Origin of the sequence: Winogradskyella wichelsiae (assembly GCF_013403925.1) — a bacterium.
In the GTDB taxonomy this organism is placed as follows: domain Bacteria; phylum Bacteroidota; class Bacteroidia; order Flavobacteriales; family Flavobacteriaceae; genus Winogradskyella; species Winogradskyella wichelsiae.
On sequence record NZ_JABFDJ010000001.1, the window covers coordinates 692057 to 749727 of the forward strand.

General features: G+C 32.5%; 55 protein-coding genes, 1 tRNA gene and 1 riboswitch (2 of these 57 running past the window's edge). Of the genes, 20 read left to right on the forward strand and 36 right to left on the reverse strand.

The features are described from left to right. The 3 genes from HM985_RS03000 to HM985_RS03010 form a co-directional block, all read right to left on the reverse strand. Positions 1-16, reverse strand: the 5' end (the start) of a protein-coding gene (locus HM985_RS03000; RefSeq protein ID WP_179374804.1) for a S41 family peptidase. It extends 1595 nt beyond the left edge of the window; 16 of the gene's 1611 nt are visible here — the first part of the coding sequence; it begins with the start codon at positions 14-16; its stop codon lies off the left edge, out of view. Continuing rightward, a complete protein-coding gene (locus HM985_RS03005) occupies positions 16-447 on the reverse strand; it encodes a deoxycytidylate deaminase (protein WP_179374805.1) in 432 nt (143 codons plus the stop codon). Before HM985_RS03005 ends, HM985_RS03000 begins: the two co-directional genes overlap by 1 nt. Before the next feature lie 102 nt (positions 448-549). Then, a complete protein-coding gene (locus tag HM985_RS03010; protein WP_179374806.1) occupies positions 550-1140 on the reverse strand; it encodes a HupE/UreJ family protein in 591 nt (196 codons plus the stop codon). A 136-nt stretch (positions 1141-1276) separates the two neighbouring features. After that, a riboswitch (SAM riboswitch) is annotated at positions 1277-1400 on the forward strand. 106 nt (positions 1401-1506) lie between these two features. Between HM985_RS03010 and HM985_RS03015 the strand changes: the two genes are divergently transcribed. From HM985_RS03015 to metF, 4 genes are all read left to right on the forward strand, one after another. Then, positions 1507-2676: a trans-sulfuration enzyme family protein gene (locus HM985_RS03015; RefSeq protein WP_179374807.1), complete on the forward strand. Its 1170-nt coding sequence runs from the start codon at positions 1507-1509 to the stop codon at positions 2674-2676. A 60-nt stretch (positions 2677-2736) separates the two neighbouring features. Further along, the gene (locus tag HM985_RS03020; protein WP_179374808.1) at positions 2737-3738 is read left to right on the forward strand and encodes a homocysteine S-methyltransferase family protein; all 1002 of its coding nucleotides are present in this window, start codon (positions 2737-2739) and stop codon (positions 3736-3738) included. 27 nt (positions 3739-3765) lie between these two features. Then, positions 3766-6441 (forward strand): methionine synthase, encoded by a 2676-nt coding sequence (gene metH, locus HM985_RS03025; protein WP_179374809.1) that lies wholly within the window; start codon positions 3766-3768, stop codon positions 6439-6441. A gap of 81 nt (positions 6442-6522) precedes the next feature. Continuing rightward, the gene (gene metF, locus HM985_RS03030) at positions 6523-7476 is read left to right on the forward strand and encodes a methylenetetrahydrofolate reductase [NAD(P)H] (RefSeq protein ID WP_179374810.1); all 954 of its coding nucleotides are present in this window, start codon (positions 6523-6525) and stop codon (positions 7474-7476) included. Between the two features lie 3 nt (positions 7477-7479). On the opposite strand, the gene HM985_RS03035 is transcribed toward metF, so the two are convergent. The 6 genes from HM985_RS03035 to HM985_RS03060 form a co-directional block, all read right to left on the reverse strand. After that, positions 7480-8316, reverse strand: coding sequence for a DMT family transporter (locus HM985_RS03035; protein ID WP_449489491.1), 837 nt, complete (start codon positions 8314-8316; stop codon positions 7480-7482). Between the two features lie 484 nt (positions 8317-8800). Further along, entirely contained in the window at positions 8801-10357 is a 1557-nt protein-coding gene (locus HM985_RS03040) for a RagB/SusD family nutrient uptake outer membrane protein (RefSeq protein WP_179374812.1), read from the reverse strand. A gap of 44 nt (positions 10358-10401) precedes the next feature. Continuing rightward, positions 10402-13455 carry a SusC/RagA family TonB-linked outer membrane protein gene (locus tag HM985_RS03045; protein ID WP_246284943.1) on the reverse strand — a complete coding sequence of 1018 codons (3054 nt, stop codon included), beginning with the start codon at positions 13453-13455 and terminating at the stop codon, positions 10402-10404. A 437-nt stretch (positions 13456-13892) separates the two neighbouring features. Beyond that, positions 13893-14411, reverse strand: coding sequence for a LacI family DNA-binding transcriptional regulator (locus HM985_RS03050; RefSeq protein ID WP_179374813.1), 519 nt, complete (start codon positions 14409-14411; stop codon positions 13893-13895). Beyond that, positions 14408-15076 (reverse strand): bifunctional 4-hydroxy-2-oxoglutarate aldolase/2-dehydro-3-deoxy-phosphogluconate aldolase, encoded by a 669-nt coding sequence (locus HM985_RS03055; protein WP_179374814.1) that lies wholly within the window; start codon positions 15074-15076, stop codon positions 14408-14410. The genes HM985_RS03050 and HM985_RS03055 overlap by 4 nt, the downstream gene beginning before the upstream one ends. Positions 15077-15079: 3 nt before the next feature. Next, entirely contained in the window at positions 15080-16126 is a 1047-nt protein-coding gene (locus HM985_RS03060; RefSeq protein WP_179374815.1) for a sugar kinase, read from the reverse strand. A gap of 150 nt (positions 16127-16276) precedes the next feature. On the opposite strand from HM985_RS03060, the gene HM985_RS03065 reads away from it, so the two are divergent. Continuing rightward, complete coding sequence (locus HM985_RS03065; RefSeq protein WP_179374816.1) at positions 16277-17293, forward strand: LacI family DNA-binding transcriptional regulator; 1017 nt, start codon at positions 16277-16279, stop codon at positions 17291-17293. A 57-nt stretch (positions 17294-17350) separates the two neighbouring features. On the opposite strand, the gene HM985_RS03070 is transcribed toward HM985_RS03065, so the two are convergent. From HM985_RS03070 to HM985_RS03125, 13 genes are all read right to left on the reverse strand, one after another. Then, the gene (locus HM985_RS03070) at positions 17351-18115 is read right to left on the reverse strand and encodes an SDR family NAD(P)-dependent oxidoreductase (protein WP_179374817.1); all 765 of its coding nucleotides are present in this window, start codon (positions 18113-18115) and stop codon (positions 17351-17353) included. Positions 18116-18150: 35 nt separating this feature from the next. Beyond that, positions 18151-19542, reverse strand: a complete 1392-nt coding sequence (locus tag HM985_RS03075; RefSeq protein ID WP_179374818.1) for an MFS transporter — start codon at positions 19540-19542, stop codon at positions 18151-18153. Positions 19543-19556: 14 nt separating this feature from the next. After that, complete coding sequence (locus HM985_RS03080; protein ID WP_179374819.1) at positions 19557-20258, reverse strand: FadR/GntR family transcriptional regulator; 702 nt, start codon at positions 20256-20258, stop codon at positions 19557-19559. A gap of 405 nt (positions 20259-20663) precedes the next feature. Next, positions 20664-21011, reverse strand: a complete 348-nt coding sequence (locus HM985_RS03085; protein WP_179374820.1) for a cupin domain-containing protein — start codon at positions 21009-21011, stop codon at positions 20664-20666. 32 nt (positions 21012-21043) lie between these two features. Further along, positions 21044-23239: an alginate lyase family protein gene (locus HM985_RS03090; protein ID WP_317167120.1), complete on the reverse strand. Its 2196-nt coding sequence runs from the start codon at positions 23237-23239 to the stop codon at positions 21044-21046. Between the two features lie 468 nt (positions 23240-23707). Then, the gene (locus tag HM985_RS03095; RefSeq protein WP_179374822.1) at positions 23708-26014 is read right to left on the reverse strand and encodes a chondroitinase-B domain-containing protein; all 2307 of its coding nucleotides are present in this window, start codon (positions 26012-26014) and stop codon (positions 23708-23710) included. A gap of 11 nt (positions 26015-26025) precedes the next feature. Then, positions 26026-26157: a hypothetical protein gene (locus HM985_RS17335; protein ID WP_262886511.1), complete on the reverse strand. Its 132-nt coding sequence runs from the start codon at positions 26155-26157 to the stop codon at positions 26026-26028. 39 nt (positions 26158-26196) lie between these two features. Further along, the gene (locus tag HM985_RS03100) at positions 26197-26421 is read right to left on the reverse strand and encodes a hypothetical protein (protein ID WP_179374823.1); all 225 of its coding nucleotides are present in this window, start codon (positions 26419-26421) and stop codon (positions 26197-26199) included. A gap of 424 nt (positions 26422-26845) precedes the next feature. Next, positions 26846-27040: a hypothetical protein gene (locus tag HM985_RS03105; RefSeq protein WP_179374824.1), complete on the reverse strand. Its 195-nt coding sequence runs from the start codon at positions 27038-27040 to the stop codon at positions 26846-26848. Positions 27041-27063: 23 nt separating this feature from the next. After that, positions 27064-27471 carry a hypothetical protein gene (locus tag HM985_RS03110; protein WP_179374825.1) on the reverse strand — a complete coding sequence of 136 codons (408 nt, stop codon included), beginning with the start codon at positions 27469-27471 and terminating at the stop codon, positions 27064-27066. Continuing rightward, complete coding sequence (locus HM985_RS03115) at positions 27464-28294, reverse strand: universal stress protein (protein ID WP_179374826.1); 831 nt, start codon at positions 28292-28294, stop codon at positions 27464-27466. The genes HM985_RS03110 and HM985_RS03115 overlap by 8 nt, the downstream gene beginning before the upstream one ends. An 88-nt stretch (positions 28295-28382) precedes the next feature. After that, positions 28383-29441 carry a response regulator gene (locus HM985_RS03120; RefSeq protein WP_179374827.1) on the reverse strand — a complete coding sequence of 353 codons (1059 nt, stop codon included), beginning with the start codon at positions 29439-29441 and terminating at the stop codon, positions 28383-28385. Continuing rightward, positions 29438-30943, reverse strand: coding sequence for a sensor histidine kinase (locus HM985_RS03125; RefSeq protein WP_179374828.1), 1506 nt, complete (start codon positions 30941-30943; stop codon positions 29438-29440). The genes HM985_RS03120 and HM985_RS03125 overlap by 4 nt, the downstream gene beginning before the upstream one ends. A gap of 394 nt (positions 30944-31337) precedes the next feature. Here HM985_RS03125 and HM985_RS03130 point away from each other — a divergent pair, with 394 nt between their 5' ends. The 9 genes from HM985_RS03130 (at position 31338) to HM985_RS03170 (ending at position 39894) form a co-directional block, all read left to right on the forward strand. After that, the gene (locus tag HM985_RS03130) at positions 31338-31934 is read left to right on the forward strand and encodes a DUF6134 family protein (protein ID WP_179374829.1); all 597 of its coding nucleotides are present in this window, start codon (positions 31338-31340) and stop codon (positions 31932-31934) included. A gap of 116 nt (positions 31935-32050) precedes the next feature. After that, positions 32051-32824: a patatin-like phospholipase family protein gene (locus HM985_RS03135; protein ID WP_179374830.1), complete on the forward strand. Its 774-nt coding sequence runs from the start codon at positions 32051-32053 to the stop codon at positions 32822-32824. A 151-nt stretch (positions 32825-32975) separates the two neighbouring features. Then, positions 32976-34598, forward strand: a complete 1623-nt coding sequence (locus HM985_RS03140; RefSeq protein ID WP_179374831.1) for a sensor histidine kinase — start codon at positions 32976-32978, stop codon at positions 34596-34598. A 1-nt stretch (position 34599) separates the two neighbouring features. Next, positions 34600-35670: a response regulator gene (locus HM985_RS03145; protein ID WP_179374832.1), complete on the forward strand. Its 1071-nt coding sequence runs from the start codon at positions 34600-34602 to the stop codon at positions 35668-35670. Positions 35671-35788: 118 nt separating this feature from the next. Continuing rightward, positions 35789-36277: a hypothetical protein gene (locus tag HM985_RS03150; protein WP_179374833.1), complete on the forward strand. Its 489-nt coding sequence runs from the start codon at positions 35789-35791 to the stop codon at positions 36275-36277. Between the two features lie 143 nt (positions 36278-36420). Further along, complete coding sequence (locus HM985_RS03155; protein ID WP_179374834.1) at positions 36421-37191, forward strand: sigma-70 family RNA polymerase sigma factor; 771 nt, start codon at positions 36421-36423, stop codon at positions 37189-37191. Positions 37192-37206: 15 nt separating this feature from the next. Continuing rightward, the gene (locus HM985_RS03160; RefSeq protein WP_179374835.1) at positions 37207-38145 is read left to right on the forward strand and encodes a DnaJ C-terminal domain-containing protein; all 939 of its coding nucleotides are present in this window, start codon (positions 37207-37209) and stop codon (positions 38143-38145) included. 102 nt (positions 38146-38247) lie between these two features. Continuing rightward, on the forward strand, positions 38248-38598 hold the full coding sequence (locus HM985_RS03165; RefSeq protein WP_179374836.1) for a hypothetical protein: 351 nt from the start codon (positions 38248-38250) through the stop codon (positions 38596-38598). A gap of 132 nt (positions 38599-38730) precedes the next feature. Beyond that, on the forward strand, positions 38731-39894 hold the full coding sequence (locus HM985_RS03170) for an MFS transporter (RefSeq protein ID WP_179374837.1): 1164 nt from the start codon (positions 38731-38733) through the stop codon (positions 39892-39894). Between the two features lie 11 nt (positions 39895-39905). On the opposite strand, the gene HM985_RS03175 is transcribed toward HM985_RS03170, so the two are convergent. The 8 genes from HM985_RS03175 to HM985_RS03210 form a co-directional block, all read right to left on the reverse strand. Continuing rightward, a complete protein-coding gene (locus tag HM985_RS03175; RefSeq protein WP_179374838.1) occupies positions 39906-41228 on the reverse strand; it encodes an APC family permease in 1323 nt (440 codons plus the stop codon). Positions 41229-41324: 96 nt separating this feature from the next. Next, positions 41325-43061, reverse strand: coding sequence for a thiamine pyrophosphate-dependent enzyme (locus HM985_RS03180; RefSeq protein ID WP_179374839.1), 1737 nt, complete (start codon positions 43059-43061; stop codon positions 41325-41327). Between the two features lie 138 nt (positions 43062-43199). After that, on the reverse strand, positions 43200-43910 hold the full coding sequence (locus HM985_RS03185; protein ID WP_179374840.1) for a 2,3-bisphosphoglycerate-dependent phosphoglycerate mutase: 711 nt from the start codon (positions 43908-43910) through the stop codon (positions 43200-43202). Positions 43911-43948: 38 nt separating this feature from the next. After that, positions 43949-44767: a DUF1269 domain-containing protein gene (locus HM985_RS03190; RefSeq protein WP_179374841.1), complete on the reverse strand. Its 819-nt coding sequence runs from the start codon at positions 44765-44767 to the stop codon at positions 43949-43951. Positions 44768-45042: 275 nt separating this feature from the next. Continuing rightward, on the reverse strand, positions 45043-45429 hold the full coding sequence (locus tag HM985_RS03195) for a hypothetical protein (protein ID WP_179374842.1): 387 nt from the start codon (positions 45427-45429) through the stop codon (positions 45043-45045). A 39-nt stretch (positions 45430-45468) separates the two neighbouring features. Next, positions 45469-45834 carry an arsenate reductase family protein gene (locus tag HM985_RS03200; protein WP_179374843.1) on the reverse strand — a complete coding sequence of 122 codons (366 nt, stop codon included), beginning with the start codon at positions 45832-45834 and terminating at the stop codon, positions 45469-45471. A 9-nt stretch (positions 45835-45843) separates the two neighbouring features. After that, positions 45844-46068 carry a hypothetical protein gene (locus HM985_RS03205; RefSeq protein WP_179374844.1) on the reverse strand — a complete coding sequence of 75 codons (225 nt, stop codon included), beginning with the start codon at positions 46066-46068 and terminating at the stop codon, positions 45844-45846. 627 nt (positions 46069-46695) lie between these two features. Beyond that, a tRNA-Leu gene (locus tag HM985_RS03210) sits at positions 46696-46777 on the reverse strand. A 144-nt stretch (positions 46778-46921) separates the two neighbouring features. On the opposite strand from HM985_RS03210, the gene HM985_RS03215 reads away from it, so the two are divergent. Both HM985_RS03215 and HM985_RS03220 read left to right on the forward strand, forming a co-directional pair. Then, entirely contained in the window at positions 46922-47863 is a 942-nt protein-coding gene (locus HM985_RS03215; RefSeq protein WP_179374954.1) for a ribose-phosphate pyrophosphokinase, read from the forward strand. Positions 47864-48031: 168 nt separating this feature from the next. After that, on the forward strand, positions 48032-48652 hold the full coding sequence (locus HM985_RS03220) for a 50S ribosomal protein L25/general stress protein Ctc (protein WP_179374845.1): 621 nt from the start codon (positions 48032-48034) through the stop codon (positions 48650-48652). Between the two features lie 81 nt (positions 48653-48733). On the opposite strand, the gene HM985_RS03225 is transcribed toward HM985_RS03220, so the two are convergent. Together HM985_RS03225 and uvrC are read right to left on the reverse strand one after the other, a co-directional pair. Then, positions 48734-50971, reverse strand: coding sequence for a patatin-like phospholipase family protein (locus HM985_RS03225; protein WP_179374846.1), 2238 nt, complete (start codon positions 50969-50971; stop codon positions 48734-48736). A 49-nt stretch (positions 50972-51020) separates the two neighbouring features. Then, entirely contained in the window at positions 51021-52820 is a 1800-nt protein-coding gene (gene uvrC, locus HM985_RS03230) for an excinuclease ABC subunit UvrC (protein WP_179374847.1), read from the reverse strand. Positions 52821-52899: 79 nt separating this feature from the next. Here uvrC and HM985_RS03235 point away from each other — a divergent pair, with 79 nt between their 5' ends. Genes HM985_RS03235 through HM985_RS03250 form a run of 4 tightly spaced genes read left to right on the forward strand, consistent with a single transcriptional unit; the run spans position 52900 to position 55754 of the window. Next, positions 52900-53328, forward strand: a complete 429-nt coding sequence (locus HM985_RS03235) for an ATP-dependent zinc protease family protein (RefSeq protein ID WP_179374848.1) — start codon at positions 52900-52902, stop codon at positions 53326-53328. Continuing rightward, a complete protein-coding gene (gene rimK, locus HM985_RS03240; protein WP_179374849.1) occupies positions 53325-54200 on the forward strand; it encodes a 30S ribosomal protein S6--L-glutamate ligase in 876 nt (291 codons plus the stop codon). Before HM985_RS03235 ends, rimK begins: the two co-directional genes overlap by 4 nt. A 25-nt stretch (positions 54201-54225) precedes the next feature. Then, positions 54226-55194 carry a succinylglutamate desuccinylase/aspartoacylase family protein gene (locus HM985_RS03245; protein ID WP_179374850.1) on the forward strand — a complete coding sequence of 323 codons (969 nt, stop codon included), beginning with the start codon at positions 54226-54228 and terminating at the stop codon, positions 55192-55194. Next, positions 55191-55754, forward strand: a complete 564-nt coding sequence (locus HM985_RS03250; RefSeq protein ID WP_179374851.1) for a 5-formyltetrahydrofolate cyclo-ligase — start codon at positions 55191-55193, stop codon at positions 55752-55754. Before HM985_RS03245 ends, HM985_RS03250 begins: the two co-directional genes overlap by 4 nt. Here HM985_RS03250 and HM985_RS03255 read toward each other — a convergent pair. The 4 genes in view from HM985_RS03255 to ileS are tightly spaced (at most 41 nt apart) and all read right to left on the reverse strand, a layout consistent with a single transcriptional unit that may run on beyond the window. Next, entirely contained in the window at positions 55708-56373 is a 666-nt protein-coding gene (locus HM985_RS03255) for a lipoprotein signal peptidase (protein ID WP_179374852.1), read from the reverse strand. The genes HM985_RS03250 and HM985_RS03255 overlap by 47 nt on opposite strands. 27 nt (positions 56374-56400) lie before the next feature. Then, complete coding sequence (locus tag HM985_RS03260) at positions 56401-57108, reverse strand: DUF4097 family beta strand repeat-containing protein (protein WP_179374853.1); 708 nt, start codon at positions 57106-57108, stop codon at positions 56401-56403. A 41-nt stretch (positions 57109-57149) separates the two neighbouring features. Next, positions 57150-57530 carry a TraR/DksA family transcriptional regulator gene (locus HM985_RS03265; RefSeq protein WP_173588243.1) on the reverse strand — a complete coding sequence of 127 codons (381 nt, stop codon included), beginning with the start codon at positions 57528-57530 and terminating at the stop codon, positions 57150-57152. Positions 57531-57534: 4 nt separating this feature from the next. Beyond that, positions 57535-57671, reverse strand: partial view of an isoleucine--tRNA ligase gene (gene ileS / locus HM985_RS03270; RefSeq protein ID WP_179374854.1) — the 3' portion only. The gene runs 3268 nt beyond the window's last position; 137 of the gene's 3405 nt are visible here — the last part of the coding sequence; its start codon lies off the right edge, out of view; its stop codon occupies positions 57535-57537.

The window sequence follows — 57671 nt, forward strand, 5'->3', positions numbered from 1 at the left end:
TATTTTTTGTTGCCATTAGGCATTTAAATCTTCTATAAGTTCAAGCTGAATTCCTGCTTTTTCAAGAAATTTAATTCCTGAATCATCTTTATAACCTTGATGGTAAACAACTCTAACAATTCCTGCTTGGTGAATTAATTTACTACACTCCTTACAAGGTGATAATGTAATATACAGCGTAGCTCCTTGGCAAGATTGTGTAGATGAAGCCACTTTTAAAATCGCATTTGCTTCAGCGTGCAACACATACCATTTGGTATAACCCTCATCATCTTCGCAGTAATTTTCAAAACCTGTAGGTGTTCCGTTATAACCATCAGAAATGATCATTCTATCCTTTACAATTAAAGCTCCTACTTGTTTGCGTTCGCAATGAGATAGTTTCCCCCACTCTTTAGCAATTCGCAAATAAGCTTTATCGTATCGAAGCTGTTTTATTTTTGACATTAATAAATTTTGTTATTCTGATGCATGTTGTTAATAACGAAGATAATCGGATAGTATTTTATTCCTCTTTTTCTTCGCGTTAAAATTTTACCAAACTTTCTGTTAATTCATCAAATCGCTTCCTAAAATCATCGGAATCACTAATCCTACAACAATAGATGAAAGAACCATAATCCAATCGCGGCGTGAAAATCTGAATACTGTCTGACATAAGAAACCAATAAATAACACAATAAATACAATAATAACTTGGGCAAGTTCAATACCTAAAGCAAACTCTATTAGTAGTTCTAATTTATTTTCAGATTGGCCCGAAAACATTTTAAACTCTCTAGCGAAACCTAATCCATGAACAATTCCAAAAAACAAAGTGGTAAAAAACAACAGACCAACTTTATTGTCTTTAGATTTTTTACCCGCCGTAAACACATTATAGAGTGCCATTATTAAAATCGTTACAGGTATCAAAAACTCTACTAGTTCGCCATTAATACTCACAACTCCGTATGCCGCTAACACCAATGATAGCGTATGACCTACAGTAAAAGTTGTCACTAAAAGCAAAACGCGTTTCCAATCGTTAAACAGGTAAGGAACAGCTAATACCATTAAAAAAAGAATATGGTCGTAACCATTGATATCTAAGACGTGGTTCATGCCATATTGAACATTAAACCAAAAATTTTCTAGCATATGTAATATTTTAGGGAATTCCAAAGTTACAATTAAAATGCAATATGCCCTCGATAAAAAAAAAGTGAATAAAATTTGTTTAATACTAATTTCTTTCGCAATATTGTAGTTCACAAAGTTCAAATAACTTATTGAAATGTTATCAAGAAAGGTGGAGGGATAGACCCTATGAAACCTTAGCAACCCTTAAACTTATTAAGAAGGTGCTAAATTCTACTTAATTTTCGATTCATTTATCGAATAATTTAGATAGATAACCCAATATAATTACCTCATCACGGTAATTTATACCCTTGTAGCATTTTTCTATTTACACGTCAAATTTTTGACGCATTTGATTTTTGGTTTATCATAAAACTAAGAAAAATGAGTTCAAAACACATTGAAACAGAAGCTATAAGAACACAAATTGAGCGTTCTCAATATCTAGAACATTCTAGCCCTTTGTATTTAACATCTAGCTACGTATTTGAAGATGCTGAAGATATGCGCGCATCGTTTGCTGACGAAAAACAACGTAATATTTACAGTCGCTATTCTAACCCTAACTCATCAGAATTCGTAGAAAAGGTGTGTCTAATGGAAGGTGCAGAACGTGGTTACGCTTTTGCTTCTGGTATGTCCGCCGTGTTTTCAACTTTTGCAGCATTACTCGATGCTGGCGATCATATCGTTTCTTGTCGTAGTATTTTTGGTTCCACTCAAACCTTATTTAACAACATACTACCGAAATGGAATATTTCGAGCAGCTATTTTAAAATTGATGAATTAGATAAAATTGAAAATCTAATTCAACCTAATACTAAAGTGATTTATGCTGAGAGCCCTACAAATCCTGCTGTAGACATTTTAGATTTACAACGCTTAGGAGATATTGCAAAAAAGCACAATCTTATATTTATAATAGACAATTGTTTTGCAACACCATACTTGCAGCAGCCTATAAAATTTGGTGCCAATTTAGTAATTCATTCTGCTACTAAATTAATGGATGGACAAGGTAGAGTGTTGGGTGGTGTCACAGTTGGTAGTGTAGATCTAATCCAAAAAATATATTTATTTTCTAGAAATACAGGTCCTGCTTTATCACCATTTAATGCCTGGGTTTTATCTAAAAGTTTAGAAACCTTACCTGTTAGAGTCGATAGACATTGCGATAATGCATTAAAAGTTGCGACATTTTTAGAGTCTAACGACAATGTAAACTTTGTAAAATATCCATTTCTAAAATCGCATCCACAATACGAATTAGCAAAAAAACAAATGAAACTAGGAGGCAATGTTGTTGCTTTTGAAATAAAAGGAGGCATTGAAGCAGGCAGAAAGTTCCTTAACTCCATTAAGTTATTATCACTTTCAGCAAATTTAGGTGATACACGAAGTATTGTAACACATCCTGCATCTACAACACATGCAAAAATACCAGAAGATGTCCGTTTAGAAACAGGTATAACTTCAGGATTAATCAGAGTATCTGTTGGCTTGGAACATCCAGAAGATATTATTAACGATTTAAAACAAGCTTTAGAAAACTAAGGTTAGTTCGAGTGATTTTATGCCATCGGAATAAAGTTGCATCGAGAACACACACATATTATGAGCACAATAACAGACGAATTACAAAAGCGAATCTTGGTTTTAGATGGAGCTATGGGAACTATGCTTCAACAATACAATTTTCAAGAAGAAGATTTTAGAGGCGAACGTTTTAAAGATTACCCATCACCTTTACAAGGAAATAACGATTTACTATCACTTACACAACCTGAAGCTATTGCAGAAATTCATGCAAAATATTTTGAAGCTGGCGCAGACATCGTAGAAACTAATACGTTTTCTGGAACTACAATCGCTATGGCAGATTATGACATGGAAGATTTAGCATATGAGTTGAATTTTGAATCGGCTAAAATCGCAAAACAAGTCGCTGACAAATTCACAAAAGAAAACCCCGAAAAACCGCGTTTTGTTGCAGGAAGTATTGGCCCAACAAATAAAACAGCAAGTTTATCACCAGATGTGAATCGACCAGAATACAGAGCGATTACATTTAATGAATTACGCATCGCCTACAAACAACAAGTAGAAGCCTTAATTGATGGAGGCGTTGATTTGCTTTTAGTCGAAACTATTTTTGATACATTAAATGCAAAAGCAGCTTTATTCGCCATTGAAGAAGTAAAAGAAGAACGCCATATTGATATTCCAATAATGGTTTCAGGAACCATAACAGATGCTTCTGGTAGAACATTATCCGGGCAAACGGTCGAAGCCTTTTTAACTTCAATTTCACATATTCCATTATTGAGTGTTGGATTTAATTGTGCCCTTGGAGCGCAACAATTAAAACCTTATTTGCAAAGACTTTCTAACGAAACGGAATTTTTCACTTCGGCCCATCCTAACGCAGGTTTACCAAATGCCTTTGGAGAATACGAAGAAACACCAAAGCAAATGCAACAATATATTGAAGACTATTTAAAAGATGGATTAATAAATATAATTGGTGGTTGCTGCGGTACGAGTCCTGACCATATAAAAGCCATTGCTGAAGCTGCCAAAAACTACGAACCAAGAAAAATTGTCATTTCTGCATAACCAGGAATCTACTTTTAAAAGACTGACATGACTGAAACAAAAAAATACCTTACCCTTTCTGGTTTAGAACCCTTAGTAATAACACCAGAAAGCAACTTCATTAACGTTGGAGAACGCACAAACGTTACTGGTTCCCGAAAATTTCTTCGACTTATAAAAGAAGAAAAATACGATGAAGCTTTAGAAGTCGCAAGAGATCAGGTTGATGGTGGTGCACAAATTCTGGACGTTAACATGGATGAAGGGATGTTAGATGGTGTTTATGCCATGACGACCTTTTTAAATTTGATTGCTTCAGAACCCGATATTTCTCGAATCCCCTTAATGATTGATAGTTCTAAATGGGAAATCATAGAAGCTGGCTTACAAGTCGCTCAAGGAAAATGTGTAGTAAATTCTATCAGTTTAAAGGAAGGTGAAGCCCAATTTAAACATCATGCAAAACTCATAAAACGTTATGGAGCTGCTGTAGTCGTGATGGCTTTTGACGAAGATGGTCAAGCCGATAATTACAATAGACGGATCGAAATTTGTAAACGTTCGTATCATATTTTGGTTAACGAGCTTAAATTCCCTGCTCAAGATATCATTTTTGACCCAAACATTTTTCCTGTAGCAACAGGTATGGATGAGCATCGCAGAAATGCGCTCGACTTTTTTGAAGCGACCAAATGGATTAGAGAAAACCTACCTTATGCTAATGTTTCTGGTGGTGTAAGTAATGTATCGTTTTCTTTTAGAGGAAATAATATTGTACGTGAAGCAATGCACTCAGCTTTTTTATACCATGCGATTAAAAATGGTATGAATATGGGTATTGTTAATCCAACAATGCTCGAGATTTATGATGAAATTGACAAAGATTTATTAGAACGCGTAGAAGATGTTTTGTTTGATAGACGTGATGACGCCACTGAGCGTTTATTAGATTTTGCTGAATCCTTAAAAGGACAGAAAAAAGAACATGAAGAAAAGGTATTAGAATGGAGAAGTAATCCTTTACAGGAACGAATTACACATGCCTTAGTTAAAGGTATTGATGCTTTTATTCTTGAAGATGTGGAAGAAGCACGTGTAGCTTCAGACAAACCAATTCATGTTATAGAAGGTCATTTAATGATTGGTATGAACGTGGTTGGTGATTTATTTGGAAGCGGTAAAATGTTTTTACCTCAAGTGGTAAAATCGGCACGCGTAATGAAAAAAGCTGTTGCTTACCTTCAACCTTTTATTGAAGCCGAAAAAGATGGAAAACAAGAATTTGCAGGTCGTATTTTAATGGCCACCGTAAAAGGCGATGTGCATGATATTGGAAAGAATATTGTAAGCGTTGTTTTAGGCTGTAACAATTACGAAATCATTGACCTTGGTGTTATGGTTCCACCAGAAAAAATAATTGAAACGGCCATAAGAGAAAAGGTGGATATTATTGGGTTGAGCGGATTAATTACACCATCACTTGATGAAATGGTTTATGTTTCTAAAGAGCTAGAAAAACAAAACGTAAAAATCCCTCTTATTATTGGAGGCGCAACAACCTCTAGAGCACATTCGGCTGTAAAAATTGCACCACATTACACAAATACTGTTGTTCATATCAATGATGCATCGAGAGCAGTAACTGTCGTTGGAGATTTACTCAAAAAAGACAGCAAAATATATAAAAATCAGATTCGTGAGGAGTACGATTTGTTTAGAGAACAATTCTTAAAACGAACTCGGAAAAAAGAATATTTAACGATTAAAGACGCGCGAAAAAACAAATTTAATATTGATTGGAATACTTCTGAAATCGTAAAACCAAAACAATTAGGGGTTCAAGTTATTGAAGATTTTGATATTACTAAACTTGAAGAATTTATAGATTGGTCACCATTTTTTAGAAGTTGGGATTTACACGGAAAATATCCTGCGATTTTAACGGATAATGTCGTTGGAGAACAAGCCACAGAATTATTTGCTGATGCAAAAGTATTATTGAAACGTATTTTTGATGAAAAGCTGTTAAAAGCAAAAGCCATTTTTGGTTTGTTTGAAGCCAATACGACTAATGATGATGATATTGAGATTAAGGATACTTCAGGTAAAATAGTAGATACATTTTTAACGCTACGTCAACAATCCAAAAAATCAGAAGGAAAACCAAACATTGCTTTATCAGATTTTATAGCACCAAAAGCAACAGAAAAACAAGATTATATGGGTTGTTTTTGTGTGTCAACCGGATTTGGAACCGCAGAATTAGCGGCTCAATTTGAAGCAGAGCACGATGATTATAATTCGATTATGATTAAAGCACTTGCCGATAGGCTAGCCGAAGCTTTTGCAGAATACTTACACAAAGAAGTTAGAATTAACCATTGGAATTACACCAATGACAACAACCTAACTAACGATGATTTAATTAAAGAAAACTATAAAGGTATTCGTCCTGCACCTGGTTATCCTGCTTGTCCTGATCACTTAGAAAAGAAAACTATTTGGAACCTTTTAAAGGTTAAAGAAAACATTGGAGTTGAGCTTACAGAAAGTTTAGCAATGTGGCCAGCCGCCAGTGTTAGTGGTTACTATTTTGCAAACCCAGAAGCTAAATATTTTGGATTAGGAAAAATAAAAGAAGATCAGGTTGAAGATTACTCTAAAAGAAGAAATATTTCAAATGAAGAAGCAACGAAATGGTTGAGTCCTAACATTGCAGATTAACTGTCATTCCTGCGCAAGCAGGAATCTATTTTATAATATAATTAGTAATTAAAAAGATTCCCACTTTCGTGGGAAGTGCGTATGAAAGTAACAGATCACATAAAAAACGCTAACGGAAAAACATTATTTTCTTTTGAAATTATTCCACCAAGAAAAGGAAATAGTATTCAGCAATTGTATAACAATATTGACCCTTTAATGGAATTCAAACCACCTTTTATAGATGTGACTACCTCTAGAGAAGAGTATCTTTATATTGAAAAGCAAGGGCTGTTAGATCGTAAAATTACACGTATGCGGCCTGGAACTGTTGGTATTTGTGCTGCGATAAAACATAAGTATGATGTAGATACGGTTCCGCATGTATTATGTGGTGGATTTACAAAAGAAGAAACCGAATATTTATTGGTTGATTGTCATTACTTAGGTTTAAATAATGTGATGGCATTACGAGGAGATGCGATGAAACATCAGCAATATTTTGAAGCTTGCGATGGTGGACATCAATTTGCAAAAGGCTTGGTGAGTCAGATTCAGAATCTAAACAATGGACACTATTTACATGATGTTCTTGAAGCTGATGATAAATCTGATTTTTGTATTGGTGTTGCTGGTTACCCTGAAAAACATCTTGAATCCCCTTCTTTAAAAACAGATTTAAAACGCTTAAAAGAAAAAGTAGATGCAGGTGCAGATTACGTAGTTACCCAAATGTTTTTTGATAACAATAAGTATTTTGAATTTGTAAAAGCGGCAAAGGCAGAAGGGATAAATGTGCCTATAATTCCAGGTATAAAACCCTTAGCTGTAAAACGTCATTTACAATTATTACCACAAGTCTTTAAAATTGATTTACCTGAGGATTTAATAGAAGCTGTTGATGGCTGTAAATCGAACGAGCAAGTACGACAAGTTGGTGTAGAATGGGCTATACAGCAATCTAAAGAATTGCAACAAGCAGGTGTGCCAGTATTGCACTACTACTCTATGGGAAAAAGTGATAATGTAAAAGCGATTGCTTCAGAACTATTTTAAATATTAAGCTTTTTTCTTTGTAATCACATTCAACGTTAAGCCCAAGACAATAAGTAAAATTCCGAAAACAGTCCAAATGGTATAAATTTCACTAAACCAGAATAAGCCGATGATCATGGTAAAAATAACCTCTAGATATTTAAGTGGTGCTATTTGATTGGTCTCGCCTACTTGCATGGCTTTGGTCATGTACAATTGCGCAAAATAGCCAAAAACACCTAAACTTAATAATACTAGCCATTCTTTACCAACAGGATTTACCCAATCGGTAATAGCTAACACACCACCAATAACCGCTGATATAATCATAAAATAATTGACTACAACTACTGGGTGATCTCCACTTCCAATTTTCCGTATAGTGATATAAACTAGTCCTACAAACACCGCCGAAATTAAAGCAAACACAATACCTTTAATATCCATTTCGGTATCAAATCCTTTTAACACAAGTACACCAATAAATGCAATTAGGAAAAATAACCATTGAATAGGTTTTATTTTTTCGTTTAGAAATAGCAAGGCAAAAAATGCCGCAAATATTGGACCGATATATCGAATGGAAACTGCTGTTCCCATGGCAATATATTTTATAGACAAAAAGAATAATGTCATAGAAATGAGCCCGAAGATACTTCGCATTACTAAGAGTCCTTTTTTATTTCCTAATAACGAAATTTTATTTTTCAATAAAAATGGCATCGTAAAAAACAAAGACCCTATAGATCTAAAAAAAACAATTTGATAGACACCAAAATTATCTAAAGACTTCACAAAAGCATTCATTAGCGTAAATGCTAAAGCGCTTATAACCATGTATTGTATTGCTTTTTTCAGAATGTATTTGGGGTTGAAAGCTTAGAATTTAAGCTAGTTTTTACTAAGAAGCAATTTACATAATATATCACGAAAATTTAATAGAAAATAGTGCAATTTTCTACATCTAACATAGCATCGCAATCGAATGACATTACTTTGGTCTTGATTAAAATTTAGAGTTAGTAACTTTTAAAATTAACAGTACTGATGATTACTATAATGTCATTTTTATATGCTTCGGAAGAAATACTATTTTTATTTTTTAGTAAGTTAAAAAAGTAAAATAAACTTTTATCATTCTTTAAAGTCGTACTAGTCTAAAAACGCTCCTTCTGTATACAAAAAAAGTATCTGAGCCTAATTTAAAATAATGGTTACACTATTTTAAATTAGGCTCAGCTACTTAAATAACAATATCTTATTATGGGTTTGCACCACATGACCAGTGCAAACCCAAAATTATAAGACGAAAAGAATAAATCTTTTCTACTCCCTAGTAACAAATTTAATATCCTGGATTCTGTGGTAATAAGTTAGGGTTTCTTTCTAACTCATCTTCAGGTAATGGTAATAAATAATCAGTTGAAGAAAAGTTCGACTTTGCTCCTTCTAAACCAGAAGTACCAAAAGCCACTCCACCAAGCTGTCTTCTTACTATATCATACCATCTTTTTCCTTCAAAAGCAAGTTCTAATCTACGTTCCTCTAAAACATCTGCTACAGTTACAGTTCCTGTAAGGTCTGCTGGAACAGTACTTGGTGCCACAGTTACAGCAACACTCGCTCCTGTCATAGTCTCACCACCCATTCTTGCTCTTGCTCTTACTTGATTAACATAGTTTAATGCAGATGCATTATTTCCTAATTCTACTGCAGATTCAGCAGCAATCAACAACACCTCAGCATAACGAATCATAGAATAATTATGACTTGTTGCTCTTGCATTTGCACGAGCAAAAGGCTCAGGAAAGCGCGTGTATTTTGCGATATATGGTACGTTTTTAGCGAATTCATGTGCACTGACATCAAATTGAGTATAAGGATATTCTACATCAGGTGTCTCTGGATCATTATCATCATCAAATTTTGCAGTATCATCTAAACTAACGGCTCTTCTGTAATCACCTGCATCCCAAGTTGTGTAAACCTCAAGAGATGGTACAGCAATGGACCATCCACCACCTGAATTTCTAACATCTCCTCTAATACCAGTCATTGGTGCGATTTGATCATAAGCATTGTCATCAGCTTCAAAATTATTATAATCTAAAGCAAATATTGGCTCTAAAGAAGCATCTATAACACTTGCATCAAATAAATTCTGAAAATTAGATTCTAAAGCTAAATTATAAGTTCCTGCGTTATTAATGACTTCTGTAGACTCATCATAAGCAAGTTGCCATTCTTCCATTGTTAAATAAACTAAAGCTAAATAAGAACTTGCTGCTGCTTTAGAAGGTATTGCTCTAGATGTCACCGTATTTGGCAACCATGCTTTAGCAAACTCTAAATCTGAAATAATATTTGCATAAACTTCTGATGCTGGTGTTCTACTCATAGAAGTCGCTGCATCTACATCTGTAATTGGCGCATCAATGTAAGGTACATCTCCAAATAACCTTACTAAATGAAAATAGTAAAATGCTCTTGCAAAGTATGCTTGTGCTGTAACAGGATTTTTAATTTCATCTGCTACACCAACGTCTTCTGCACCTGCAATTGCTTGGTTAGCTGCTGCAATCCCTTGATATGTTTTTGGCCAAAACTCACTTATCATACCATTACTGGCCAACGTAGTAAATTCGTCCATTTCAACCCTTCTTGTTTCGTTAGAAGCAAGAGCAACCATATCCGAACGTAACATTAATGCTACAGAGAGTTTTCTTCCCCAAAACATTTCATTAATAGCGTGTGTTAACGAACCATCTACTGCTGTTTGTATATCTCCTGTAGTTTGAAAAAATCCTTCAGGTGATAATAAACCAACTGGTTCTTCTTCTAAATCTGAACATCCAAATACGGATACTCCTATGAGTAATAATAAAATTTTATATGATTTCATTTTTTTTTCTTTTAAATTAAAAAATAGTTCTTCTTTAATTAGTCTTAAAACTTAACGTTAAGACTAAAGTTTACAGACTTAACTGTTGGATAGTTTCCAAAATCAAATCCTTGAGCTGTATTAGCAGAAGTATTATTATCTCCACCAGCACCAAAATAATTAACTTCAGGATCTAAACCTGAGTAATCGGTAATAGTTAATAAATTCTGTGCGCTAAGTGTTAATCTTAAGTTATCAATTCCTAAGTTTTCAATAAGCTCTTGAGGAAAGTTATAACCTATTGCTATATTTTTTAATCTAATATAGCTACCATCTTCTACAAAACGAGAAGAAACTTCTCTATTACTGTTATTTCCAACACGTGGAGTGTTTGTATCTGTATTAGTTGGTGTCCATGCACTATAAAAATTATCTCGTGTAGTGTTTGCATCACCGTTAGATAACTGAGAATTCGTTAAGTTAAAGATATCTCCACCTTGAGAACCTTGAAAAAAGATACTCACATCAAAATTCTTGTAGCTAAAGTTGTTAGTTATCCCAAATGTATAATCAGGGTTTGGGTTACCAATTGTTCCTCTATCTGCTTCTGTAATATCTCCACTCCCATCTAAATCTGCAAATAATGGATCACCAGCAACACCTCCTGCTAAAGTTGCTGTACCTGATGGTAATGCTCCCCCTTGATAAACACCACTGTAATCATAACCCCAGAAAAGACCAACTTCTTCACCTACTCTTAAGACATAACTTCTATCATGACTAAAATAACTTGGAGTTGCATCGAAAAATAAATCGGCATCGTTTGCCAAACTCACAACTTCATTTTTGTTAAATGCAATATTAAAATCAGTACTCCAACTAAAGTTTTCGTTAGTAATGTTTCTTGTATTTAATGCAACTTCGAATCCTGTATTGTTTATTTCACCAATATTCGCTAAAATATCATCACCAGTGTAACCTAAGTACTCAGTAATAGTGTTATTAGTTAATATAAGATCCTTAGTATCAATATCATAATAATCTAATGAAAGCGTCACTCTATTATTAAAAAAACCTAAATCTAGACCTAAATTTGTTTGATAAGAAGACTCCCATTTTAAATCTGGGTTTGCTGCTTGTTCAGGTGTAATTGCACTGACAGTACCTCCATTACTAGACGCATAAAGTGTTTCAAATCTAGCTAAAGACTCGTAAGCACCAATAGATGGGTTACCAGTAACACCATAACTAACTCTTAATTTTAAGTTTGAAATTGTTTCACTCTCTTTTAAGAAATCTTCACTAGATACTTTCCAACCTAAAGCTGCTGAAGGAAAAAGAGCGTACTTTTCATTTTCTGAAAAGTTAGAGGCACCATCTCTTCTAATTGTAGCTGTTAATAAGTATTTATCATCATAATCATAATTTACTCTACCAAATTGAGACTGAATCTCTACTTCTGAGATAGAAGAATCTGGTTGTAATATATTAGTTGCAGAACTTAAACCATAAAAAGAAAAATTATCTGAGATAAATCCTGTAGCTTCAGAATAAAAATTTTCTGAAACAGTTTTTTGATAAGAATAACCTGCTAATAATGTTAAGTTTCCTTTTCCTAATTCTTTAGTATAAGTTAAGTAATTCTCACTTAACATAGTAGTAGACTTATCTTGCTCTACTGACGCCCTACCACTTTCCGCACCAGCGGTTTGAACCAACACTGATGGTAAATAAATACCTCTTGTTTGATTTTGAGTACTAAAACCATACGTAGTTTTAAAAGTAAGATCTTCTATAATATCATAATTCGCATAAAAATTAACTCTAAAATTATCTGTTTTAGTTTCATCAATTCTCTCCGTAGCGACAGCATATGGATTATCAACAGGATCCCCAACTGTATTTCCAAAGGTATAACTTCCATCAGTATTATATAAAGGTTGATCCGGCGCATACCTCATTGCTAAGGTAATAACATCATCTCCACCAGCTGAAACAGAACCATTAGATTGCGTAGCAGCACCATTCTTTGTCCCTCTACTTCCAAAAAGATTTAATCCTAATTTTAATTTATCTGAAACTTTAGCATCAATATTAGATAAGAAAGTTAAACGTTCAAAATCAGAATTAACTAATACACCATCTTGTTTAAAATAATTACCCGAAGCATAGAAGTTAATATTATCAGATCCACCTGAAAAAGAAAGTTGGTGATTTGCAGTACTACCAGACTTATAAATTAAGTCTTGCCAATCTGTATCAGCAGTTCCCTGAGGGTAAGCTGAAGTTACACCATTATTTGCTCTAATTTGATTTTGATAATCTGCAAATTCATCTGCATTTAATAAATCAATTTGGTTAGAAATACTTTGAACCGCGTAAGTAGAATTTAATTCTATAGAAATTTTACCAGTTTTTCCTTTTTTAGTGGTTACTAAAACAACACCATTAGAACCTCTTGAACCATAAATTGCAGTTGCTGAGGCATCCTTTAAAACTTCTAATGATTCAATATCGTTTGACTGAGGCATTGTAGCTCCAACAAATCCATCTACAACAATAAGAGGAGAACTACTAGCATTAATTGAAGTGTTACCTCTAATTTTAATATTAATAGGAGCACCTGGCTCACCACCATTATTAGACTGAACAACAACACCAGCTGCACGTCCTTGAAGAGCTTGAGCAGCATCTAATACAGGGAACGCATTTAATTCTTCTGATTTAACGGAAGAAACCGCACCTGTAATATCACTCTTTTTACGTGTACCATAACCAACAACGACAATTTCATCAAGTTGACTAGCGTCTTCTGCCAGTGTTACATCTATTACTGTTTTACTCCCTACAGTTACATCTTGTGGGACAAAACCAATATAACTAAACACTAACACAGCATCACTATTTTGTACTACAATAGTATAATTACCATCAAAATCCGTTGTAGCTCCTGTAGCGGTACCTTTAACAAGAATATTTGCTCCTGGCAAGGGGAGACCTTCAGGCTGACTAACTACAGTACCTGTTACTGTTTGCTGAGCATTTAATGCTAAGCCAAATAAAATAAACACCACTAATGGCACCCATTTCATTTTAATAAATTTAAGCTGTTTTTGCATAAGATTAGTTTTTAATTTGTTCTTTAAATATTACACTCACGATTTATTATTGTTAATGCTATCAGCATGTAGAGACAATAAATTATCGTGTTACCAAAATTGGTTGACCAGATTGGTTGACCAAATATAGTTAATTTTCTGTTAACTATAACGTTTTCGGAATTAATCCATAAAATATCTTAAAAAAAATAGAGCCTTAAGTCTTTACGGCAGTAAAAACCTCACATACAAAGACTTAATTAAAATAGTCATTCTTAAGAATACATCGAAATAACATTAAATAACACCTAATTTGACTAAAAACAGGTACGTATTTCAGTTTTTTTTAAACATTTCTAACTAAAAAACGCAGATTTCATCGTAAATCGAGAATTTCTTAAAAAAGAATAAATAAACTATTACTTTGACAAAATGAAGTGTGAAAAATCTAGTAATTACTAATCTGTTAACAGATTTAGCAGACTGTTGTAAGAGCGCCTTTTTATTTCTTCTAAAGGCAAATTATCTTTAACATTTAGTAATTCTAACGGAATGGAATTATAAGCATAGTCAGATATATGCTTTTCATCTTTCGAAATCACAATAACTCCATCAGTAGATCCATCATTTAAACTTTTGATGTAATCCATTTCTTTAGAATGTGAATTGAAGGATTGATATAATAAAATCCTATAACCAAAATCTTCTGCAGATTTTTGAACATAACAGAGTGCTTGGTTATAGGACTTATTAGTAACCTCTGGTAAAATCACAGCAATTGTAGATTGTGATTTTTTAACCCTTAATGCTACCGCATAATTGTTGGGAACATAATTAAATTCTTTAGCAATGGCCTGAATAGAATTACGCGTCGTTTTACTAACATCTAACTTATTATTTAATGCTTTTGACACTGTAGAAACAGAAAAGCCTGAAATAAGTGAGAGCTCCTTAATGGTTACTATTGATGATTTCAACTACGCAAAGATTTAATAATATCTAATGCATTTTTAGTGTCTGATTCAATTTTAGCTAAATCATAGTTGCCATCAGCACCTTTAGCGATCAATTGAGACCCCATACCAACACAAGTAACACCCGCTTTAAACCATCCTTCTAAATTTTCTCTAGTTGGTGCTACACCTCCTGTTGGCATAACACTAGTCCATGGTTGAGGGCCTTTTATTGCTTTAACAAAATCAGGACCATAAATACCTCCTGGAAATAATTTCACAACCTCACAACCTAACTCTTCAGCTCTACAAATCTCTGTTAAAGACCCACAACCTGGTGACCAAGCAACTTTACGTCTATTACAAACGATTGCAATATCTTCTCTTAAAACTGGTGTTACAATAAAATTAGCACCTAAGGCCATAAATCGAGAAGCTGAAGCTGCATCTGTAACAGAACCAACTCCCATAATCATTCCTGGTAATTCTTTAAGAACCCATTTATTAAGCTCTCCAAAAACTTCGTGAGCAAAATCACCTCTTGCAGTAAACTCTAGTAAACGTGCACCACCATCATAAGTAGCTTTGATTACTTTTTTACCAATTTCTAAATCTGCGTTATAAAATAAAGGAACCATTCCGGTCTCTTTCATAACATTTGCGACTTCTATTCTTGTATAATTTGCCATATCTTATCTTGCTACACGTCCAGAGGCATCTCCCCCCATTAATTTTTCTACTTCAGAAACCGTTACTAAGTTAGCATCCCCTTTAATTGTATGTTTTAAACATGAAGCTGCAACTGCAAAGTCTAATGCATTTTGGTCGTCTTCAGGATATTTTAATAATCCATAAATTAATCCTCCCATAAATGAATCACCACCACCTACTCTATCAACGATATCTGTAATTTGGTACTGACGCGTTTCGTACATTTTGGTACCATCATATAAAACTCCAGCCCAAGTATTGTGAGATGCAGAAATAGAACCTCTTAAAGTTGTAATTACTTTTTTAGCTCTTGGGAATTTTTCCATCATTTGTTTACAAACTGATAAAAATGCTTCCGCTTTTACATCATGTCCATTTTTATGAACGTCTAAACCTTCTGGGTGAATACCAAAATGCTTTTCTGCATCTTCCTCATTTCCTAAAACAACATCACAGTAAGACGTTAATTCTGTCATTACTTTTTCTCTATGTGCATCATCACAATATGTCCAAAGTTTTGCTCTATAATTTAAATCTGTTGAGATTGTAACCCCCATTTCGCTAGCGACTTTTACAGCTTCTAAACACGCATCTGCGGCACCTTGAGAAATTGCTGGTGTAATCCCTGTCCAATGAAACCAAGCAACATCTTTAAAAGCAGCTTTCCAATCTACCATTCCTGGCTCAATTTCAGAAATTGCAGAATGTGCTCTATCATATACAACTTTACTACCTCTACTTACAGCACCAGTTTCTAAGAAATAAATCCCTAAACGATCTCCTCCATAAACAATTTTGTCTACACCAACACCTCTTTTACGCATTTCCATCATGGCACATTCGCCAATATCATTTTTAGGTAAACGTGTAACAAAGTCTACTGGTACTCCGTAATTAGCTAATGATACTGCTACGTTAGACTCTCCACCACCGTAAACGACATCAAAAGTTGATGCTTGTGAAAACCTTAAAAATTGTTGCGGAGCTAACCTCAGCATAATCTCTCCAAAAGTGACTACTTTTTTCATTCTAAATATTCGTTTAATTAGTTATAATTTGTTGTTTTGCTTAAACGTTTAACCACACTATTTAAAATAAATCAAAACGAGATGGTTTTGATTGTTTTAGTTAAAAGCATTACTTTTGCTTAAACGTTTAAGCAAATATATAAAAAGTAGGTGAATAAAAAAAGAACAACCATAAAAGACATCGCAAATGTGTTAAATATTTCACCTGCAGCAGTTTCTAAAGCTTTACACGATGACTCTCGTATTAGCCTAAAAACAAAAGCAGCTGTTAAGCGTGTAGCAAAAGAATTAAACTATCAACCTAATCATTTGGCTAGTGCTTTAAGAAGAGGGAAAAGCAACTTAGTGGGGGTCGTTGTACCTAAAACAAATAGTAATTTCTTTTCATCGGTAGTTGAACAAATGGAAGCTGTGCTTAACAAAGCAGGCTACAATATTATCATTACGCAGTCTAACGAATCTTTTGAAAAGGAATGCAAAAATATAGACACATTATTATATACTCAAGTTGATGGTATTATTGCCTCGATGGCCAACGAAACTGTTGACTTATCTTATTACGAAAAAATTAAAGCCAATGGTATTCCACTCATATTATTTGATCGTGGTGAGAATGATCTTAATGTAGATTATGTTGGTATAGACGATTATAATAGTAGCCATGTTATTGTAGAACATCTCATTTCTAAAGGGTGTAAACGCATTGCCCATATCGGAGGTTATAGAAGAACTCGAATATTTAATAATAGAATTAAAGGCTACATTGATGCTATTTCAAAGAATAACCTACCCATCGATGATAGCTTAATTATTGAGAGTTCTTTAACCCTTGAGGATGGTAGAAAAGAAATGGCGCATCTTCTTCAATTAGAAAACAGACCAGATGCCGTCTATGTTGCTAGTGATTATGCTGCTCTAGGTGCGCTGCAGGTATTAAACGAAAACAACATAAAAGTACCTGAAGAAATTCGATTAATAGGTTTTGGCAACGAACCTTTTACATCTTTAGTAACACCGTCAATCTCTAGTATTGATCAGCACAGCAAAGATATTGGTAGAATTGCTGCCGAAACATTTTTAAAACGTGTTGAAGAACCTAAATTGAAACAAAGCTTAAATAAAATCATCCTCAATGCCGAATTAATAATCAGGGATTCATCAAAATAAATAAGCGCTATTGTATGACTACAATAACGCTTATTAAAATTATAATATGCCTTACTTTTAAATACCTAAAGCTTGACCACCACCAATTTGGATAGTTTCTGCTGTTACAAAAGAAGCATCTTCACTTGCTAAGAATGAAATTACACCAGCTACATCTTTAGGCTGACCTAATCTTCCTAACATAATGTTATTTGCCCATGAAGCAAACACCTCTGGCTTAGTTGCTTTAATCTGCGCATGAAAAGGAGTATCAATTGTACCTGGAGATACCGCATTAACTCTAATTCCATATTCAGCTAAATCTTTTGCTAATGCTCTAGTAATTGCATGAACACCTGCTTTAGATGTACCGTAGATACCAGCTCCTGGTCCACCTGCTGTCCATCCTGCATTAGATGTATAGTTAATTATAGATGGATGTGCTCCTTTTTTAAGAAAAGGTATTGCTGCTCTTGAAGCAAAAAATACAGAATCTAAGTTTAAAGCCATTACAAATCTATAAAAGTCTGTAGTCATTTCTTCAAATCGAGAACGACCACCTAAACCACCTGCGTTGTTTACAAGAACATCGATTCTACCGTACTTTTCACCAATTTTAGTAATGTTAGAAGTTACTTCATCTTCTTTAGTTACATCAAACCCTACGTATTCTGCAGTAATTCCTTCTGCAGTAAGTTCTTTTACTTTTTCAGCACCTGCTTCATCTTCTATACCATTTAAAACAACAGTATAACCATCTTTTCCTAATCTTTTTGCTACTTCAAAACCTATTCCGCCTGTAGCTCCTGTTACTATAGCTACTTTTCCTTTATTATTACTCATTTTTATTGATTTTACTGATTTAATATATAATTATGTTATACTTTTTTTGTCATTGGTTTTACTTTTGGAATAAATATCCAAACACTAGCAACTGTTAATAGTGCTAAAGTTGCACCTATTATAAAAGCTGGCGTATAATTTCCACCGCTTGTTAACCAAGGTACTAAATAGGTTAAACCTGCTGCTGTAAGTTTAGCTGCCATACCCGAAAATCCAGCTAAAGAACCTACTGTTTTTCCACTAAAAAGATCACTAGGTAGCGTTTGCACATTCCCAATCGCTGTTTGAAAACCGAATAAAATAACGGCCATTAATATTACTGCTGTTGTTGCACCTGGGTTTTGCATATCTGTTATACTAGTATCTATAGCACCAAGACCATTCAAAAAATGAATAACAGCTGTCTCAATACCTAGTGGATTAGACATTGCTAATAATGCTGGCAACATGACTAAACAACCTAGAGTAATTACCATCTTACGTGTTTTATCAACGTTCCATCCCTTTTTTAGTTTACTTCGCGCTAAAATACCACCATAATAAGCACCAACCATGGCACCTGCATAAGGCACCCAACCATATAATGCCATTGACTTAACGTCCATAGCAAAAACTTCATTTAGGTAAATAGGTATCCAGAAAACAAACAGCCACCAAATTGGGTCAATCGCTGCTGAAGCTAATATAACACCCCAACTTTGTTTATGGCCAAGTAACTCAGCAGTATTAGGGTTGTATTCTTGATCAGGGACTCCATCACCATCAAAATCCTCATTTTTTTGCCCTGTTAAAATATACTCGCGTTCTTCATCGGTAATCCATGGGTGATCTTTAGGAGCTGCTTTTACTAAAATCCACCAAGGTATTAACCAAAGCAAACCCGCTAAACCTATAAGAATGAATATCGATTTCCAACTAAAATATATTGATAACGTTGCAATTAACGGTATGGAAATAATTCCACCAATTGCAGCCCCTGAATTAAAAATACCCTGGGCAAGAGCACGCTCTTTCGTAGGAAACCATTCCGCATTTCCTTTAGTTGCTCCTGGCCAGTTTCCTGCTTCTGAAACCCCTAATATGGCACGGAATATTCCAAAACTTAAAATACCGTTAGCAAAAGCATGTAATGCTGTAGCAACAGACCAAACACCTATTGAGAGTACAAATCCCATTCGGGTACCTACCCAATCAAAAATCTTACCAAATATCGCTTGTCCAAATGCATAAGAAAAAACGAATATGATCGAAATTAATGCATAAATAGCTTTTGTTTCGTCAGCCGTGTGACCTGGATATAAATCATTTGCTATTTCTGGCCAAAGAACGCTTAGTGACGTACGATCTATATAATTTATAATTGTCGCAATCGCTATTAACGCAACTATCCACCAGCGTAAGCCTTTAACTTTTTTACTTTTTCCCATAATTAATTTAGGTATTAAATATTGTAACAATAATGATATAACTCACTAAAGTGATCTTTCATTTTTTGTTTTGCTATTTGTGGATTTTGTTGTTCAATTGCATTATAAATAGCTCTATGCTCTTCTATGCCTTGTAACGATCTACTATTATCACAAACATGATGTTTTTCAAAATTTGTAATAATCTCAGGCGTTATCATTAACATAAAAGTATTAATAGTTGCATTTCCACTTGCCTTAGCTATAGCTAGGTGAAATAGAAGATCTTCTTGTACTGCATCTTCACCATTAGTCACCTTATTTTCATAAGCTAATAAAGTAGATTTCAAATTTTCTAAGTCTGCCCTTGTTCTTCTTATAGAAGCTAACCTCACCGTTTTTAATTCTAAAAGAATCCTTGTTTCTACTAAGGCTTTAAAATCTTGATCTTCTAATCTTAGAATATCATCTATCATCCCATTCATCGCAGTAACTCCTATATTCGCAACAAATGTTCCACTTTGCGGTCTTGATATTAATAGACCATAAAGTTCTAATTTCTGAATAGCTTCTCTTACCACACCTCTTGATACTCCAAATTTTTCAGACAAAGTTCGCTCAGAAGGTAACTTATCACCTGGCTCAAGATTTTTTACATTTATGAGCTCTCCAATACTTGAGATTATCTCATTTTGAATTTTTGAACTTTCTGATTTTGTAGCCGTATCTAATTTCATATCAATTTGTAATAAGGGATGAATTTTCCATCCAAAAATAAGGTAGTTATTATTTATTATTATCGTCCTACCATTAATTTAAGTGATAAAAACAAATTAACAAACCTCTATCTTAAAGCAAGAATCTCAAAAAAACCAAAACAAACATCGTTAATGTTGATTTAACTTTTAATTCTTCCATAAGCTTTCAACCAATTAAAAATCAAGTGTTTAATTTAAAAAATCATCTGACATAATTCAACTACTAGCATAAACATATTAATCGAAAATTATATCAAAAAAAATTAGACAAAAAAATTGGTTAACCAGATTGGTTAACCAAATATATGTAAAATAATGTTAATTACAACGTTTTCGTATAAGAATCTCTGTTAAAAATTTAACTCCTAACAGAGATTTTTAATGTTACTCCATAAAATCTTCACGGATAGGACTGAAGACATCAATTAAGATACCAGCTTTTGTACATTTAGCACCATGTAATACGTGAGGTGGAATATAAACTGAATCACCATCTTTTACCGTTTGAGTAACCCCTCCGATTGAGAATTCCCATTCTCCATCAATAGCGTATGTTACTTGAGAATGATGATGTTCATGCTCGTAACCTATAGCTCCAACTTCAAAGAATACTTTAACAAGCATGATTTTATCATCATAACCCATGATCTTCCTTTTTATACCTTCACCTACAATTTCCCAGTCCTGTTTTTCATCTAATAAAAATTCTTTACTTGATCCGAATGATTTCATAATTCTATAATTTTAATTTATATGATTTTTTTTTATTTTAAATAATAAGCACCTGTCCATTGGTAATTATTATCTCCTATTTTCAATGTGTGCTTGGCCTCTTTTTTTGCATTTGCATTAGATAAAATTAACAGTTTAGTTCCGCCAGACACCATTTTTAATTCTAAAGCTGTATAACGATCATCATTAGATATTACTTTTATTGATTGAAAATTACTATAAGCATTTTCTGCCGTTTCACTTACTACATCATAGATACCATGTGGTTCTATTATTGAGGCAAAAACAGTAGATTGTGTAGCTTCTTTTCTTAAAATAAGCACAGGATCTCTACGTAAATTAAACTCTGGGTCGTTAGCACCTATTCGCGCTAAAACAACATCATCATCTGTTTGAGTTGCTGAAGTTATACTATAAAAAACATAGTTGTTTCTCCACGTAAATTGAATTTGATCTGCATTAGCTTTACTCTCACTTTCTTTCCAAAGATGTTGGTATCCATTTTTAGCACCTAATGGCATTAAACTTTTAGGAGCTGGCGTTTTAAAACTTGTAGAAACTATTTGTCCGAAATAGTAATATGGTAAATCATATTGGTTAGCTTTATCTGAATCTACTCTAAACACATCAATAATAAAAGGTTTAGCAAACGTCGTATCATTTACCATCACCATTGTACGATGAAAACTTGTACCTGGATATGCATTATGTTCTTTAGCACCCATTATTTGAACATCTGGATTAGATACGTCAAAAACATAACGTTCTGAATGATTCTTGCTTCCTGTAACAAAATCATAATCGAAGTGTGATGTTTCGTTCTGAATTACAGTATTATGAGCAATTGTATGCTTAGCAAAAGTTTTATTTTCTTTTAAATAACCCCCTCCATTTTTCTGTTCTACATTAACAAAACGAGATAACCCATAATCTTGAAGTACCTCTTCCCCGTTCTCATATAACGAAAATGATAATTTATCATAATGGCCATGACTTAAACCTTGACCAGTATATTTCATTACAAGTGTGATACCCTCTTCTTCTTTATTGTATCGAAGAATACCAACAGCGCCTTCATCTCCTTTTGTTCCATCTGTAAGTTCCATCGATTTCTTAACAAATGGTTCTTCTTTTCCTTCCTTTAAACCAATAGCAACTGCCAAACCAGATGCATCTAACTGTACTTTATTTTGGGATTTAGCAACGGATAATAATTCTGGTTTTTCACCACCATAATAATAAGCAATATCTACTGCTGATACTAATGACGCCGTGTAGTAAGACATTCCTTTTTGACCATCATTTAATGGGAAAAACTCTCCATCTGCATCGGTTAAATTTAACAAAGCATCAACAGCCTTTAATAAAACACCATCTTTGTATTCAAAAATCTTTAATTCTGGTTTTTTATTTTCTAAAGCTTCTGCAAATATCATAAAAGGATACATTGCATAACGCTGATAATATGGCCCTTCAGTATAAAAACCATCTGGCGAAAACGGACTATCTAAATTAGCTAAAAAGCCTGCTCTACCATCTTTGTCTTTTATTATTCCACCATCATTATCCATTTCTGTCGGATCAATATTATCTTCTTTTAAACCATATAATGCTCTTTCTAATAACTCTTCATCATCTATAACCAAACCAATCATCCCAACAGCTACATTTCCCCAAGTACTATGGTTATGAACTCTATTGAAAAACTTAGGAGTTTCTATTGAAAGAAAGTCGGCATAAGGTCTAAATAATGTTTTATTTAAATAATCGGTTTGTTCTGCTGGTAACCAATCATAAATACAATCATATGCCTGACTTGTATAAACTAACCAATTAGAATCGTTAAGACATTGCCAGAAAAATTTTCCTCTAGAGTACGAACGTTCTTGAGGATGACGACCCAATGTAGGGTACATCTCTGCATATTCTAAAAGCATATCTCTTACATAAATAGCATATTTTTCATCACCAAGAAGTTGAAACAAAACTCCTGCTCTTTGCATATTACTGTAATTAGCTTTATGTTGTGTATGCGTGTAACCACCTGCCATGTCCTTTGGAATAGGTACATCGATACCTTCTTCTATAGCTAAGTCTACTTCTTCTTTTACAACCGCTAAAGTTTCATCAAAAACAGGAATATTGCCTAAGTGTAACTTTATCTCTGAAACGCTTTGAGACGTTAGAATTAGGTTAGGGTGTTGATTTGAAGCTTCTGAATTAGACAAGACTGTGGAATTCGTTTCTTCTTTGCAAGATAAAAAAACCAGCAAAAATATAGGTATTAGTTTAGAGATTGTTTTCATTGTTTACTTAGCGTTTATTTAGTTTAGAGAGATTTTCTTATTTAGTTGTATAGGAATCTATATTACATTTTATCAGCTTCAATAATTAGGACTGTAGTTTCTTTATTTTTTAATTTACCTAGCGCTTTATTAGAACTATTAGCTTCAGCTTCTAGATATAAGATATTGTATTCTGTAACTATTTTTTTCTACAGATTTACAATAAAAAAAATAACGCTCAGCTAATTTCTTTTCTGAAATTTTTCGATTAGCTGAACGTTATTTTTTATTGATGAATTTAAATAGTTGGGTAATTCTTGATTAGAAAGCACACGATTTGATGGTATATTTTGAGCTTTCGCTACAAAACAAAACATAACACACACCAAAAAGGCTCTAAAGTGGTTCATATTAATAGACTAACTTCAATTTTAAATTTTGAACCACTTTAATTTCACCAGAGTTTTGCACAACATTATTTACTGGTTCCTGACCTTTTTCTCCCCAAAGTATTGCTGTATATGTTACAGGGTTATTTTTAAAGGTGTTATTTGCAAATTCTACATTAACGATACCACGTGTTTTTATTAGTACTTTCTCACTATCATTTTGTCCAGAATTAGAAACTGTATTTCCTTTAAAGACCAAGTTACCACCGATAGTAGACTCGTCGTAACCTCCACGATAATAGTTTAACACGTCTTCACCAACATTAGTAAAGGTATTGTCTACGATATAAACAAACTCACTATTATAATCACCTTTATCATTCGTTTCTTTATGAAGCTGAATACCTTTAGCAATGTCTTTAAAAACTGAATACCTAACAGAAATTGTATCAGCAAATGATCCCTTAGAGACTTCTAAAACACTACTAAAATTACTGATTTCAGTATTTTTTAACCAAAGGCCATAGGCACTTTTCATATTTTTATCTAAAGTTTTAAAAGCCGATTGTGTATTATTTCCTCTCATAATAACATCTTCTATATGAAGAACGCCTTGAGGATTTAGATCGAAAGCCGTTCTGCTAGATGTAAATACCAATTCTGCTTTTTTAGTCTTATCTTTTGAAGTCACTGTAAGCTCTTTATCAATAGGAAGTGTAATACTAATTTCATAAACCCCAGGACTTAAACTAATCGTATCACCAGCGTTCGCTTCTGTTAAAGCCTGAGTAAAATCTTCAGAATTACTAATTTCAATCGTTTTCGCTTTTTCTTTAAATTTTACATTTGAAAACCAATCCGTACCATAATTAGATCTATCAAATAGATCCTTATGACCTGAAGCATTAATTATAGCCCCAGCTGTATTGTTCTCTAAAGTTCGCTTTGTTCCAAAAATATCAGTTTCAATGGTTTCGAAATCAAAACCTTTATAAATTTCTGTTGAAGCTACCTTAACAATTTTTAAGCCCTCTGAAACATTTTCAACCTGCATTTCTGCAGTAATTAATCCTTCTGTCTGAACTTCACTTTTATTAGCACTGTTTGAATAGTTAGCTTTAAAAAGTACACCATCGACCTCATCATAATTTTCAATAGGATAATCAAAAGGGGTTTCGTTGTATAAAATATTATTAGCAACAATGGTTCTTGTTGGTCTTGCTGAACGAATTTCTGATTTTGGTAAAACTTCACTCTGACTTACGTTAGAACCTACACTAAAATGAAAGGGAGTTTCACAATCTATAAACGAGTTGTAAGCAATAACAGCATCTGTAACTTGATTATATCTGTTTTGAGGTGATTTCGGAATACCATTCATCACAGCCAAAGGTGCTCTAAAAGTTTCACCTTTTAATTTGTAGAAATAATTATTAGTAATCCAATGTCCTGTATTTACAACACGAATTCCTCCAATAAATTTTGAATTATCGTTACCAATAAAAATGTTACCGTCTATAGTAGCATAATTACCATGTCTTAATACTAAAGAACCTTCACTTTCAAAAAACACATTGTTTTTAAAGACATTATAATTAGACTTACTAGAAATAATTTCTACCTCGCCATTACAACGATCAAATAAATTATTTTCTACGTTGGTATGAGATGGCACCATTGATGTACCACTATCTCCTAATTGTAAAGTTTCTCCATGTGGCCCTCCTTTTCTTGGTCTCGGTCCAAAATGATTATTTACAATTTGATGAAAATTCCTTATATGCTCATTACCTTTAAGCATTACCATTATGGTTGGTCCGTAATTAGACTTTCCGGCAATGTAATTATTACTTAGCTCGTTGTGTCTTCCCCATAACTCTACCCAATGATCTTTTACATCTCTATCTGGTTGCGTAAATCCGTCAATAACACAATTGGTTACTTTAGAGTAATTAGCAACTTCACTATCACTTACTTTAAAACGAATAACTTCTTTTGTTGGAGTATATCCATTTCTAAAATATAAACCTGAAACCGTTAAGTAATCTCCACCAATTTGCAGATTAGATTTACCTTCTATAAACACTTTTCCTGGAGTCTCAGCTTTTAAAGTAATTGGCTTACCTTCTTCTCCATTGGCAACAAATTTAATTTCAATATCTTTATAAACTCCATTCTTTAATACTAGTTCATCTCCTGGTTTAGCATTTTTAAAAGCTTCATTTAGAGCTTCGGCATTAGAAATTAGATCCTTTTTTATTGTTGTTTCTGCTTCTTCACAAGAAAAAGTTAACAGAAATAAACTGAAAATCAAAAGATAATTCTTCATATTATATATCATTAGTAGGTAACATTTAGTTCGTAATATTCTAATTCAGAAAATGCGCCATCTGAGGTAGAGCTCAGATAATTACTTGTTTTGAAGTAATTTTGATAAGGCCATTTTTCTAAACTAACATCTTGATAAACCATTGGTTTATCATTGTTAAGTTGTAATTTTAATCTTGCATCTCATATGGTAATTCTATTATTAAATATATCTACATCAAAACCAACATAACCCTTGTTGATTTTTTCAACTTTCTCAGCATCCAATATTTTCAATAGCGCATATCCAGGTTGAGATGTGCTTAGCAACGTATAAAACATAAAGTCTTCCGTAACCTCTTCACTTGTTAAACAGTTAAATCCAAGTATAGCAAAGAAAAAGAGAAAGGATACAAATCTAAACTTCATATTATCATCATTATACAAAAACTGGTTAACCAGATTGGTTAACCAAAAATATGATAATTTTCCAATTAAAAAAAGTTATTAGGATAATTCTGTATACAATATAGTTAATTTTACAAATAAAATTAAGATCAAAGCCATATGCCTTCTAGGTTTGATAGACTATTATTAAGAATTAGAGTTTAATAAACTTTAGCACATTATTCTAGTACAAAACAAAAAAACTCACAGCTCCTTAAAATGGTTAATCTTAATAACTTTGTCGTCATTTATTTTCAGTTGTCTTCTGAGAAGAAGAAACAATAGCTACAACATCTCTATTTTTTTAATCTTAAACCACAGTCATTAGCAATCTTTTAAGCCTAACTTGAGTTAAGTAAAATCCTTACACAAGTAATAAAGAAAACAGTATTATTAAGCAAACTCTTTAAGTATAACCAAAAAAGGAACTTTTAAATAAGATCCTACAACCAAACCATATTGCTCTTGCTCCTGCTGCTACTATAGTCCCCATTACGATAAGATCAATTTTATGTGTAGCTACAAACGTTTCTATATTAGAAATTAAAACACCTAACCTACCATAAATTTTAAATGTAAAACCGTATTTTAAAAAAAACAATGACTTGAGTTAGTCTAAAAAAATTATACAGGCACAATACCATAAACTTCATTCAACAAAAAAACACCTATAAAAAATAACAATGTATAAATGACTTGTACCATTTTAATATTTATAATCTCGAGCCATTTAACTGTTTTAGCAGGAAACATAAATAATGAGAGCCCTAAAAACAAAGAGGTCCAACCGATTAGCGTAACAATGAGTTTATAGTTTGGTTCCCAAATATTATGAAACAATGTATTTAATAGCCCTATAATTATAGCTACGAAAGAAAAAATAATGAGGAATTTTTCATCCTTAAGGTCATTAAATATTTGTTTAATCCGTTTGGGATTAAGACTCAATATTAAAAAGAAGATGATGAGATACCACCCCCAAAACTTTGCCAAAAAAAATTGAAGTGTCCATATTTTAAGTGATTTATTCATGCAATACTAAAAAAGGAATATCGGTATGATAACTTATTTTTTCTACCCTAGAGTGAAATAAAATGCTTTGAAAATAGTTTAAATTTTTTGCAACCATAGCAATCATATCAATCGCTTTGTGCTCTACAAAAGACTGTATGGCATCTTCTACTTTTTTACATTCTAGATTTTTAAAGCTTGGTTTGTAATCTTCAAAATACGTCTTAAATATATCAAGGTTTGTTAGCTGTTCAGCATTTAATTCAGCTTCTCTTCTCTGAATATGAACAATATTTAAATTGGCATTATATGTTTTTAGAATGCTTGTAAGTGGCTCTAAGGTCTTTAAATCGTAAGCTAAATTAAAATCTGAAGGAAAAGCAATTTCTTTAATAGTATTATATTTTGCACGTTCTGGTATTACCATAGTTGTACACTTTACTTTAGTTATTACGTCTCCTGTATGACTACCAACAATGTGTTTTTTTAATCCAGACGCTCCTTTAGTTCCCATAACAAGCGTATCTATTTTTTGTTCTAAAACATGCTTTCGTATAGATTCTAAAAAAAAACCATACTCGGTGATGGTATAAAAGTGATGGTTCTCGTTAACGCTATCAGTGTCATTAATTTTATGTAACAAAGTAGCTAAGCGTTGCTTTGAGGGCTTAATATAAAGATCGTCAATTTGATCTGCTGCACCTGCATCATCTGCCATAAAACGATCTATGATGCACACATTTAAGATGTAGAAATTGCATTCTACTGTTTTGTAAAATTCAATAGCATACAATATGGCGTTCCAAGAGTTTGGGGAGAAGTCTGTAGGTAATAAAATATTCATCGCGTAATTTCTTAGTGCCTACAAATCTATAGCGCTAAGCAAAATTAAAACATGATATTCGTCACTAATGGAAAATACGTTTATGAAATTAATGGATGTCTTGTAACTTTCTAAGATCTATAACCTTGATCGTTCGACCTTCCATTTCAATAATACCTTGCTTTTTAAAATCGGACATCGTTCTTATCAAGGTCTCAGTAGCAATACCTGCTACACTTGCCAAATCACTACGCGATATCCTTATAGGGTCTTCTGGTTTAGAATTTATTTTCTCAGCAAATCTTAAAATTGTTGCAGCCGTTTTGCGTCTTACAGAACTATAGGCCATTTGTAATAACTGATCCTTAACACCTGTAATTCCGTCGGATAATAACTGAATGATTTCTAAACTTATTTTATGATTTTTATCTAACACATCTTTTAACTCAGATTTAGAAACCCCAACCATTTCAACGTCTTGCATTGTAGTTGCACTCTCTTTGTATGCAATATTTTGCGTAAATGACGTGTATCCAAAAATTTCGTCTTCTTTATGCAGTGCGGTTGTTAATTCTTTTCCTTCTTCGTCATATTTAAAACACTTTACAACACCTTTTAGAATAAGGTAGATAAAATTAGAATTCTGACCTTCTTTATAAATAATTGCATTTTTTTTATAATTAAAAACAGTTCCGTTATCGTCAAAAAAGTTTTTTAGATCATTTAAAGTTCTTAATTCATCTTCGTTGTCTTGAGGATTTGCAGTGGTTTGGTAGGATTCTCGCTCTTCTTTTAAAATAGCAGCTTTAGCAATTCTACTTTCAATAGCACTGATAATTTCATCCTCACTAAATGGTTTAGTAATATAATCATCGGCACCTAAATCCATACCTTTCCTAACGTCTTGGCGTTCAGTTTTTGCTGATAGAAATATAAAAGGGATAAACTTTGTAATACTGTTTTTAGATAACTCTTCTAACACTCCATAGCCGTCAAGAATGGGCATCATAATATCGCAAACTATGATATCTGGCAGATGGGTATTCGCCATTTCTACACCTAACTTACCATTGGCAGCGGTTAGAACACTATAATTAGAAAGCTCTAATAATTCTGCTGTATTTTCTCTTAGTACCGTATCGTCTTCTATCAGTAATACTGTTTTCATATTTGTGCTTGGTTTGGAAGTTCAATAATAAAAGTAGAGCCTTTGTGCTCAACACTTTTAAAGGTAATGCTGCCGTTTAGATTTTCTAAATGATCTTTTACAATATTCAAACCAATACCAGTACCTTGCATTAGCAAAGCATTTTCTGCTCTAAAATAGCGATTGAATATGTTTTTTTGATCTATCAGCGGAATACCAATTCCATTATCTTTGACTTTGAATGTTGTTTTAGTTTCGTTTTGTGTAATCTCGATATTTATAATGGTGTGCTCGGATGAATATTTAATAGCATTATAAATAAGGTTTGATAAAGATAGTTCTACAATTTTTTCATCTTGATACATTGATATTTCATCAATATTTTCTGGGTAATTAATATGCTGTCCATCTTTTAATAGCATATTAGCATTATAGATCACTTCATTTACTACTTTACTCAGCTGAAATTTGGTAAACTTATAATTAATTTTACCTTTTTCTAATTTCTCTACAGAAAGAAAATCATTTAAAATGGTATTTAGATATTGTACTTTATCTGTAATCGTTTTTACGTGTTTTTCTCTTTTTTCTTGCTGTTCAGTTAGCTTATATTTATTAAGAAGTATTGTTGAAGTTAATATACCGCTTAAAGGTGTTTTAAATTCGTGAGAAACCATAGAAAGAAACTTTGTTTTTAAATCGTTCAGTTCTTTTTCAGCAGCTAAAGCAGTTTTTAGTTCTTCTGTTCTTGTTTCAACAGTTTTTTCTAAATTTTGTGTATAGTTTTTTTGCTCTGTGATATCTAAAATAATAGCCACATAAACATCTTTATCACCTAAAAGAGATCGTTGCAGATGAACGTTTGCAGGATATGTTGTACCCGATTTCCTCTTATGAATCGTTTCAAACTCAAGCTTTTCAACCGATCCTTTTTTAAGTACCTCGATCTCTTTTCTAAATTGTGCTTCGGTATACTCTGGCTTTATATCTATAGGCGTCATTTTACTGAGCTCTTCCATACTGTAACCTAAGTTTTTTTGAGCCCCATAGTTTACATTAATAAATAGTAAAGTATTAGAATCAAATACAAAAATCTCATTCAAAGATTCTAGAATGATATTTGCTAAATGATTTTTTTCTTGCTCAAGCTTTTTACGTTCTGTAATATCTATGACTAAAGCCATAATATAATTACTTCCAAAAATACTAAAGGGATTTAAACTCGCTTCAATAGGAAAAATACTCCCATCTTTTTTGGCTCCATGAATATCGCGACCATTACCCATACTGCGCTTTTTGTTGTCCTTAACAAAGCCTTTAAAATGCTGACCATGATTGGCATGGTAATTTTGAGGAATTAAAATATTAAGTGGCTGATTGTCTAGTTCTTTTTTTGCATAACCAAACATCTGTTCACCCGCGTTGTTAACTTTTACGATTTTCTGATGTTCGTCAACAATCACTACGCCTTCTGAAACAGAATTTAATAGAATATTAAAAATTTCTTGATCTTGTTGAAACATCTTAAAAAGGTTGAGTTTTAAAAAATATAAAGATAAAAAACCTATTGAATATATCAGCACCTCGCTAATTAACTTACATAAGTTATTATTAACACCTCCTATAGTTCCCTACATAAACCACGCTATACTTTAGACTGTAAGATTATTAAGACATCAACAGCCGTTTCTCTTTGGTTTACTGATTTTTACATAAACATTGTAATTTTAACACTCTAATCATTTACAGCTCAATTTCTTTAAAACATCAAAACTCTTTTTTAGTCAAAAAAAGAGTCTTCAAAAATATAGGTTGAGCTATTTTTAATTTTTTAATTTTGAAGTCATAATGAAATATACTCTACCCTAAAAGGTCTATTATTATTTTAAAACTTTTAGCTTTAAAAAAATCAATTTCATGATACGTTTCTTCATTGTTAGTCTCCTTTGCCTAATTTTAGGAAATACTTCTAGTTCTATAGAGGAAAATCTTAATTTCGATATTATTCATAAAGGTAAAATTGTTGGCAGTCTCAAAGCCACAAAAACAACCAAACACTCCAAAACCTATTACCAAAGCTCTACAACTATTACAACTAGAATACTTAAAGATATTCGAGTTAATTATAAATACGACGTAATTTTTAGTGATGATTTATTAGAATCATCAACTGTAAATATTAGTATAAATGAGAAATCACATGCAGAAACACACACGCAAAAGAACGGAACAGATTATGATGTAATTAAAAACAACACAAATAAAGACACTTTAAAAGAAGCAATTCACTATGCAACAGTTCAACTTTATTTTGAAGAACCTAAAAACATTAGTCAATGCTATTCTGAACAAGATGCCAGTTTTAATACCATAAAACCCTTAGGCAATCACACGTATAAAAAAGTTAATTTAAAAGGAAAAGAAAACATCTATTACTATAAAAAAGGGGCTCTAAAAAAAGCAACGATTGACGGAGGATTAATTAAATTTGAAATCATAGCAACACATGAATAACACTTAAAATTTTAATGAAAATTAATACATAATTCTATTAAAACAGTTCTTCTCGCTATGACGTCATCATTTAAAATTAACTATAAAAATTTGTAACTTACATACAACTTAAAAGCATGAATATAGGATTGGTATTATCTGGTGGAGGTGCTCGTGGGGCGGCTCACATCGGAACAATTAAAGCATTAGAAGAAGCCGAAATATTCCCAACACATATTGCAGGAACAAGCTCTGGCGCCATTGTTGGTGCACTCTATGCCGCAGGGTTTACTTGGTCTGATATTCTTAATTTCTTCAAAACCATCCCCCTGTTTAATGCCAAAAGATTTGCAAGAAAAAAACCTGGGTTTTTAAATTCTGATAATTTCTACGACGACTTAAAAACATATTTTCCTGAAGATAATTTTGAAGCTTTAAAAAAACCATTATTTATTCCTGCTGCAAATATCGTAGACGGCACTTCTAAAATGTTTAGCAAAGGGCAACTTATAAAACCTATTATAGCATCTGCGTCTTTTCCAGGTGTTTTTACACCAACAGAAATTAACGGAAAACATTACGTAGACGGAGGAACATTAAACAACTTCCCTGTAGAACCATTAATAGCCAAATGCGATAAAATTATAGGCGTCTATGTAAATCCCTTAAAAGAAGTAACCATGAAAGACCTAAAACATTCTTACTCTGTAGTAGAACGTTCTTATAAAATTATGGTTGCTGCAGAATCTATGGCTAAATTCTCGTATTGCGATATGATAATTAGCCCTCAAGAATTAGTAAATTACAACACTTTTGGGATGAATAATGTTGATGCTATTTTTCAACTAGGTTATGAAACAACCAAAAGAGCATTAGAAGAAAAAAGAGAGCTGTTTAAATCTCAAGATTAAAAAAGAAATTCATCTGCGCAAATACTTATCTTTTTTCTGAGTCAATAAGTTATTAAAACCACTAGTATCTCTAATAGAATATTTAATAGATCAGGCTTATTTAAATAAAAATAGCATAACTTAACTGTGAATTTCCGGAAAACTTGTTTTTATGAAATTAGACACACGCAACATCACCTTACCAAGTTTATTTTTCCGAACAAAAAATGATAAATGTTGGACTGCAGAATACCTGAGTGAGAGTTGCCTAAACCTAACAGGGTATACAAGTACAGATTTTACTAAAAAGCACATACATTTAGGCCACCTTATTTTAGAAGAGGATAGAGATAAGGTCTGGAATACCATACAGCAGGCATTAGACAATAAGCAAACATTCTATCTTAACTATCACATAAAACATAAAAATGGAAACCTTAAGTTTTTGCATGAGCAAGGTCAGGGTATTTATGATGAAAACAGCACCATAATTGCCGTAGAACGGTTTATTCAAGACGTTTCAGAAGTAAAAAAAACGGATTTACAACTGATTCAGAACACTACCGAAAAACTTTCTAGTTATGCAGAAGAACTCGAAAATACGGTTCAAGAACGCACTAACGAGTTCAAATATATTGTTCAAAAATTAACAGAATCTAATCTTAATTTAGAAGATCAGATCCAAGAAACTAGAATTGCAGAAAGCAAAGTGTTGCACACTAAGTTTTTGCTGGAAAATATCTCTCATAATTTCCCAAAAGGATTTGTCATTGTTTTTGATTTAAATTTTAAAATTCTTTTAGTTGAAGGAGAAGAAGTGGTTGATTGGGGCTTTAAAGATAAAGAAGATGTAAGAAGCATATTAGAGGATATTTTAGGACTTACAGAAACGGCAAAGGAAAAAATTAAATTAAATATTGAAGAAACTTTAAAAGGAAAACATTGCTCTTTTGAAATAGAATTTAATAACCAATGTTACTTAGTGAACACCACACCTTTAATGAATCTAGAAAATAAGATTGAACAGATTTTAATGGTGTATAATAATATTACACTTCAGAAAAATGTTGAACTTGAAATTTTAAATACCCTAAAAAAAGAACAGGAGTTAAGTGAATTAAAATCACGATTTATCTCTATGGCTTCGCATGAATTTAGAACGCCTCTTAGTGCCATTTTATCTTCAGCAATTTTAATAGAAAAATTAAATGCCTCAGGCAAAGAAGACAAAAGACTAAAACACGTCTCCAAAATTAGATCTAACGTTAAAAACTTAGTTGTGATTCTCAATGATTTTCTGTCATTGAGCAAACTTCAAGAAGGCAAAGTAATAGCAAAACCTTCACGTTTTGATCTTATCGACTTTTCAAAATCAGTTGTAGAAGAAATGGAAAGTGTTAAAAAAAGCGGGCAAACTATTAATTTTGAATCTAAAAACTATAAAATTGATGTGTTTTTAGATCAAAAATTAATGCAGCATGTCCTTTTCAATTTACTCTCTAATGCCATTAAGTATTCTAAAGAAAATAAAACTATCGTTTTTAAAATAAAAACTAAAAAAAATCAAGTTTTTATAGCCATAATTGATGAAGGAATTGGGATTCCAAAAGAAGAAATAGAACATATGTTTCAGCGTTTTTACCGGGCCAATAACACCACTAATATCGAAGGAACAGGTTTAGGATTAAACATCGTAAAACAATACACTGAGCTTATGGGGGGGACTATAAAAATTGAAAGTATACTGAATGTTGGGTCAACATTTAATATTCAACTTCCCTTAAAAATGACATAAAATGAAAAAGATACTATTAATAGAAGATAATCAGGATGTACGAGAAAACACTGCTGATATTCTAGAACTAGAAAACTACGATGTCATTACCGCTGAAAATGGAAACATAGGTGTAGACAAAGCTTTAAAAAGTCTTCCAGATCTCATTTTATGTGATATTATGATGCCAGAATTAGATGGTTATGAAGTTTATGAGCGGTTAAGTCAGAATTCTAAAACGGCAAGTATTCCTTTTATTTTTCTTACTGCTAAATCCGAAAAATCAGATTTTAGAACAGGAATGAATCTTGGTGCTGATGATTATTTAACCAAACCTTTTGAAGAAGATGAATTACTAGGAGCTATTGCATGTCGTTTAAGCAAGAACAGTTTTTTGAAGAAAGAATTTTCTAAAAATATAGACGGCATTAATCAATTCTTGGATGAAGCTTCAGATTATTTAAATCTTGAAGCACTTTCAAAAGATCGTAACCTTCAAGTTTATAAAATTAAAGATCGAATTTTCGATGAAGGTAATGCTGCTCATCATTTATATTTTATACAAAGTGGAAATGTAAAAACTTATAGAACAACAGAAACCGGCAAAGAATTTGTAACAGGAATGTATGGTGCTGGTGATTTTATTGGGCAATTATCATTGTTAGGAGATAAAGGGCTTTACATAGAAACAGCGAGTGTTTTAGAAGATGCTGAGGTGTATGCAATACCTAAAGCCGATTTCACAAAACTCTTATACGGAAACAAAGAGGTATCTAATAAATTTATCGGAATGATTTCTAATAGTTTAATTACGCTACAAGAACATTTAGTAGATATGGCTTTTGCTACCGTAAGACAACGCACTGCTAAAGCACTTTTAGAATTAGATGCAAAAGGCATGATTAAAGATGAAGAACATGCTGGCATCAGCATTCCTAGAGAAGATTTTGCCGGACTGATAGGCACAGCTACAGAAACAGCGATTAGAATGTTAACAGAATTTAAACACGAAGGTTTAATTGGGGTTGAAACAAATAGAAGACTTGTCTTGCTAGATAGAAAAGGTTTAGAAACAATTGTAGAATTTGGGTAATCTGAATTAAGACTCACTGAAATAATATAGAGGAGTGATGTAAGTCATTTCTGTAAACATGTCGTTCTACTACATTTGTTACAGAACTAGCACCTAGGTTGCTGATATTAAATTATTCATGAACCCTACTACAGAACACACGAAAGAAAAAAGCGTTTTTTTAAAGTCTTACCCCAAAATTGAACTAATTAAAAATGTGATAAATAATATTTATCATACGCCTAATGTTTACATTCAAATTTCTGTTTTAGGTAAGTTAGCAACAGAAGAATTAAATCCTACTTTTCTAAACTCAAAGACTCATCTACAGACATACTGTGAAAACGACTTAAAACTTTCTTCAAAGTTTGGAACAATCTTAAATCCTGAAATAGGCCCTTTTTTTATTGCAGGATTTCTTGCACCTATGTTTTTACAAGAAGTTAATGGTAAAACCATAGGCTCAATGCCAACGGGGCTTTTCGGTATTTTAAGTGGACTTGGCATCAACCAAAATAACATATGCACTCACTTAAGAACATTAAAAAAAGGCAATTATATTCTTATTTTGAGAGGTTCAAATTCTGAACTTAATAAACTAAAGTCACAATTAAAAATAGCAAATTAAAAGCATAGTAATCAATTGTTTTGGTTACAAAAAAATTAATCCACTACAACAGATTACGCTCAATTCTTAACGACTGACCCAGATCATTTCATATCACTTAAAAAGTACAGACCTTTATACTATAATTAGTAAATAAGCATCTCATGAAAACTACAGCTTCATATACTCAAAATAAAAAAGAGTTTCGTGTTTTTGTAACCGAATCATTTTCAAATCTTGTTCAATTAAAAAAAGAAGGGAATCAAATTTTGTTTGATGCTCTAGTGATGAAGATAATGCCAGAGATTAAAAAGTATGTTAATAATCAGATAAAAACAGCCATAAAAAAAGGAAACTTTTCAAAAAACAAATACAAAGCAGACGATATTATAGATCAGCTTTTTATTGAAATTCACGATCACATCGATGAGGTTTCACATGCTAAAGGTTTTTATCTCTGGCTATTTAAAAAAACAAATTATTTATTAGATGATATTATTGTGGAAGAAGAGTTTGATGATTTCTTTTTCAAAAACATCGATGATTATACACAACCAGAATGGGATGCAATGCAAGAGAATTACAGCAAAGATGCTGGCGGTGATTTTCTACTTATTGAAGAGCTAGATGATCTGTCTTACAATCATAACGATTACACATTAAATCCTATTTTTATAGAAGACAATCAAAAGGCATTAGCAGAGAAAATAGATAATGATTTAAGTACTGAAGAAATTAATAATCACATTAAAATGGTATTACATAATCTACCTGTTACCATGCGAAATGTTTTTGAGTTATCAGTTATTCAACATTTAGAATTAGAAGAAATTGCTAAAATAAATAACAATACACTCAAGGAAGTTGAAGAGCTTTTGAAAAACGCAAAAGACGCATTACACAAAAGTTTTCTCAACAGATATTTCATAGGTTAATAAACCCTTTTTGTCATGAACTACAAGGATTATTATAAAATATTAGGCGTTGCTAAAAATGCTTCCTCACAAGAGATTAAAAAAGCATATCGAAAATTAGCGGGCAAACATCATCCCGATAAAAATCCGGATAATAAAATAGCTGAAGAAAAATTTAAAGAAATTAACGAGGCTAATGAGATTTTAAGTGATAAGGAAAAACGTGAGAAATATGATGCGCTAGGCTCTAATTGGGAAGCATACCAAAACACAGGAGATGACTGGCGTGATTACGCAAACCAAGCCAACCGAAGAAATACTAGCTCTAATCAGGGAGGTCCTTCAGATTTCTTTAGACAAAGTGCGCAAGGTGGTGAAGATTTTTCTAGCTTTTTTGAAAATTTTTTTGGTCCCGAAGGACGAAGCGTCAAAGGACAACGACCTAATTCTTCAGGTGGAAATACTCAAGCAGAAATGCCAATTACCCTCTTAGAAGCTTATCAGGGAAGCAAAAGAACTTTTGAAATTCACAATCAAAATTTACGTATTACCATAAAACCAGGTTCTTATGATGGTCAACAGCTAAAAATAAAAGGCAAAGGACAACGAGGAGCCCAAGGTGGTGCTAGAGGTGATTTGTATATTATTTTAAAAGTACAAGACGACGCTAGGTTTCAAAGAAAAGGAGATAACCTTCTTTACAATGCTTCTGTAAACTTATATACCGCTATTTTGGGTGGTAAAATTGATATTTCTACACTTACAGGAACCTTAAAAATTACGATTCCAAAAGGTAGTGAAACAGGAAAAACACTTAGACTTAAAGGGAAAGGAATGCCAAAATATAATGCCCCCTCAACCTATGGAGACTTACTTATAAAACTAAATATAAATCTACCTAAAGACCTTACAATGGCAGAAGAAGATTTGTTTAAACAATTACAAAGTTTAAGAGAACCACAAACGGCAAATTAAATTTAAAATATAAAATTATTTAAACTCAACCTAGTGCTAAAAATCACAACTCGTTAATATTACTAAACAACATTTATGACGTACTAACATAAAACAAAAATCATGGAATTATCAATATATACAGGGGTTTATGACATTACAGATACGGTTCAAAATTTTATGAACGTATATTATGCAACGCACATGAATTATTTGGCAAGTGATCTTTTAAAGAAAGGATTATCTCCTGAGCAAATAAATAAAGCTGTTACTATTGCCATAAAAGTTGCTAACACCTCAGGCATTGAAGCACACAAACATTTTCTACCAGTTTATAGTGGGTTGAGAGAAGGTATTATACAAGATTGCAAATTATCTCATTTAGGTTATGGATTAGTTTTGCTTAATGCAGATCCGTCTGCAACTGTTGTCAGTGAATTTCAAGTCGATGTTTTAAAAAGCTTTATAAAATAGAGTTAAACATTGCCCATTTTATTTACCAATACAAAAGCACATAAAAAGATTTAAAAGCGATATAAAAATTGCTTCATAGTGATGAAAAATGATATCATTGCAAGTGGAATGCGTTTTTAAGTTTTATAACAAATGAATACAAAATTATCCAATTCAGTATTATACTTAATGAGTATATCTGCTGGACTTGTGGTGGCGAATCTTTATTACAATCAACCACTTCTACATCAAATATCTGTTGATTTTGGAGTTAGTGAATCGACTGTTAGTAATGTACCACTCGCTACACAATTAGGTTATGCTTTTGGATTATTATTTATCATTCCTCTAGGCGATAAAATTTCTAATAAAAAAATATTACAATATGATTTTGCTTTAATGGTAATTTCACTTATTGCAGCAGCGATGTCTAGCACATTATTGCTACTTATTGCTAGCAGTTTTCTTATTGGCTTTTCTTCGGCTATTCCACAACTATTTGTTCCCATGGCAGCACAATTATCTGATGATAAAGGACGTGGACGTGCTATTGGTATTGTGATGAGTGGATTACTCATTGGAATCCTTGGATCTCGTGTAATAAGCGGTATTGTAGGTGAATGGTTTGGATGGCGATTTATGTATTTTGCTGCAACCTGTTTAATGGTGTTGCTCTTTATTTTACTTCAATTTAAGTTGCCAAAAATAAACCCAAGTTATACAGATAGTTATGGCAGCTTATTAAAATCTATTGGCTATTATTTTAAAACAGAACCTACAGTAAGGCTAGCAGCATTGCGGGGAGGACTCGGCTTTGCAGGACTAAGTATTTTTTGGACGACTTTTGTTTTTTTAATGGAAGATCACTTTGGTTATGGCAGTGATGTTACTGGCGCTTTTGGTCTCTTTGGTGTTATAGGCGCATTGGCAGCTGCTGTTGTAGGAAAGTTAAATGATAAATTCAATAAGAATAAGATCATTATCTTTTCTGCTTTACTAATAATTTTCTCTTGGGTCATTTTCTACCTCTCAGGAAACTCGCTTATTGGTTTAGCAATTGGTGTTATTTTAGTCGATTTAGGATTACAAATCCTTCATATTACCAATCAAAATATTATTTTTTCAAAAAATCCCGAAGCAAGAAACCGTGTTAATACCATTTATATGGTTGGTTTTTTTATTGGTGGTGCATTAGGTACAACATTAGGAGCATTTGCATGGGAACATTATGCCTGGAAAGGTGTTTCTGTTTTAGGCATTTTAATATCAGTGGCAATTCTACTCACTCAATTGTTATCTAAACATCAGCACAAATAATATAAAGATGCCTAATTATTTTTGACTTTTCTATTTACTTTCTCCGAATAAATCCAGGCAAAAATTGCTAAAACTAAATACAGAATTATGATGGCTAACATCTGTTTCCATTCATTTTTAAATTCATAATACAAAATCAATAGTCCACCAATACCAAGTCCTATAATGGACAGGATCGTTATAAATGTTGAAGACTTTGTTTTATCTCTTATTTTGAAATTAGCAATTGCCATTAATAATGAAACGAGTAAAAAAGTAATACTTCCAAACTCTAAAATTAATTCTAAACCACCCAATAAAATTAAAATACTTGCCATAACAGACATGGCTATAATTGCATTTTGAGGTGTGTTCTTTTTTCGGATAGATAACCAATGTGGAAAGTAACCATCCTTAGCGATAACTGCCATTTGTCTCGACGAACCAAAAACGGTTCCACTAATAGCACTACTCGTTGCTAAAATAGCACCCAAAATAACAATATTAGTTCCTAAACTTCCCAACACATTTCCTGCACCTGCAGCCAATGCAAATTCTTTATTTTTAATAATCTCTTCGGTAGGGATTGCAAATAATGCACCTACAGAAAGCACAACATAAATAAGTATCGCTAATGTAATAGCCATATAGATTGCTCTAGGTATATTTTTATCCGGATTTTTCATTTCGTTAACGGCATTAATAACGAGTTGAAAACCTTCATAAGCAACAAAGGTTAAGGATGCTACAATTAAAATAGAGAATAGGCTTGATTTTTCAGCATCGATTACCATATTACCCATAAAAGTGCCAAAATCAGTAGTTCCATGTTGAATAAGTACTACTGATATAATTGTAAGTAAAACCAATTTGGTGTACACCATAACGTCCTCGATTTTCCCCATCCCATTGACGCTCCATATATTTATAAAGGTGAATAAGGCTATTACAGCCATCGCAATTCCTTTTCTAATCCAAATATCATTGGCAAAATCAGTACTACTAATAGCGTAAGAGGAAAACGTGTAAGCATACAATGCTAATGTGCTTATATATCCAAAAATAACAAACCAACCGACTACAGATGCTAAAAATTTAGAGGTAGGATACGTACGTTTAAAAAAGGAATATGTTGCGCCTTCGTCTTTATAAAAAAGTCCTAATTTTACATAAGAATAAGCTGCCAAAGCTGCTATACAGCCACCAATAACAATCGCAACAGGTGCCAAATTACCAACAATAGATACTGCAATACCAAGAACTGTAAAAATACCTCCGCCAACCATACCTCCTAAAGCAATAGCTACGAGTTCTGCTAAGCCTAAATTTTTGTTTCGTTTTCTGTGAATGGTCATCTATTTATTTTGTTAGGCACGCATGCCAGAATACCACAAAGTTAAAACAACTTATTATGCTGCAGAATGACTTTCGTCAGTCAACTAAAATGATCTTTATAAAACTTCTTTCATATGCTTGTAATTGGTTTTAACCATTTCTAAAACCTCATCCATTCTTCCTCCTAAAATCATTTTACTGATAGATAAAGCATAGCCTTTCATTTGGTCAAATTCCATTTTTGGTGGCATAGCTAAAGCCTGTGGATTGGTAAAAACATTAACTAATACAGGACCATCATGTATAAAGGCTTCTTTTAATGCCGCTTTTACACCACTTGGTTCTGCTACTGAAATCCCTTTGAACCCCATGGCTTCTGCAACCATTTTAAAATCGGGATTTACCATCTCAGTTTCATGATTAGGAAGTCCTTCAACTTGCATTTCTAACTGTACCATTCCTAAAGATCTGTTATTAAAAACAATCAATTTTATTGGAAGGTTGTACTGCTTAATTGTTGCTAAATCACCTAACAGCATAGAAAGTCCTCCATCTCCACAGAATGCAATGACTTGTCGGTCTGGATAAGCCAATTGTGCTCCAATAGCCATTGGCATGGCATTAGCCATGGAACCATGATTAAAAGAACCTAACATAATTCGTTTTCCTGTGCCATCAATATATCTAGCGCCCCAAACACAACACATGCCTGTATCTACAGTAAAAACAGTATCGTCATTGGCCATTTCATTAATAGTCGATGCTACAAATTCTGGACTGATATGTTTTTCAGAGCCAGTTTCTTCCACATAGATATTTAAATTTTCTTTTACTTTATCATAAAATTCTAATTGCGCTTTTAAGAAACTATCATCTTCTTTTTCTTTAATTAATGGCAGTAGTGCCGCAACAGTATCTGTTATTTTTCCGGTTAGTCCTATTTCTAATTTGGCACGTCTACCTAGGCGTTCTGGTTTTATATCTACCTGAATAATTTTATTTTTTACAGGCATAAAATGTTCATATGGAAAATCGGTTCCTAATAAAATAACCACATCAGATTCGTGCATGGCATGAAAAGCTGAAGGCACACCAAGCAAGCCTGTCATCCCAACTTCGTAAGGATTGTTATATTGCATTCCCATTTTTCCTCGGAAAGAATAACCAATAGGTGCTTTTAATAATTGTGCTAATTTTATAATATCATCATGTGCTTCTCTTGCTCCAATACCACAATAAATAGAAATTTTTGGATGTTTGTTAACGAGGTCCGCAAATTTTTGCATCTCATGATCTGAGGGACGCAAAATAGTTTCACTATGATAATTGTACATCGATGTGGCACTTTCTTCCGCGGGCATGGAAGAAACATCGCCGGGCAAGCCAAACACAGCAACCCCTTTTTTATGAACCGCATTTTGCATCGCTGCTTGTAACATACGCGGCACTTGTTTTGGTGTGCTTGCTAATTCATTATAAACACTACAATCATCAAATAACTTATAGGTATTTGTGGCTTGAAAATAGTCTACGCCAAATTCGGGTGTATTTATAGTAGACGCAATCGCAATCATTGGAACTCCAGAGCGGTTAGCATCATACAATCCATTGATTAAATGCACATGTCCAGGCCCACTACTTCCGGCACAACAAGCTAAACCATCTAATTCGGCTTCAGCAGCAGCAGCATAGGCACCAACTTCTTCGTGGCGAACGTGAATCCATTTAATTTTCCCGTTTCTCCTTACCGCATCATTTAACTCATTTAAACTGTCGCCAGTAACGGCATAAATTCTTTTCACGTTATTCTCTACTAACATTTCTACGATTTGGTCTGCTACTTTTATTCCCATAATTTATTGTTTTTCTTAAATGAGTTGATACTTAAAGGTATTGGAATCGAAGTCTAATAGGTTACCTTTTGCTTAAATAGATTATTTTTTATGAAACTTTAACAAGGTAATAGGCATGGTGTTAATATTTTTAATAATTTAAATTACTATTTCGCTCATTTGTTCTAACTGATGATGCTCTTTTAAATTCATACCCCTGTCAAATTCATAGACGTTTAAAATCCCTGTTTGTACTTCTACAGTTGAAATTTCGGATGCCGGAATATTTAAAATTTCGGTCATTAATGCGCGAATAGAATTTCCGTGTGCAGCAACCAAAACGGTTTTGCCTTTTACTAATTCAGGAACTATCACTTCAAAATAATATGCTACAGTTCTTTCTTTAGTTTGTTCAAGAGATTCTGTTGTTGGCAGTTCGCTTGCAGTAAGCTGACTGTATTTAGAATCAAACTTAGGATAGCGTTCATCATCTATAGATAAAGCAGGAGCGGAATCGCTGTACCCTCTTCTTACGTTCCAAAAGAGATCTTCCCCAACCTCCTTTTCTACTTCGTCTTTATTTTGGCCTTGCCAAGCTCCGTAGTGTCTTTCGTTTAATTTCCAGCTTTTAATAAAATCGATGTATGATATATCTGCTGTTTCCATAATTATAGAAGCTGTTTTAATGGCTCTTTTTAGGTAGGATGAAAAACAAATGTCAATATTGATTTTTTGATCTCTAATAAGTTCTCCTGCAATTTTGGCTTCTTCAAGTCCTTCTGGTGCAAGGTCTACATCGGTCCATCCGGTAAATATGTTTTTCATATTCCAGATGCTTTTGCCATGTCTGACTAATATTAGCTTTCCCATTCTTAATTTGAATTTTAGAACTTTTTATTTCTTCATTATTAATCCATAATGTCTTCACCTAGCGCATTATGCAATTGGTATAATTTCTCTTCTTCTCTTTTAATGCGTTTTCGAAGTCTATTTTTACGTGCTTTTTGATAAGAATTAGACATAGAATCTTCATAGTTGTGAAGACGAGACTCTAACTTTTTAATTCTATTTTTTGTTTTGCTCTTAAGACTATTTAACGCGGATTTTCTTTGTGCTTCTAATATTTCGATTTTAGTGTTTCGTTGAATTTTTAGATGGTCAATTTTCAATTTAATATTATCTTTTTCTTGAGCTGTTGCTACTTTAAAATTTTCGCGTTCTTCTTCAATTTTCTCTTCTAAATCTTCAATTTCGTCATTAATAAAATTATCATATTCTAATTGAGCTTCACTTCTTATAATTTCTGAACTATAAGATTTCAATGCTTCATCGATAAACATAGGGTCATCTTCAGTAACCTCTGCTATGATAGCAATAGTACCTATCGTCATTTTATGACTTACATTTTTGATAAATTGATTTTCGAATTTGAAATGACTAATGTCCCAATAAGCACCAAAAGCGGTTCCTGTGTAGAGACCAATAATAAATCCTATTGGCCCCGCCAAAGCACCAGTAAAACCACCTAAAGCCATACCTGTAAATGTCCTCCAACCCTCACTATCTGTTTGATTTTTTAAAACTTTGTATTGATTGTTTTCTGTTTTTCGAATTATAATATGCTCATAGAGTGTAATATCTCCATAAGAATCTAATTCTTTAATTTGGTGTAAAGCATCTATCGCTTTTGCTTCTTCCTTAAAAGGAATGACGATTATATTTGCCATGATATTAGGTTTTAAAATGTTACTAATGATTCAACTTTTTATCTAATTGAATTAGTTATACTTCAAAATTAATGAGTTAATACACCGATCGCACTGACCTAAATCAGTACTAAGCGTTTTTATTATAATTTTAACAACAGCTTTTAAATCACTAACTAAACTAGTTAATAAAACAGGACCTCTTTTTTATAAAAAAAAGAGGTCCAAACAAAATAAACAACTATAAAACTTGTCTTATTAAATAGTAATGTGACATATAAATAATAATTAACGTGCTACATATACTGATCCAAAAACAAGAAAAATCCATTTTTAAGCGCTGTATAAATTTCTCGTTGAGCTTCTAAACGTTTTCTAAATATGATATGCTTTTTAGCCAACTCTGTATCTATGACATCTTTCGCTATTTTACTTTGTCTAGCGATACGAGTTTCATGGTCTTCTATAATTTCTTCTAAATCTTCAATAACACCTCCGTGAAGTACAAATTCGTTTTGATAATGCTCTAACTGCTTTAATACCTCTTTATTCGTCCATCGTGTTACGAGCTCACTTAATCTGTTATTGAAGGATCTTAATTCATCTTTCCAAAACTCTAATTCACCTCTCCAAAGTCGATGCTCAAAATGCATATTTGAGTTATATAAAACTTCTGTTTTCATGATATTATATATTTGAAAGTTTTTTTCTACTGAAAAGCATCAGATTTTATTGATATCAGTAGGTGTCTCAATTAAAACACTTTTGTCTCCTAATAATAAAATGGGCTGTTTCATAATTTCAGGATTATGTTGAATCATTTTTAACCAATCATCTGTAGAAAAGTTATGATGTTCAAATTGTTTATTATAAGCTGGATGTTCTTGATTTACTAAATTGGCTACAGTAAGTCCTAATCGTTTGGCTAATTCTACAATTTGTAATCCGGTAAGCTTTGTTTTTAAAAGGTCTACTTCTTTAACTATAATACCTTCAGCTTTTGCATACGCTAAAGTTTGCTTTGCTCTCACAGATTTAGAATTATAGAATAAGGTAATTTGCCTGTTTGATGTTGCTATTTCTCCCATAATTATTTTTTATAAAGTACTAGTTCTTATTTTTTCTTCCTTTAAATAATTTTCTAATAACACTTGTAAACTTTCTAAATACGCTTGCATAACCCCCTTGTCCATTTGTGGATGTTGGCTAACAGGTATCGTAATCGGGTTTTCATCTAATGAGCGGTAAAGCTCCGGGTAATCTATTTCAATTGTTGTTGTGAGTGCTGTGATCGCTGTTAATATGTTTTGTAGATTTTTCATTAGGCTTAATATTTAAAAGATTCAAAAAACAATAACTCATTATCTTATACTCTAATGATTGATTTTTTTTACCAACAACTCATCTTTAATCATACACGCCGTAATATTAAAAACATCTTTTCTATGAGATCTAAAGTTTTTAATAATTGAATAAGACCATTTTCTAGTTTTTCAGAGATATGATGAAGCTGTTTTATTTACTCTAATTAGTAATACGTCACATTGTTTATCTACTTTAAATAGGTTGACTTCAATCTATTGAACAAGTTCAATATTTTATTTTTTTTATGCCCTTAAAAAATATTTACCAATTAAATGTTGAAGAAATTTTAAGTCCTCTGTATAGCATAACCTATCAGTTTACCAATGTTCTGCTAACACATATAATTGTTGCCAATTTGCTAATTAAATAAAATTAGCTTTTAGTCTCCATCTAAAAATTTAAATAATTATAGCATTTTACACTGTAAAGATAGTTGAGCTCTTTTGGTTACAAAATGACCTAGATCAGTTAGAAGCATGAATTATAGTAGTGCAGAAAATATAAATAAAGAAGTATATAATAGCCTAAACAGCAGAGCTAAAAACAAAAAAACTCTATAAAAACAGCGTTTTATAGAGTTGTTGTACTCAAGGCGGGAATCGAACCCGCACGTCTTGCAACATTGGATTTTGAATCCAACGTGTCTACCAATTCCACCACTTGAGCAATTTCGGACAGCAAAAGTAGGCAATTATTTCTTTCAATGAACAAAAAAATAGTAGGTTTTATAATTTTTTGAAGCAAAATAATTTTCTAAATTTGGCATCACGTAAAAAACACAACACAACACAACTAAAACCCTATAAACAAATGCCTTACGAAACCACAGAAGCCAAAATTTTCACTTGTGCTCAAAGTCAAGAATTAGCTGAGCAAATTGCTAAAGCGTATGGCGTTAAATTAGGTAACGTTATTACGTCTACCTATAGCGATGGTGAATTTCAACCATCTTACGAAGAGTCGATTCGAGGAACACGTATTTTTATTATTGGGTCTACACATCCTGGACCAGAAAACTTAATGGAAATGCTTTTAATGATTGATGCCGCTAAACGCGCATCAGCAAGACACATTACAGCTGTTATGCCTTATTTTGGTTGGGCTAGACAAGACAGAAAAGACAAACCAAGAGTTCCTATTGCTGCAAAATTAGTTGCCAAAATGCTAGAGGTAGCTGGCGCAACTAGAATTATTACAATGGATTTACATGCGGATCAAATTCAAGGTTTCTTTGAAAAACCAGTAGACCACTTATTTGCATCTACAGTATTTTTACCTTATTTAAAAAGTTTAAATTTAGATAACCTTACGATTGCTTCACCAGATATGGGTGGATCAAAACGTGCGTATGCTTACTCTAAAGCTTTAAAAAGCGATGTTGTAATCTGTTACAAACAACGTGCAAAAGCCAATATAATTTCTCATATGGAACTTATTGGTGATGTTACGGGCAAGAACGTTATCCTTGTTGATGATATGGTAGATACAGCAGGAACACTTACTAAAGCAGCCGATTTAATGATGGAACGTGGTGCTTTAAGTGTAAGAGCAATTTGTACACACCCTATTCTATCTGGTGACGCTTACGAAAAACTTGAAAACTCTAAACTTGAAGAATTAATTGTAACCAATTCTATTCCTTTAAAACAACAGAGTAAAAAATTAAGAGTATTAAGTTGTGCTAATTTATTTGCAGAAGTAATGCAAAATGTACACCACAACAAATCTATTAGTAATAAGTTTGTAATGTAAAACGCCCTTATTTCAATCTGCTTATTTACCCTTTTAAGGATTTAAAAGTTTAATAAATAAGCTAGTAATAAAAAACAAGCAACTTACACTAGTATTCTCATATAAAATTTCTAAATTTGCACCCCTCAAAATGAGGGAATTAAAATTTAACAAACAAACATTTCAAAAATGAAATCAATTACAATTAACGGATCTCAAAGAGAAAGCGTAGGCAAAAAGGCAACTAAAGCCTTACGTAATGCTGGTCAGGTTCCTTGCGTTATATACGGAGGAGACAAGCCATTACATTTCTCATCACCAGAATTGGCATTTTCTAAACTTGTATATACAGCTAGCGCTCATACAGTTGTGATTGCCTTAGATAACGGTGTAGAATACAGTGCAATTATGCAAGATATTCAATTTCACCCTGTAACAGACAAAATTATACACATCGATTTCTATCAAATATTTGATAATAAAGAAATCACTATGGAGATTCCTGTACATACAGTAGGATCTTCTAAAGGTGTTATGAATGGTGGTAACTTAAGAATGCCTTTCCGTAAACTTAGAGTAAAAGCTATTCCTTCTAAACTTCCAGATTTTGTTGAAATAGATATTTCTTCATTAAAAATTGGTAGCAAACTTTACATCACTGAAATCGGAAACGAAGACTACAAATTTGTACACCCAGACAACACTGTTGTTTGCCAAGTAAGACGTAGTAGATTAGCCGTTGTTGATGCTGATGATGACGAAGAAGAAGAAGATGGAGCTGAAGAAGCTGCTGAAACAGCACAAGAATAAATAATATTATTTATTGTATATAAAAAGACGATCTGAAAAGATCGTCTTTTTTTTGTGCTTAATTGTAACTCTATAAGATTATTAAAACCAGAAACCAAGATTAAAAAACCAATAGCTTTTACCTATATCAGGTGAGTAGCTATACTTGGCCTCTAAAGGTCCTAAAAAAGTTTCTAATGAGTAACCAACAGCATAACCACTATACTTCAGTAGGTAAATAAATTCTCCGCTATCAAAAATACCATCATCAATATTTGCGTAGTTTGCTGCTAATGAAACATGATGGTTTTTAAAAAACTCGTAGTCTAAGGTAAATGTAGATTTTAAAAAACTATCTCCAGTTAGAGCTAAATAATCATAGCCATAGAACGAAGAAAAATTATTTATAAAATTAGACCCATAACCTCCAATTCCAAAATCTAAGGCGTTCGTAGATTTATCTCCGATCTTGAAACCACCACTAGCCTCAGTTTTCAAAGATAATTTATCATTAAAACTAAAGGCGTAACCAAGATCTGCTTTCGCGATTGAAAAATCTAAAAAACTAGTATTAAAGCCAGAAGCATCTAAATACAGATGAAAATTACCATTAAAGTAAAACCCACTTTTTGGAAAATGGAAATTATCATAATTATCAAATTTTAGGTTACCAAATACACTAAAATAATCAGTGTTTTCAAAAACGATCTCATCATCTTCAGCTTCATCTAAGATTGTTTCAGACGTTATTTTAAGACGCTTATGCTCAGCACCTAATCTTAAAGCAAAATCTTTTCTAAATATAGTTTGAAGATATATCTGGTTTGTGAAATCAGACATTTCTACATCAACTTTATTTAAGTTATCTATTAACGGTGACTCTTCTTCTAAAACTAAACTAGAAGCAACACTTTTATTAAACTGGTTGTAGCGCGATTTTAAACCGACACTAATATAAAACCCTTTATCTATAAAATAATCAAAATTATATCGTGAGTTATCTCCTAGAATAACATCTAGTGAAGCAATATCATTATTAAACAGTAATTTCTTTTTGGTTAGGTTAGCTAGTATAGCGCTTTTATAAAGCCCGTCGTAATGAATACCCAATCGTAAAAACGTCGTCGTTTTAGATTCTACAATCTTACCTACAAAATTATATTCTGCTTCTTTATCTGTAGGTTTTAAATAATACCTGAAAGTATCAAAATTATTGGTTGCCATAAGATTATTTATGCCTTGTCTAAAATCTGAATAACTTATTTTTTCATCTCCTTGAAACTTCAATCTCCCCAACATATAAGATCTAGTGTAGCGCTCATTTCCATCTAAATTAACACCAATAATCTTAAGGCTATCTAAAACTTTCTGTTCATTATGTGCTTTATAATTAGGTTGTCTACTTTTTACATCTTGAAGTTTGTTGAGTTGCGTTCTAGCTGCAGATTCACCATGAGCGATAATATCTTTTCCTTCATCAAAAGATATTAATGAAAAAGTAGAAATATCTGGTTTAATATAAATATCTACCAATTCTGCTTTGCTTTTCATAGCATTGATCGTACGAAAATTATTAATTTGCAATAAGATATCTGGAGCAGATTTTAAAGCTTCACGGTCTTTAAGTCCATCTTGAACATCGACACCTATAATAACATCCATGCCTTTAGCGCGCAATTCTTCTACAGGAAAATTATTAGTTACACCTCCATCTATTAAAACGTTACCATCTATAACAACAGGTTGAAATAATGAAGGTAATGCTCCGCTCGCCGTAACAGCTTCTGCTAGTTTTCCTTTATCCATAATTAAAGACGCACCAGTTTCCATGTTTGTAGCAATACAAAAAAACGGAATTGGCAACTTACTAAAATCATTAATATTGCTCACAGGAAGCATTAACTGATACATTAAATTATAAACATTCTGCCCACGAGATAATGCCGAAGGAAGTGAAATTTTAAACTTATCAAAAGGGAGGTTAACGACATATTTTTGAGCACTTTCTCTTTCGTAAAATGATTTAGAAGCTCTTGGAAAATCATCATTGATTAAAGCATCAAAATCTTGAGATTCAAAGATTTCTTCTAATTGTTTACCAGAATAACCTGAAGCATATAAGGAACCAATCATAGCCCCCATACTTGTACCTGCGATATAATCTATGTTTATTTTTAAACTATCTATAACTTTTAAAACACCTATATGCGCAAATCCTTTTGCACCACCACCACTTAAAACCAAACCAATTTTAGGTTCTGATTGGGATGTACTGTTTTGTGCTTTTAATGAAAAAAGTACAATTAAAAATAATAATGCTATGAGATGGTTTTTTTTCATTCTATTTAACCTATATGAACAAAGCCCAATAGGAATATCTTTTTTAACACTAGGTTTCTTCTTTATGATAATAATTATATACTTTGCTTGCTCTAGACACTCCTACAACAGCTTCCAATTCATCTAACTTAGCGTTAGCAATTCGTTTTACAGTTTTAAATTGCTTCATTAAATCAACAATAGTTTGCTCCCCAACTCCAGAAATGTTTTCTAATTCTGTAGTTAAAGCACCTTTACTTCTTCTATTTCTATGATGTTCTATTCCAAAACGATGCGCTTCATTTCTTAAAAATTGAATCACCTTTAATGTTTCACTTTTCTTATCCAAATATAAAGGAATGGGATCATCTGGATAAAACAATTCTTCCAATCTTTTAGCAATACCAATAATGGCAATGGTATGACGCAAACCTAAAGCGTCTAAACTTTTTAAAGCTGATGATAATTGTCCTTTACCTCCATCAATAATAATAAGCTGTGGCAAAGGTTCATCTTCATCTAACAAACGTTTGTAACGTCTATAAACAACCTCTTCCATAGATGCAAAATCATCAGGACCTACAACTGTTTTAATATTAAAATGACGGTAATCCTTTTTACTCGGTTTTCCGTTTTTAAAAACTACACAAGCAGCAACTGGGTTTGTTCCTTGAATGTTAGAGTTATCAAAACATTCAATATGTCTTGGTTCTTCAGGTAATAGTAAATCTGCTTTCATCTGAGCCATAATTCGGTTAGCATGCCGATCTGGATCTACAATCTTTATCTGCTTCATCTTATCCATGCGGTAATACTTAGCATTTCTAACAGATAAATCTAAGATACTCTTTTTATCCCCAAGTTTCGGAATTGTTATTTTTATATCATCTCCTAAATCAACCTTAAACGGGACATAAATTTCTTTTGAGTTAGAATTAAAACGTTGTCTAATCTCTGTTATCGCTAACGCCAATAACTGCTCATCAGTTTCTTGTAGTTTCTTTTTTAATTCTAAAGTATGAGATCTAATAATAGAACCATAACTCAACTGTAAAAAATTAACATAAGCATAGCCTTCATCACTTACAATTGAAAACACATCGACATTACTAATCTTAGGGTTTACAATGGTAGACTTGGCTTGATAATTTTCTAAAACTTCGAGTTTTTCTTTTATTTTTTGTGCATCTTCAAATTGCATGGCCTCTGCATGCTGACGCATCTGAATTCGAAATTGTTGTAAAGAATCTTTAAAATTTCCTTTTAAAATTTCTCTTATAGCAATAATATTAGCCTGATATTCTTCTTCTGTTTCATAACCTTCGCAAGGTCCAAGACAATTTCCTAAGTGGTATTCTAAACAAACTTTATATTTTCCTGAATTAATTTTAGATTCAGACAAATCATAATTACAAGTTCTTAATTGGTACAACCCCTTTATTAAACCTAACAGTGTTTTTACAGTTTTCATGCTGGTGTAAGGTCCAAAATATTCAGAGCCATCTTTTATAACACGTCGTGTTGGAAATACGCGAGGAAAACGTTCTTTCTTAATACAAATCCAAGGATAAGATTTATCATCCTTTAAAAGCACATTGTATTTAGGTTTATACTTTTTTATAAGATTATTTTCGAGCAGCAATGCATCGTTTTCAGTGGCTACAACAATATGCTTTACCGAAACAATATTTTTAACTAAAACGCGTGTTTTACCATAATCGTGATGCTTGTTAAAGTAACTGCTTACCCGTTTTTTTATATCTTTAGCTTTTCCGACGTAAATTAAACGCTCATCTGCATCAAAATATTGATAGACACCTGGCTGGTGCGGAAGGGTTTTTATTTGTATGTCTAATGGAGATTCTGGCATTTAATCAAAGGTAATAATAACTATGTATATTTAATGCACTTTATGATTACCTTGCGCCTCATTTTTATAAAATTTAAACATGACAAAAAAAACCTTAGGCCGTGTTGATAAAGTCGATTTCCCCGAATTAAAACTCAACACAATCGATGTTAAAATAGATACAGGCGCTTATACATCTGCCATTCATTGCTCTAAAGTTAGAGAACAGGATGGTAAACTTTACTGTATTTTTGAGAGTAAAGGACATCCTAATTTTAAAAGTGACGAAGTTGTTTTTGACACTTATACCTATACCGATGTTAAAAGCAGTAACGGTTGTAAAGAAAACCGTTATAAAATAAAAACAACTGTAATATTCTTTGGAAAAAAGTATAAGATTAACCTAACTTTAAGCACTAGAGCTGACATGAAATTCCCAGTGCTTATCGGTCGTCAGTTCTTAAAACATAAATATTTGGTCGATGTCGACCTAGAAAACGAATCTTTTAAACAAACCCTAATTAAATGAACATAGTAATTCTTTCGCGAAATGCAGAACTCTATTCTACCCAACGATTAATCGAAGAAGGCGAAAAGAGAGGTCATAAAATTGAAATTATTGATCCTTTAAAATGCGACATTATTATAGAAAAGGAAAAACCAACCATTTATTATAAAGATCGTTACTTAGATTATGTTGATGCTATTATTCCTAGAATTGGAGCGTCAATAACTTTTTACGGTTGTGCTGTAGTAAGACAGTTTGAAGAAATGGGTGTTTTTACTATTGCGGCATCTGATGCTATTACGCGATCTCGTGATAAATTAAGAAGTTTGCAACGTTTAAGTAAAGCAGGTATTGGGATGCCAAAAACAGTTTTTACTAACTATTCTAGAGATGTTGAAGAAGTTATTAATTACGTTGGTGGAACTCCTGTTATTATCAAATTATTAGAAGGTACACAAGGGCTTGGTGTTGTTTTAGCTGAAACTAAAAACGCGGCAGAATCTGTATTAGAAGCCTTTAATGGTTTGCAAGCCAGAGTTATTGTACAAGAGTTTATTAAGGAGGCTAAAGGTGCCGATTTAAGAGCTTTAGTTGTAGACGGGCAAGTTGTTGGTGCTATGAAACGCCAAGGTAAAGAAGGCGAATTTAGATCTAATTTACATCGTGGTGGTTCTGCCAATATTATAAAATTAGATGAAGATGAACTGAAGTTAGCTATGAATGCCGCTAAAGTTTTAAAACTACCTGTTTGTGGTGTAGATATGCTACAATCTTCACGTGGTCCTTTATTATTAGAAGTAAATTCTACTCCTGGTTTAGAGGGTATTGAAGGTGCAACACATAAAAATATAGCTAAAGCAATTATTACATTTATTGAGCGTAATAGGAAATAACGTCCACAGGACATAAAGTATTTACATGAACGAACCAGATATATTACGAATTTTAGGAAAAAATGTAGGTTTAGGGCAAAGTGCTAAAGTAAGTTTTAATGTCGCAAAATTGCATACTCAAAACACTATTGATGTTCCGGTAATTATTGAACGTTCTAAAAAACCAGGTCCTGTTATTTTAATTTCAGCTGGAATCCATGGAGATGAAATAAATGGTGTAGAAATTGTGCGCCAAATTATTTCTAAAGGAATCAACAAACCAAAACGAGGAACTATAATTTGTATTCCAGTAATTAACGTTTTTGGCTTTATTCATCTCGACAGGGAATTTCCTGATGGTCGCGACCTCAATCGTGTTTTTCCGGGGACTAGCGGTGGCTCGCTAGCAAGCAGAGTTGCTTTTAAATTAGTAACCGAAATTTTACCGCACATAGACCTTGTTTTAGATTTCCATACGGGTGGAGCAGACCGATTTAATTCGGCGCAAATACGAATCATAAAAGATAACGATCGACTAGAAGAATTGGCTAATGTTTTTGGTGCTCCTTTTGTTTTATATTCTAAAAACATTAGCAAATCTTTTAGAACAACGTGCCAAAAATCAGGAATTCCTATTCTTCTTTTTGAAGGTGGAAAATCATCAAACATTGATAATACCATTACCAATTCTGGTGTTAACGGCATTAAACGTGTTTTAAATCATCTTAATATGCTAAGTCGAAATTTTAAAGTTTCTGACCCAAAAAAACCTTGTATATACGTCCTAAATAGTAAATGGATACGAGCGCATTATTCAGGTATGTTTAAAGCTATTGTAACTATAAATTCTGAGGTTAAAAAAGGTGATATCTTAGGAAATATTACGGACCCATATGGTAGTTTTAATTACTTTGTAAAAGCACCAAACGATGGTTACGTTTTTAATATTAACGAATCTCCAATTATATACCAAGGAGATGCTATTTTTCATATTTCGACAAAAGTTAGAGCATGAAAAAATCAGAACTTCGTAAAAAATATAAACAGTTAAGAAAAGAGCTAACTGAAAATAAAGTAGAAGATTTTAGTCTTGAAATCGCTAATCAATTATTAAAATTAGACATCTGGAATAAAACCTTTTTTCATCTCTTTTTAACTATTGAAGAACAAAAGGAAATTAACACCGATTACATTTTAAACATTCTTTCTGGGAAGGATAAGAATATCATTATCTCTAAAAGTAATTTTGAAGATTATTCCATGACGCACTACCTGCTTATGGATAACACCAGAATTAAAAAGAATAAATACAACATTCCAGAACCAGTTGAGGGCATAGAAATTCCATCATCGCAATTAGAAGTGGTTTTTATACCGCTTTTAGCTTTTGATAAAACAGGACAAAGAATTGGTTATGGAAAAGGGTTTTACGATCGCTTTTTAGCCAATTGCAAACCAGAAACTTTAAAAATCGGCCTGTCTTTTTTTGATGTTGAAAATGAAACGTTTGAGGCTTTAGAAAACGATATTAAATTGGATTATTGTGTAACTCCAAATCAGGTGTTTCAATTTTAGCAGGTTCTTCAAATGCTTTCTTATTAAACACAATTAAAATGCCTATTCCTGTACTAATGGCCATATCGGCAACATTAAAAACAGGATCGAAAAAAGAAAAATACTTACCGCCAATTAAGGGCAAATTATCTGGCATTACACCACTCCAAATAGGAAAATATAACATATCTACCACATTACCATGAAAAACACCAGCATAACCACCGTTTTCAGGTAAAAATGTGGCCACTTGCATTATACTGTCATTGAATAAAACACCGTAAAAAACAGAATCTATAATATTACCTAAAGCTCCTGCAAAAATGATTGAAATAGCAAACACCAAGGTTTTAGATTTCTTTTGCTTAGTAACATTTACCAACCAAAACCCAATACCTGTAACAGCGACAATTCTAAATAATGTTAAAAACAATTTTGCTGATCTATCGGAAATTAAAGTGGTAAAATCACTCAATTTGGTTCCCCAAGCCATGCCGTCGTTTTCGATAAAAGCAATTTTAAACCAAGAAAAAACAGTAACATCTTCACCTAACTGAAAATGAGTTTTTATATAAATTTTACTGATTTGGTCTATCAATAAAATTAAAATAACGACAAATGAGGCTTTCTTTAAAGACATGCAATGATTTTAAGTAAAAATAAAGGATTAATTGGGCTTTGCAACTGTAATATTTCCTTTAATAGATTTTAACTTCCATATAGAATCTGAATTAAAAAGCGCATCTATAGAAATTTCACCATGATTAGAATCCGCCTCAAAAACCCCTTCTGCAATAACGTCAATATCCCCTTCTATTGTATTAATTGTAGCGATATTAGATTTACCCTTCATATTACATTTTCCGCTTAACAATTCAATATAAAGCGATTTAAAATCCCCTTCTAAATCTACCGAACCAATATCACTTATAATATTTACAGCTAATTTTTCTGGAATTACCAACTGTAAAGTTGCTGCTATAATCTTATGTGCACTTCGTTTATTATCTGGAATATCAAATAACGACACATGTTCTAAACTTAAATAAAGTGTATGATTCTCTTCTTCTAAAACGATCTGAAAATCATTTTGATATTCGCCATCTAAAGTAGAAATTACACTAATATGATTTGTTTTTAATGTTGAAACCGAAATATTAAAAATCTGATCTCCGTTAATGGTAATCGTTTCTATTTGCGCGGCTGACAATTGTTTTTCAAGCGTATTTTGAGCTGATGAAATAAGCACCGAAAAAAAGAGCACTATTATAAAACATAAAGACCTTACCGATTGTAAAAATCGGTAAGGTCTTTTATTATAGACTAAAGCCATAAAAATATAACCTAAAGGTTTTATGATTTTAGTGGAATTCAAAATACAATCTCAATTAATAAGATTTCTGTTTTTACAGAAATTTATTGCATATTCTTTGCCTCAATGCTTAACGTGGCATGTGGCACTAACTTTAAACGCTCTTTGTTAATCAGTTTTCCTGTAACACGACAAATACCAAACGTTTTATTTTCGATACGGATAATCGCATTTTTTAAATCGCGAATAAATTTCTCTTGACGAATTGCCAATGCTGAGTTAGATTCCTTACTCATCGTTGCACTTCCTTCTTCAAATGCTTTAAATGTAGGTGATGTATCATCAGTCCCATTATCAAAATCATTCATATAAGCACTCTTAATAAGTTGTAAGTCGTGCTCTGCTTTTTTAATTTTATCTTGAAGTATTAATCTAAATTCTTCTAAATCTTTATCAGCGTATCTAATTTTAGTTTCTGTAGCCATAGTCTTAATGTTTTTTAATAAACAATTTGGTATTTACGTCATCAAATACAATTTCTATACCATTGTTTAAAGTGTCCATAATTTGTAAATCTTCTGTTAATGTTTCAGATTTAATATACGCTTCATTTGAAGATATGGCCT

Coding starts and splice junctions, on each gene's coding strand:
- HM985_RS03185 (WP_179374840.1), bottom strand. CDS start 43,910: ATGGGAAAGCTAATATTAGTCAGACATGGCAAAAGCATCTGGAATATG.
- HM985_RS03195 (WP_179374842.1), bottom strand. CDS start 45,429: ATGAAAACAGAAGTTTTATATAACTCAAATATGCATTTTGAGCATCGA.
- HM985_RS03005 (WP_179374805.1), bottom strand. CDS start 447: ATGTCAAAAATAAAACAGCTTCGATACGATAAAGCTTATTTGCGAATT.
- HM985_RS03140 (WP_179374831.1), top strand. CDS start 32,976: ATGAAATTAGACACACGCAACATCACCTTACCAAGTTTATTTTTCCGA.
- HM985_RS03225 (WP_179374846.1), bottom strand. CDS start 50,971: ATGAAAAAAAACCATCTCATAGCATTATTATTTTTAATTGTACTTTTT.
- HM985_RS03080 (WP_179374819.1), bottom strand. CDS start 20,258: ATGAAATTAGATACGGCTACAAAATCAGAAAGTTCAAAAATTCAAAAT.
- HM985_RS03040 (WP_179374812.1), bottom strand. CDS start 10,357: ATGAAATCATATAAAATTTTATTATTACTCATAGGAGTATCCGTATTT.
- HM985_RS03205 (WP_179374844.1), bottom strand. CDS start 46,068: ATGAAAAATCTACAAAACATATTAACAGCGATCACAGCACTCACAACA.
- HM985_RS03045 (WP_246284943.1), bottom strand. CDS start 13,455: ATGCAAAAACAGCTTAAATTTATTAAAATGAAATGGGTGCCATTAGTG.
- HM985_RS03110 (WP_179374825.1), bottom strand. CDS start 27,471: ATGAATAAATCACTTAAAATATGGACACTTCAATTTTTTTTGGCAAAG.
- HM985_RS03115 (WP_179374826.1), bottom strand. CDS start 28,294: ATGAATATTTTATTACCTACAGACTTCTCCCCAAACTCTTGGAACGCC.
- HM985_RS03010 (WP_179374806.1), bottom strand. CDS start 1,140: ATGCTAGAAAATTTTTGGTTTAATGTTCAATATGGCATGAACCACGTC.
- HM985_RS17335 (WP_262886511.1), bottom strand. CDS start 26,157: ATGGTTTATCAAGATGTTAGTTTAGAAAAATGGCCTTATCAAAATTAC.
- rimK (WP_179374849.1), top strand. CDS start 53,325: ATGAACATAGTAATTCTTTCGCGAAATGCAGAACTCTATTCTACCCAA.
- HM985_RS03250 (WP_179374851.1), top strand. CDS start 55,191: ATGAAAAAATCAGAACTTCGTAAAAAATATAAACAGTTAAGAAAAGAG.
- HM985_RS03125 (WP_179374828.1), bottom strand. CDS start 30,943: ATGTTTCAACAAGATCAAGAAATTTTTAATATTCTATTAAATTCTGTT.
- metF (WP_179374810.1), top strand. CDS start 6,523: ATGAAAGTAACAGATCACATAAAAAACGCTAACGGAAAAACATTATTT.
- HM985_RS03165 (WP_179374836.1), top strand. CDS start 38,248: ATGGAATTATCAATATATACAGGGGTTTATGACATTACAGATACGGTT.
- HM985_RS03070 (WP_179374817.1), bottom strand. CDS start 18,115: ATGAGTAATAATAAAGGAAAAGTAGCTATAGTAACAGGAGCTACAGGC.
- HM985_RS03130 (WP_179374829.1), top strand. CDS start 31,338: ATGATACGTTTCTTCATTGTTAGTCTCCTTTGCCTAATTTTAGGAAAT.
- metH (WP_179374809.1), top strand. CDS start 3,766: ATGACTGAAACAAAAAAATACCTTACCCTTTCTGGTTTAGAACCCTTA.
- HM985_RS03060 (WP_179374815.1), bottom strand. CDS start 16,126: ATGAAAAAAGTAGTCACTTTTGGAGAGATTATGCTGAGGTTAGCTCCG.
- HM985_RS03095 (WP_179374822.1), bottom strand. CDS start 26,014: ATGAAGAATTATCTTTTGATTTTCAGTTTATTTCTGTTAACTTTTTCT.
- HM985_RS03155 (WP_179374834.1), top strand. CDS start 36,421: ATGAAAACTACAGCTTCATATACTCAAAATAAAAAAGAGTTTCGTGTT.
- HM985_RS03100 (WP_179374823.1), bottom strand. CDS start 26,421: ATGAAGTTTAGATTTGTATCCTTTCTCTTTTTCTTTGCTATACTTGGA.
- HM985_RS03235 (WP_179374848.1), top strand. CDS start 52,900: ATGACAAAAAAAACCTTAGGCCGTGTTGATAAAGTCGATTTCCCCGAA.
- HM985_RS03255 (WP_179374852.1), bottom strand. CDS start 56,373: ATGTCTTTAAAGAAAGCCTCATTTGTCGTTATTTTAATTTTATTGATA.
- HM985_RS03150 (WP_179374833.1), top strand. CDS start 35,789: ATGAACCCTACTACAGAACACACGAAAGAAAAAAGCGTTTTTTTAAAG.
- HM985_RS03085 (WP_179374820.1), bottom strand. CDS start 21,011: ATGAAATCATTCGGATCAAGTAAAGAATTTTTATTAGATGAAAAACAG.
- HM985_RS03055 (WP_179374814.1), bottom strand. CDS start 15,076: ATGGCAAATTATACAAGAATAGAAGTCGCAAATGTTATGAAAGAGACC.
- HM985_RS03170 (WP_179374837.1), top strand. CDS start 38,731: ATGAATACAAAATTATCCAATTCAGTATTATACTTAATGAGTATATCT.
- uvrC (WP_179374847.1), bottom strand. CDS start 52,820: ATGCCAGAATCTCCATTAGACATACAAATAAAAACCCTTCCGCACCAG.
- HM985_RS03180 (WP_179374839.1), bottom strand. CDS start 43,061: ATGGGAATAAAAGTAGCAGACCAAATCGTAGAAATGTTAGTAGAGAAT.
- HM985_RS03200 (WP_179374843.1), bottom strand. CDS start 45,834: ATGGGAGAAATAGCAACATCAAACAGGCAAATTACCTTATTCTATAAT.
- HM985_RS03135 (WP_179374830.1), top strand. CDS start 32,051: ATGAATATAGGATTGGTATTATCTGGTGGAGGTGCTCGTGGGGCGGCT.
- HM985_RS03020 (WP_179374808.1), top strand. CDS start 2,737: ATGAGCACAATAACAGACGAATTACAAAAGCGAATCTTGGTTTTAGAT.
- HM985_RS03160 (WP_179374835.1), top strand. CDS start 37,207: ATGAACTACAAGGATTATTATAAAATATTAGGCGTTGCTAAAAATGCT.
- HM985_RS03215 (WP_179374954.1), top strand. CDS start 46,922: ATGCCTTACGAAACCACAGAAGCCAAAATTTTCACTTGTGCTCAAAGT.
- HM985_RS03265 (WP_173588243.1), bottom strand. CDS start 57,530: ATGGCTACAGAAACTAAAATTAGATACGCTGATAAAGATTTAGAAGAA.
- HM985_RS03220 (WP_179374845.1), top strand. CDS start 48,032: ATGAAATCAATTACAATTAACGGATCTCAAAGAGAAAGCGTAGGCAAA.
- HM985_RS03245 (WP_179374850.1), top strand. CDS start 54,226: ATGAACGAACCAGATATATTACGAATTTTAGGAAAAAATGTAGGTTTA.
- HM985_RS03145 (WP_179374832.1), top strand. CDS start 34,600: ATGAAAAAGATACTATTAATAGAAGATAATCAGGATGTACGAGAAAAC.
- HM985_RS03190 (WP_179374841.1), bottom strand. CDS start 44,767: ATGGCAAATATAATCGTCATTCCTTTTAAGGAAGAAGCAAAAGCGATA.
- HM985_RS03120 (WP_179374827.1), bottom strand. CDS start 29,441: ATGAAAACAGTATTACTGATAGAAGACGATACGGTACTAAGAGAAAAT.
- HM985_RS03015 (WP_179374807.1), top strand. CDS start 1,507: ATGAGTTCAAAACACATTGAAACAGAAGCTATAAGAACACAAATTGAG.
- HM985_RS03175 (WP_179374838.1), bottom strand. CDS start 41,228: ATGACCATTCACAGAAAACGAAACAAAAATTTAGGCTTAGCAGAACTC.
- HM985_RS03075 (WP_179374818.1), bottom strand. CDS start 19,542: ATGGGAAAAAGTAAAAAAGTTAAAGGCTTACGCTGGTGGATAGTTGCG.